Origin of the sequence: Paenibacillus sp. NPDC093718, from assembly GCF_050279985.1 — a bacterium.
Taxonomy (GTDB): domain Bacteria; phylum Bacillota; class Bacilli; order Paenibacillales; family Paenibacillaceae; genus Paenibacillus_AQ.
Genome location: NZ_JBNNUS010000002.1, coordinates 519044 through 559874 on the forward strand (window position 1 = coordinate 519044; position 40831 = coordinate 559874).

The following is a 40831-nucleotide window of genomic DNA, read 5'->3' on the forward strand; positions in this document are numbered from 1 at the left end:
GGGTTGAGCCTGGCGAGAGAGGAATCGGAATTCAGTATCGTCTGGAAGTGGAACTGGGCTCCCTCCCCTTATCCTTTCAGAAAGCGATTAAAGATACGGTGATTGAGGTACTGCAGGAAGGATTGTATGGATGGACCGTGACCGATATTATCGTGACACTGACGCATACGGGTTATGCAAGTCCGGTTTCGACGGCAAAGGATTTTCGCAGCCTGACCCCGCTCGTCCTCATGTCGGCGCTCAACAAAGCTGGAACGGAAGTCTACGAGCCCATTAACGTGATCCAATTCATTTTGCCGGAAACCAGTTTAAGCAAAGTGTTATCCAAATTGGCGGCACTGGAAGGAACCTATCAGGAACCAACATTCCACAATAATGCCGTCCACGTGCATGGTACCATTCCCGTGCGGACGACCGACTTGCTGAAAGCCGAAGTCCATTCCCTGACAAGCGGTGAGGGCATGCTCTCCGTTAAACCAGGAGGCTACGTGAAGGTGCAAGCCACCGTCCCTGTGAATAAACGGCGGCAAGTCAACCCGCTGAACCGTGGTGAATATATGCTTTATTTGAACAAGATCATGTAAAGAACGTACGTGTCAATCCATAGCGGTGTCGAGAGATGATCTCGCCCGCTATTTTTTGTTCGATTCATTTTTCACTCTAAATATCGTCTCTGGCGTTCAATGGTTCCGAATTGAAGGCATATACCGGGGATAAGGGCTGAAAAGCCGTTATCCTGAGGTTGTTTACAATGAAAGCAATTAAAGACTACCGACTGCCATGACCTCTACGAAGCAGCTTGGGGTATTGCAATGACGCATGTTTAACAACACCGCAATGGGCGCAAGCCGTAAGCTTAGGGTCCAGCCGTTCAAGAATCTTCCCGCTCCGAAGTGACTCTTCCATGTCAGGCGTAAATTTCGCAATGGGTCTACGGAGTTTGCCGAAGAATGCTGTAAACAGATCGCCTGCGAGAAGAATTTGGTCGTCTTGATGATAGAATACCACATGCCCCGGACTGTGTCCCGGTGTATGATAAGGGATTAACCCGCCATACGTATGTTCCAAATCCAGGGATTGAATTGGATTAGAGGGGATTTCAGATATTCGGTCCGCTTCTAATGGGTGTACAACAATCGGAACCTGCAAGGTCCGAGTCAGATTCGGCAGCATCCCCACATGATCCCCATGACTGTGCGTAAGCAGCACCCGTACTAAGGGCTTGTTCTTGAAGCGGACGTTTAACGCTTGATACAACGAATTCCACATGGACGGTATCCCTGCGTCAACCAGCGTTAATCCGTTCCGATCTTCAACGATCCATACCATGACAGGCAATGGCCAATATACATACCCGCCCCACACGTGACGTGTCAGCTGCTTCCATCGCATTCCAACCATCTCCCTTACAAAAATTTTAATATATGCGCACTGATATATACCAATCGGTATATAACGGTCAAAAAAAATTATCTCAATACACCCAAAGTAACTTCTATACTGTGTTTCAAAATAACCGGGTCGGGTTCTATTTTTATGACCACGTAAAGTCCAACCAATGCCAGCATTAGAAAGTGTGCCGTGGAATGAACGTCGATGGTCTGCGCAATGTCTCCCGCTTCCTTTCCTTCTGTCAACGCGTTTGCCAGAAACTGTGATACCTTGTCCTGATACTCCCGGCCTTTTAACGCGATTTGCTCATCATGTGCGGCAAGCTCCGTCATTGTGTTTACGAACAAACAGCCGCGCTTTATTCCACTGTCATCGACCGATTCAACAATATCTCGAAATAATGCCTCGATCCCCTTGTACCCCGATCCATTAGCAGCAAGAATAGTCTGGAGATTCCGAAGAAACTGGTCCATATAAATGTCCAATGCCTTCATAAATAATGCACGTTTATCTCCAAAAGCCATGTACAGGCTGGGCCGGCTAATCTCCATCCTGGTCGTTAAATCTGTAATGGAGGTCGCTTCGTAACCCTTTTCCCAAAATAATTCCAACGCATTGTTCAATGCTTTCTGCATATCGAATTCCCGCGGACGCGCCAACCACTCTCACCTCAGTTATGTACCAATTAGTATATAACCAATGTTACTCTCCTTGGATATTGATGTCAAGCGTCATGCTTAATGCTATCATCCCTCCCGTATTTCAATTTCTTATGCCAAAACCTAGCCTCACTCTATCTTTCTTAGTCTGGTGCAACTCTTTTTGCCCCTTGTCACTTATTAAGTGAGAGGAAAAAACGTTGCTCTAGACCCACCCCTGCTCGGCTTGGTAATATAGTCAGGTACTATTTTTTGGGGCGTGTGGAAGGAGTCGGCTTGATTTGGAACAACAACGTTATCATGATTTAAAATTAGGTGAAAAAGGTGCCATTATCAGTATCATTGCTTATATCTGTTTATCTGCAATCAAATTACTGATAGGTTACACGGCGAACTCCGAGGCCCTGCGGGCGGACGGATTAAATAATGCTACAGATATCGTGGCGTCCATTGCTGTATTGATCGGACTGCGTTTATCGCAAAAACCTGCGGACCGAGATCATCCTTACGGTCACTGGAAAGCGGAAACGGTAGCCTCCTTGATCGCCTCTTTTATTATGATGGCCGTCGGGATCCAAGTCCTGTTCGGGGCCGTCTCTTCCATGTTTGAAGGAAACCATGAATCGCCTGATCTCATATCCGCATGGACCGGCATAGGCTGCGCCATCGTGATGTTCTTGGTCTACCGCTACAATAAGCGCCTAGCCACCAAAATAAACAGTCAAGCCGTTATGGCAGCAGCCAAGGACAACCTTTCGGATGCTTGGGTCAGCATCGGTACGGTCTTGGGGATCATCGGCGCTCAATTTCAGCTGCCATGGCTCGATCCCCTTACCGCCGTATTGGTAGGCTTCTTGATATGTAAAACCGCTTGGGATATATTCCGGGATGCCTCTCATCATTTAACCGATGGCTTCGATGAGAACATTGTCAAAAGCTACAAAGAAACCGTAAAACAAGTGGTTGGCGTTAAGGGAGTCAAGGACATTCGGGCAAGGAATTACGGCAGCAACACGGTTGTCGACATTGTCATCCTGGTCAGATCGAATCTGGATATCCGGGTCGCCCATGATATATCAGACCAGGTGGAGCATGAACTAAAAGAAACACACGGCGTTTATGACGTACATGTTCATATAGAACCGAGTTAAGCCTCCAACATTACCAAGTGTCTTAACTAACGAAGAAGGTCCGGTCACATTCTTATTGGCCGGACCTTTCTCTTTATTCCTTTTACTTATTGCTCCGCTATATGCTCTAGCAAATCCCCTGGCTGACAACCTAAAGCGCTGCATAATTTATCTATGACTTCTAATGACACATATTCATTGGTATTAAGCTTCGCCATTGTAGCGGATGATACTCCCGTTAATCTAAGTAAATCCTGCTCATAGGCGCAGCCCGCAGCTTGGATACGCTGTAGGTACATCTTTTTGAATCGAAAGAATAGACCAAGCCTTCCATCTCTTTGTGAACTGTAGTCGGAGAAAAGTATAAATAAGCAATGGTTATTAACGCAATGATAATGACTAAGATATAAGTGGTTCTTTTTGTCATTTTCATTCTGCTGAATATGCTTTATCGAGATCCCCCATGCAGACCACCAGGCACCAGCCCCGGAGCGATTGCCTTTATTCAAATTTATTATTTAATTTGTCTATTAGGTTAGTTACTTCCCTTGGTGTTTTAAGTATTATTATATTTTTTTCTTTTTCATATTTTTTCAACTTTTCGAGTATTCCTGGTCTTTTATGTTTTTTGAAATTCCATACCCACTTCATGAACTCCCAATCTAATTGCTCCGGACAACCCTCATTCAAATCAGGTCTTGTTCTTCCATGGTATTTAATTCTTCGTTTAATGACTCTATACGTAGTTATCCACGGAGGTAAATCAAAGAAAATTATTGTATCTGCTCTAGAAATTCTAATATCTATTGTTCGATTATAATTTCCATCAATAATCCATTCATCATTATGTATGAGCTCTCTTAGAAATTCATCCCATTCGTGATTAGGGGTTGCAATCCATCCAGGTTTCCAATAATACGCATCTAAATGATACAATGGTAACCCTAAGACTTCAGAGAGTTTACTTGAGAATGTAGATTTCCCTGATCCTCCAGATCCAATTATCATGATTCTCTTCATTTTGTTCTCCTGGTTATTAAAATAATTTCCACTATCGCTCTTGTAACTGCGAACCTTCACCGACTTAAGTCTGGAGGGCTGCTGATACGGTTAGTCGGCGAATGGTTGTCTGCCTCTTCTTTGAAATTCATCGTGCAGCAATGGGCGTACGCCCGAAGAGTAGATACGAGGTTACCGGATGGCAGGACTCCCTTAGTTACTTTCAGGATATCTATATCCATCTGAATATTCTTCCACTAGTTACTTTTATCCTGTTCCTATTTGCCCATTGCTTTAATTCTTCAATATTAATTTCCTCGTTATTCTTAAATCTAAAATGAAAATCCATTGAAACTAATTTTCTTCCATATAACTTGATACCGATACTCTGTACAAAATAACCTTCTATTATAATCTTTTCGATTTGTTGTACTGGTACTTCAGCTTGATTAAGCCTAATTGTACTTCTGTAATTTCTAGCTCATTATTTTTTCTTAATATCCTCTTCAATAACATTACTACTCGGATTAGGTTACCTAATAATAATAAAACTAAAAAAATAACAGATAATATATCATCTATTGGTAGTACTTGGATCAGTAAAGAAGTAATTAAAATAGAACTAATCACTTGGACATGCCCTGAGCTAGGAAACCTAATTTCATACTTCTTATACATATTCTGGTTTATTTCCTTTCTCACTGGTTTCAGTTTACATTCTCGTGTTCACGATGTCCGATATGGTCAGATGTGTCCGGATGCCCCTGTTTCACCCAAATCCCTCTGTCAGACCGATGGCGTATGCCCGATAAGTGAATATATGTTATCAAGATAACGTCCTGATTTTGCTGATTTTATATAACGTTACTCGCATCTACGACGCGACCCGGCCTTAGATATCTTAGGCCAGGTCGTGTGTTGTCAGAATATTCTTCCTTGTAAAATCGTCCAACAACAAAGGGGCGAAAGCCCCGCAGCGTAAAGCATTGTTAAGTGATGTTACTGCCTATCTTGTGATTACGTACTTTTGTTATTCAATCTTTTATTTTCTCAATTCGTAATTCAATGATAGTATCAGTATTCATTAGTCCAATATGTTATAATTTTCCTAAGTACAATATACGGCTATAAGGGCGGTCGGCTAATCTCCCAGAAGGGAGGTGATGCCCATGGAGGTTAAAGATGCGCTTTCCTTAATGTTCATGTTCGGCATGTTCATTTTGGCATTGCTTACCTACTTGAAAAAGAAATAGACCGCCCTCGCTAAGGTAACGGTCTGTTTCTCGACCTAACTCCTGTGGCCGACTGCTCTTTATGCAGTTATTGTGCTTTGGAGTCGTGTTCCAGCACGGCTCCTTACTTATTCTTACCTCAGTATAACTCAATTTATAACACTTTTATAGGTTTTGTTTGTTTATTTTTATTCATATAAGGTCTGTAATGCTGTCTGCGGTAATTTCAGTTAACGTTATTGTATCTACGAACCCGAGAGTCTTAAGGCGCGAATGCGCCGGGTCCGAAGAACTTAGCCTCGCAGGGTAGTGAGCTGATTCAGCTTCTCTGTTGCTTCATCTTGTTTCTACTTCATGTTTCCTACGACTTTCACTCTCAGTCTCGTCGCATTTCCCGGATGATAAGCCAGCGGGGTTTCTTCCACTTCCACGAGCTCCACCGTAGCCGGATCAGCGCCAGCCAGCACCGCCTGCTTCACGGCTTTTTCTTGCGCATCTCTTAATGAATCCTCACGGGGCTCTGTAGAATAGATATATATTTGTTCATATTGTCCGCTGATTTGAGCAATACACGCGCCAATGGCGTTGGCTACGCCCCCGTTCTCAGGCTTAATCATATGGGATACCCCGCGAATCGTGTTCGGTATAACGACATTGCCGCCGCCTACCAAAACAAGCTCAACATCTCCCGACGATGTCTTCATTTTGTCAATGGCCTGCTCAATGATGGTTGCAATTTCAGCTTGCACATTTTTAGCGAAGTCTTCATCCAGATGCGTTACCAAGCTCTTATCCCCGACATCCGCGAGACCCAGCCGAACGGCAATGTCTGTTGTAGTCAGCGTATGCCCGCCAAAGACCAGCGCTTTCTGTCCAATCTTGTATCCTACGCTGTCAGGGCCAACCGTAATTTTGCCGTTCTCCGAGCGCACGATGCTTCCGCCGCCCAGCCCAACGGAGATAATATCCGGCATGCGGAAATTCGTGCGGATATCGCCAACCTCGACCGCAACCGAAGATTCTCTTGGGAACCCGTCCTGCAAAACCCCGATGTCCGATGTAGTCCCTCCCACGTCGAGAACCATCGTATCTTTAATCTTCGCCAAATAAGAGGCACCGCGTATGCTGTTCGTTGGCCCGCATGCAATGGTCAGGATCGGAAATTGTTTAGCGTACTCGATCGACATTAAGGTACCGTCATTCTGGCATAAAAACACCGCTGCGTCTGTGATGCCTTCTTCTTCTTACGCCTTCACAAATCCTTGGGTTGTCGTTTCAATAACCTTGCACAATGCTGCATTGAGTATGGTCGCATTTTCCCTCTCGATTAAACCGACCGAGCCAATCAATGAAGAGCAGGATACAGGGAATTCCGGTCCATACACTTGTTGGATGAGATCGCGAACCTGGAGCTCCTGATCATTTTTAATGGATGAAAACACCCCAATGACGGCGATGGACTCGACACTGCTCCCCCATTCCTCCAAAAGAGCTCTAATTTCAGCTTCGTCAACTTCTCCAAGCACTTGGCCATCATATTCATATCCTCCATGAACGAGAGCATATTTACCCGACAACTCCTGAACCATATCCTCAGGCCAGGATGTGTACGGAGCAACGGAAGCCGTTGCCGGGTAACCCAGACGAATGACGCCGACTTGGGCCAGCTTTTTGCGTTCAACAATGGCATTCGTGCACTGGGTTGTACCTAACATGGCATGCGTTATTTCGGTTTTATCTATATTCGATCCCTGCAGCAAATTCCGGAGCTATGTTTCAATACCCGTCCTAATATCTAGACTTGTTGGTGATTTCACCGCATGAACCAGATGATAATTCTCATCCAAAATGATGGCGTCTGTGTTGGTGCCGCCTACATCGATCCCGATTCTATACATTCTCAGCCACCGCCTTTTTCACCATTTCCTCAATAGGAACATAATCGTAATCATATCCGAAGTATCTTGGTCCTGCCGTCTGGATTCCTTTTTCCGTTCTCCACTTTTCATGAGCGGGCAGTCCAATTACCCGTACGCGTTTACCGTATTTCAGGCTCTCCGTAGTTACAGGCGATAAGGTTTCGTAATCAACCAGACAGATCAAATCGGGGGTCATCGCTATAACTTGACCGTTCTTTTCGGCAACCAGGTTTTCATTTTGAAAATGAACCTTCATCACTCCGTCTTTATGTGCCTCGATTCCATCGAGATGCATTTGACCAAGGTTAAATCCGCCCTTGGTTTCCCGGATGACATCCACGATTTTACCTTGGAAAAGCTCATAGCCGGACACAAGGTTCAGCAGCTCTTGAAGCTTATCGCCCGCGTCCCGATTCTTCGATGTAATGATTTCTCCAATCTGTTCGGAGAGGGTCACGATATGATGAACGCCGCTTTGCTTCATTTGAGCACCCGTTGCCGGGTACAGGCTTACTAAAGCACTGGCACCCATTTCAACCGTGGCCGCTCTGGCGAGCCGTTCTGTCCATTTGTTATCAATGGTCTCGAAGATGCCGATGTTCCCTTTTTCATCCGAGATCGCCATCGGTGTCGCCGGAATGCCGTCAAGGTTAAACGTCACCATTTGCAGCTCCGGGAACGCCCGCCCCATACCGTCACAGTCGATCAGAGGCAATCCCAGCTGCGCTGCAACGACGATGGGAATCATGGAATTGACGCCTCCCGCTTCCATCGGAAACGTGCCGGCGATCTGTTCTTTTCCCTTGTAATTCGCTAATTTTTGAAAAACCTTAACAAACTCGTCCCCCTTAGGGAATTTCTCCACTAATACGGATGGCGCCCCCATCATCGCGGCCGGAATGAAAAAGTCCTCATCCTGAATCTCATGGACTGAACATAGTTTTACAGGTCCATACTTCTCAATGGCCGAGAGAGCCATCAATTTTCCGATATAAGGGTCTCCGCCTCCGCCGGTTCCCAGAAATGCTGCGCCGACGGCGATGTTTTCAACAGCTGCTTTATCTAAATATCTCATTCATTTTCCCTCCAATATAACGCTCTTCTGAGCCGATAAACGATAGCCTGCATAATACACGACAAAAGAAATGACAATCCCGATCAACGGCTGATTCGGTACCTGCGGCAAGCTTGGGAACAAGGATAACACAACAGGGGTACTAGCAATCACCGCGCCCAATAGCCAGGAAACGACGCCCAGTACATTCACTCCTTCGACCTCATGCCAGCAGCGCTTATCCCCTCTGCCAAGCACCCAGTAAGATGCGATCATCACACCTGCCACCGGCGGAATCATCGCCGACAGGATGGACATGATCGGCGTAAAATAGTTGAGTATACCAACGACGGCCAATACGGTCCCAATGGTTCCCGCGATGACTGCACCCAGGGCAAATGAACCCAGCGTTATCGCCAGCCCGTCCGTAAAGCTCATAGCTCCCTCAGGCTTATAATGCTGAATGATCTGCAGGGAGTCACCGGTCAAGGCTTCGATAAGACCAAATATGCTGATTCCCACCAATAAAGGAACGGCGATATAGCTGATCACCCGCAGCACTTTAACGCCATAGACGGCCGATATCACCATCACGAAACCGCATATGAGAGATGCCAGCGGCACCGGCATGTTCACTCCGGTCTTGGCAAGCAGGTCTGCCAAGGCTGCGCCGCACACATTCGCCTGAATTCCGAACCATCCAAGGCACGCAATAGCGAGGATAATCGACAGAATCGTACGAGACCCTGTTTTGCCAAACACCTGACCTGCAACCTGAACCGTCGGTCTTCCTAAATCCGTGCTTTGAATCCCCTGCAAAATCATGAGCAGCACAATAACGGAGTAACCTGCTAACGTGACAAGTAATACCTTCGATAGTCCCATGCCTGCAATAAGCGCATTCCCTACCAACAAACTCGGGATGCTGATGACCGCGCCAGCCCAGATGATTCCGAGACTGAACCAGGATTGATGCTCTTTAACGGCTTTCATATGATCCCCCCAATCTGGTTCGTTCGAATATTTTTTCTTATTGTAAAAGATGAAACAGGTCAGCGTCTTTTTCAAAAAACAAAAAAAAATCCGATGTTTTTGTCTTATTGGACAAAACATCGGAACTTTTTAGTTATGGATGAGACGGTAGACCATGCAGGCGGTATAAACATCGTACGATTCCGAATTGATGGTCACATCATATCCTATGAGCTCGCAAATTTTTTTAATGCGATATTTCACCGTATTTTTGTGGACGAACAACAGCTTGCTGCAGTCATCCATATTCCCCTTCGCATCCAGAAGAAAAGTCATCAGGGTTGTCAATGCGTCAGGGTCGTCCATAATGGGCTCCAAAACGGACAAGCATTCTTCAGTCATCGCTTCCCCTTGTTTGCTGAGGTCTATGGCCCGTTTCAGTGGAACGGACTTCCGCCGCGGTGTATAGTTTGCGGTAATGATAGATACGGTGAACCTCTTTAGAGACTCCGTTTACGAGCTGGTACATTCGGCGTACATCCTGTGTGTTCCGCATCCTCGGAGAATAAACGATGCTTGATATTTCGGCGGTGAGACTCGTGGATTCGATATATTCCGCAGCGATTTCATACTCATTGTATTTATATGAACAATCCCCTAGCAACACGACAACGCAGTGATCGATCGTTTGAATAACCGCGGTTTTATAATATTGCGAGAGATGCGCTTTTAGGTCTTCCCTTATCCTTCTTTCCTCCGACAAATCCCGAATGTAAACGAGCCACATCATTTGGATGGCGGAAACGTCAATATAGAGCAAACTGGCCAATCTGCGCATTTTTTCGCTTTCATCATTCACGATGGCTTTAACCAAAGCGTATTCGCTGACCTCGTTATGCTTATCTCCCCACAAATTGATGGCCACCTGCACCACCTCGCTGATTTGATCCATCGTCTTCGGAGGCAGCTTCGTATTCTCTTTAATGAGAAACAGGTAAAGGACCTCCCCGTTTTTTTGATGAACACGTTTGTATTCAACAAAGCAGGACGAATCCAGCTCTCCTTCTCCCATTCTGCCGTTCAGAATGGAAGGCGCCATGGACCGAATTAGACTCGCAACATCGAGCGATGAATTGCGCGGCCACATCACACGATTGATGACATCCAAGTTGCTGTTTGTCAGAACGATGTTCGCTTTCATTCGGTCCGACAGCAGTTTAAGAGTAATTTCCACGCTCCGCAAATGTTCCGGCAGCAGCGAGACCTTTTCCAGTGATTCATTCACGAAATGCTCATTCACATTCTGATTGCTTACGATTGCCTCCATGACTTCATAAATGACTTCATTATACCTAAGCGAGTAATCGTTTCTCGGCATGCAAATGATAATAAAATTCAGAGATTCGGCCAGCTCGAGCACTTCATCGGCTATATCAGGCATGATAATGCCAACATAGTACAAAATCAATCCCACTTCACCAAGGTCATGCAAATATTGAACCGTTTTGCATTGCTGCTCCACGCGGTCCTTAATGGAATAAAAAGAGCTAATGACCAGCTCTTCGGCATACCACTCTTCTTGAACGGTTTGAATAATTTGCGAGAAGAAATTGACATCCGCCACCTCTAACACAGATAAAGAGGAAACGGTCTGATGTAGTCTGCTTGTTCCAGTGACCACCTGAGCTCCTCTAAATGAAGGCAGCTGCAGTAAATCTTTAACGGTTACCCCAATTCAACCACCACTTCTTTGTTCGATTCATGCTGCTCTTATTCTTCAATCCGTACGTAGTCTACATCATTTTATTCATCCAGAAGGAGATCCTCGAAATAGCCTGTTGAAGCCAAACTATGATGATCGACATAACGCTGCAGCCTAAGATAGGCTTCATTAATAATAGTATAACCCTCGTTATGATAAGCAACCAAGTAAGTTCCTTTGCCAACTATGAAATTTTGCATCCTCGGCCGGGTTCACTAAGATGCTGAGTCAACAATCGACTCGTACCCATATTCATCCCCTGTTAAGGACTTCTTATAACGCACCCGCATTCACGAGGCGACCCGGCCTTAGATAGCACTTATCTTAGGCCGGGTCATGTAGCGTCCCGAGTTAACCTCAGGATAATACTTCTAACAATCAAGGGAGCGTAAGCTACCGTATCGTGAATATTATGTTAAGAGATGTCATTGACCACTCCGAGTTAACCCCAAAACATTCCGTTATGCCCTTCGTCCACAATCTTTAACTGTACTTCAAAATCTTCATTCGGTTCTATATCATCTATGAAATGCCATTTCCCTTTACTGTCTTGCCAATATATTTTCCATTCATTCTCATCTAATCTGAACTGAGCTACTGGCATCTGCACCCATTGATCGCTATTGTATCCTTGTCTTTCTTCAATCAATGTCACGTGATTTCCTCTGATCTTGTAACTGATTCTAATCTGGCTTTTCACATGTTCTGGTACTGCATTTTGGGTGTATTGGTCCATGATTTTCATAATCCGCTTCTTCGTAAAATCATCCATAATTCTGTCTCTCCTGCCCTAATCGGTTTTGCATTGATTATATCACGATGATGTCTCATAACGTTCTTGCATTCACGAACCCGAGAGGCTTATGGCGCGTACCGCCGTGGTAGCATGGTATGACTTATCTTGGTTCGAGCGCACGATCCCTCGGTAATTTGTAGCTTGTGCTCCATAAGATTCTTTTGCCATATCGGCATGTGATGGTCTTAAATGTACTTCCCTGCCAATAACTTCCCCAGACCGAGGGCGAATGCTCGATGCGTGAATATGCTGTTATATGACGACTTCTTCGAGATACTTTCACACAGCTTTTTCGTTTTAATTTTTACTCTACTAACGTATATTTCAGTAGAGTCTTTTTAAAAAAACCGTTACTTACTTATTTGTTACCGAGTTGTTCCGCCAAACCGACTAGAAGTCCTTCGGTTCCACGAATATAGCAGAGCCTATATGAATCCTCGTACTGAACTACTTCGCCAACGAGTTGAGCACCATGCTTAGTGAGTCTGGATACCATCTCGTCAATGTTTTGAACTGTGAACATGACGCGTAGATAACCAAGGGAGTTTACAGGAGCCGTCCGGTGATCGGATATCGTAGGTGGGTTGAGAAATCGCGAAAGTTCAAGTCGGCTGTGACCATCTGGGGTAACCATCATAGCAATCTCTACACACTGAGAACCTAGTCCGGTTACACGACAAGCCCATTCACCTTCGACAGTGGTTCGCCCTTCGAGGTTCAAGCCAATCTCCTCGAAGAAAGAAATTGCGTCATCAAGGGATTCTACAACGATGCCGACATTGTCCATTCTTAGTAATTTATTTTTTTCCATAGTTTTTTTCTCCTCGTGTCCAAATTTCTTGCCTGATTATTTTCAAGATTATTTCATTAAAGAATCACTATTTCCTTCTAAGTAATACTTTCTCATTATTCATGATAACAATGAAAAATCATTGCTGCCAATCGCATTCCCGAATCCACATCTAACTTCTGCCTGACTGAGGGCCGAATGGCCCGAAGCGTGAATGGTGTTATGCGTATACCCTCTTCTTGATTAACTTTCAAATTGTCTTTCCAGTCTTTCCAATGCTCTTTTATATTTCTCTAGTCGCATGTAATCTTGTCCTGAAGGATCTTGTATTCTTGATAAATTCATATTTTCTTTAATATCAGCTATCTTTACATTTCTAGCTATTCGGTTCTTTAATGTTTTATCAATGAATTCTTCATAACTGTCTTCCTTTGCTCTTGTTAATAAATTAATAGCTTCTAGTATCTCTTTTGAAAATCCTGATTCCCTTAATTGATCAATTGTTACTTCCGTGTCTTCTACAACTTCATGAAGAACTGCAACTATCTTCTCTTCAATTGTTTCAACCCTATTCATAACTGCTAATGGGTGTAAAATATATGGGTTTCCGCCTTTATCAACTTGGCCTTTATGAGCTTTAAAAGCTATTGAAATTGCTACTTCAATATCCAAAGAGGTCACTCCATTCTTTAAAATGCTTATAGGGTATTACGCATAATGCTTCCGTATTCACGACCCCTCACCGACTTAAGGCTCTGGAGGTGCCGGCCGTTATCGAGTTTTTATAATGGTATGGCTATTGCCGTAATTGAACTGAGTCGTTTTTAATATGTTTTGCCCGAATTTCCTATAACGTTTCGTGTTCACGATGTTGTCAGAGCCTTAGTGCTCGCACTTAGGCTCTGGAAATGTCGGGAACATATTGTTATGCGACGGTCTGCGTACCGAGGAGCACGCCACGAATGGCGTACGACGACCCATTGTCTATTACTTTCGTTTGTAAATCCATGTATGTTAAATACCACTTAAAATCCAGCAGGATTCTTAATTATCATATACAAAATCCACTGTAGTTCTGTCCATACTAAAAATATACTCCATAAGTTCTATCGCCCTTTCTCTAGTCCTATGTAATTGAACTGCTGCTAACTGCACATTACCTTGACTACCAAAATATCTAGTAAGTATAAACTTATTGCTGACGAAATTAATATCATCATCTATATATGATTGCCAACTTTTTTGAGATTGCTCAAGATTTATCCTATCCTCTTCATTTAACGATTTGTATAAATGCTCGAGTGCTGCATTAACTTCATCTTGCCATATTATTATATATCTCCCCTCAAACGCACCCCATTCTAAGGTTGTAAACTCGTCACTTTCTTGAAGTTTTTCAAATTCCTGCTGATAATCTTTATCAATCGGGTTATCATTAATGATGTCCGAAAAGTCATCATTACCTTGATAATCGCCATAATGATTACTTTCCTTAATCTGTCTCTCTAAGTTATTGTTTGTTTCACCAGCTTTATTAAGTGATTCTTGCAATGTAATGTTCTTTAAATTTAACTCTTTTTCTGAATTTTTGTATTCAGCTATCCTGCTTTCCAGTATATTAATCTTCTTATCATCTCTTTTCAGTTTTTCAGCCATAACTATGCAAGAACAAACACTAAGTATCAATACAGTTAGAACACATAATCTATAAAATAATAATTTTTTATTCATTAATGTCGCCTCATTTTAATGTAATTTTTTTAGCTTCTACCAATACACTAGCCATGCAAGGATGCATGGTGATAGTTACAACAGACTGTCATATAAAGTTCCTGTATCTACGAACCCGAGAGGCTTTAGGCGCGAATGCGCCGGGTCCAACGGACTTAGCCTCGCAGGGTTGTGAGCATTCAGCTTCTCTGCCTACCACTTCTCGCGAACCAAGGGCCGAACGGTCCGAAACGTAGATACGATGTTATCTTATGGGGATGCCATCTTCGAATTAATTTCAATATCAGTCTATATGCCTGTTCAACAATGTTTTCTAACTCAATTAGTTCTTTGATACATCTTTTCAAGTATGGTATTATATATTTAATAAAGACCAAGTGCGCTAACACTTGGTCCATACAATTGGCTTGGATGGGTAATCCCTTCTTAGTCATTTACGATCGGAAACCCACCTTCGGCGGTCAACCTTAGGGTGGGTTTTTACTTTCTCTTGTTGTTATTATTAAGTAAGTTAAAAGTGCAAGAATGGATGATCCAAATAGGAACATAATCGTTAGTGCATCTTTCACTTCCATGGCTTCACCTCCTTTCGAAGGGAGACCATGACCACCCAAGATTCAATTTTAGTTATATTTTACCTTTATATACATCTGCGTACAAGCGTTCTTATTATGACTTTGGATTTTTGATTCTAAATATGGTTTTAATACAATTGGCGGCCCTTTCAGATAACGTTCCTGTATTCACGACGTCCCACCGACTTAAGGCTGCGCCAGCAGCCGGCCGCGATGCGGTTAGTCGGTGCGGATGTGTCCGCTTGAACACGCTTCAATGTCATTCTCCTTGGGCGGACCGAGGAGCCGCCAGGCTCCGATGCGTGAAAATAATGTTGTCTGAAGCCAGTGCCTTCTTCGAGTTCTCTAATTCTCATTTTTAATTCTTCTTTCAAGCTCTTTAACAAATACATCAATTGGATATTTATAATCGATTGGTTTGTAAATAAATCGATTATTCCACTTGTGTCGTAGAGCTTGATCTCTGAAATCTTCGTTTTCGCTCTCTAGGGTCTTCATAACAAGCATAATTTCATTCATTGTACTTATAACACTTCTACTATCCGTTTTTGTAATAGCCTTTTCGCTACATCTTTCTAAATAATATTGCGCTAGAGTATCAGGGATTTCTTCAACGGCAAAATAAGCTCCAAATTATCTTTAAAGATTTCTCTTAGTTTATTTGCTTGATTTGTTCTAATACCAGTGACAGTTAAACTTAATCTAGAAAAGTCATTCATAAACACATAGTGCTTTCTACCATATAATTTGAAAAGGTTTACATGCCAACTAAAGAAAGAATCCGTATGTTCAATTGTTTCTGGTTTGGCATTTAGATCTTTTAATGTGTCTTTCGTTGTTTTGAAAATAATCATGACTTTTGTTCCTTTCGTTCTTGCACTGGTTTCAGATAACGTTCCCGCATTACCGACGTCCAAGCTGCTTAAGGACCCTAGGTCCGCGTGGCTCTGCCACTTAGCTGGTTGGATGTGTCATCTGAATTAACTACTACGAAAATTCATCTTGGTGACCAAGGGAGCGTAGCGACCGCTGTGATAATGCAATGTTAGAGGATGTTAATGCCTTCTTCGAAATTCCCCGGGGCTTATTGAATCTCAATTAATATATTCCTCTTTCATTTTAAGTATTAATCTTTGATTTAAAGGTATGTTCAGCGAAACAAGCCAATTCCTCAAAATGATTCCTTTCATAGAGTCTTTTAGCACTTAAATTAGACTTCGTAATACGTAAACAAACTTTTTGTACATTCTTTTTTTCAATCATGTGTTTAATACAATGTGCTAAGATTGTACTTCCATATCCACGATTCTGATATTCTGGGGAGACAACTAAATCCCGAATATAGTTCTCATCTATTATGTATGCACCTATCAATTGGTCCCCTATCCAAAACGAACGGAATTCATCATCTCGTACTTTTTCCTGAAGACCTGCTTGGAATACTTTTGAATTGGTATAGTACCAATCTGTTTTCCAACCATTTTCTTTGTTTAATTGAAAATAGCCTTTATCAAATAATCCAACTAAATGATCCAACATGTTGTCTTCAAATTGTTTTTCAATCAATTCTGATTGTGATATCACTGGTGCTTCTTGTCTATTATAAAATAGATGATATCCCTCCATATCCACTTTAAACCCAAGGTTTTGTACGAATTCTATAACCCCGACATTTTTTCCATATACATTGAAGCATAGTTCTTTTTCATTCACTTTATCAATGAATGGCTTCATTTTTGCTATTATTAGATCTTTATATTTCTCTTTATTTGGTTCATTTAAAAATGAAAAATAGGCTATATTACAATCATTATTCTCGGCTATACAAAACACACCATGTTCATCAATCGATTTATTGTAATAGAACACCTTCACCATATTATTATTAAATTCTTCGTTCACAAAGTTCCTACCTTGTGGGGAGATTTTTTCTATTAAGTTAAGAATATCTTCTCTTATTTCTGTATCCATACTACAACCCCTTTTTTAAGAATTTAAGATATTTAAAATGACCTGCATTAATTTCCTCTAACGTTTCCGTGTTCACGACGTCCCACCACCCTAAGGACCCGAAGGGTCCGGCCGCGATGCGGTTGGGTGGTGCAGATGTGTCCCGGCAAACTCCTCTTCGACTTATCTTCCGGGACCGCGGGGCGTATGCCCCGATGCGTGAACATATTGTTATACGATGCCCCTGCCTTCTCCGAGTTCACTAACACTAATTCTTGTTCTAATTATTCTTTTACATTTTCGATTTTTTCAGCTGCGGTTTGAGCGGGGTATGAATCGTCAACTACACTAAACCACACTCTGACTTGATCACCAACATCAAAACTCTTAAAACCTTTAACTCTTATCCAGTAAACTTCTCTGTATTTATCAGAGTCTAGTATATCTTTTACATTTTGTTCGACAATTTCTTCCCTTGTGATACCACCTATCACAAGTATTCTGCTTCCTTCTTTATCTACAACTCTTCCAATCAAATTTGGTTCTCCTCTAACGTTTCCACTACAACTAATCAGAATCACTATTCCCAAAATAAATAATGAAAGAGAAATTGCTTTCCTCATAATGAGTTCTCCTCTCTGGTCTGATAAGGTTACAGATCTTATATTGTAATTGCAGGGGTTTCGTATAACGTCTTTTTTACGAACTTCGCAATAATATCATTTCTTGAGGTGTTTACGAACTTCGTGAACACACCTTCAACAACAAAGTTTACGACTCCTCTTCCAATTGATCTAACGGACTTTTAATCCTTCTTATATCCTTCACACTCACATGTGTGTACCTTTCGGTGGTGCGTACACTTTGATGACCGAGCAACTCTTGAATAAAGCGAATGTCAATTCCACCTTCCAAAAGATGTGTTGCGAATGAATGGCGTAAGGCGTGAATGCTAACCTTTTTCTGGATTCCAGAGGCAGTACGTGCTTCTTCGAACACTTTTTGAACCGTTCGTTCAGTTATATGTCGCTCTGGGTGTTGACCTGGGAACATCCATTTCTCGGGCTTTTCTTGTTGTAAATACGGTTGAACAATATCCATAGCTGTATCGGATAATAGGGTAAGACGATCCTTTCGACCTTTGCCTTGAGAAACTCGAAGCGTTTTTCGCTCGAAATCAATGTCTTGAGTTTTCAACCGGACCACTTCCCCTACCCGTAATCCTGAGGAATAGGTAAGGTATAGGATCGCACGATGTTTTAAATTATGGAGTGCTTTTAAGATCAACATCACTTCGTTCATCGATAGAACATTCGGCAACTTCTTTTCTTTCTTAGGGCGAACATAAGAGACTGTTTCCTCAAGCAATAATACTTTTTGAGCATAGAATTTGATCGCGCTTAGCGCTTGATTAACATAGGAATGGGAACATTTCCTATGAAGTAAGTGTAAGGAATAACTCTGAATCATTTTCTCGAGATCCAACCCATTATTTTGCTGCTGTGCAAAAGTAAAAAATCGATGGACTTGACTACAATAAGCTTTTATCGTTTTTTTACTATAACCTCGAAGCTGCAGTGCATGAACGAAAGACTTTTTTATCGACTCATTCCATGAATAGATTGGAATGTGATCCTGCATATGAACTTCATTGGTAAACAAGCTGCTCTCTTTCATCAACATGCTATCAACATAAATCTTCGTTCCTTCAAAAAGTGTATGCAACTGTTGAATGGATTCGGGTGTAAAAGGAATCATCCAGACCTTTTTATCACGGACCCATTTCCTTCCTGGAATTTCTCGAATCTTCATCACCATTTGTTCATCATACTTAAAACGAACATATAAGGAACCTTCATCATTCCGAGACACCCATATACTCACGTTCCCACCCTCTCATTATAGCAGCAACCTAATTATTGGAAAGCAAAAAGAGCTCACAATCGCCGTAATCGACGTTGTAAGCTCCCGATACTTTCGGTGCTGTTCATCCTTTATGATCTAACCGCATTCAATTCAATATTATTACGTTTAGGGATTAAAATTGTTGTAGTCATTATATAGATTAAACCATAATCAAGGTAGCAATGGCTACCTCATATCTCACCTTACTTCAAGCACGAAAATGCAGTACAAGCGAGATCTTAGTACTACACTTCGCGTGTAACATGATAACGAGTAGCGTAGCAAGTCAGTTTTTGATGGTTCAAGCCGTCTTCGAACAACTCACATTATCTTTTGCTACCAATGATTAGATCTGCTTATTACTTTCCATCTTCGTCCACACTATCAACCTACCTCATCCACAACACCAGTACCGTCAACGCGCCCTTCTTGTTTCCAATAAGCTGGACCCTTTGGCTCTTAAGATCTGCAGGCTCCTACCCAGATTCAATACATGATAGTATTTTGTATAATAGAGAGATACTTATTGTGGAACTGCGAAGGAGTGGAAGTATCGTCATGAAACCGGAGTTAGATCCGAGAGGAATCAGAACCTTGCAAAAAATAAAAGCCGCTCTCCTTCACATGATGGCTTCCCGAATCGATCCCATATCCATAACGGATCTATGTGCTGAGGCACAAGTGACACGGCCTACTTTTTACAAGCATTTTAGCAGTGTAGCCGAGTTAATGGAGGTCATGTCCAAGGAGACAATGGAAGATTTGGAACGCTGCATCGTGATCGAGAAAAAAATATCCCTTCAAGAGGTTGATTATGATGAACTGCCCTCCAATATAGTCGCGCTATTCAACCATGTGCTGGAGAATCGGCAGTTTTACGAAGCCTTCATTTTAATCCATCCGGACACGCCATTTACGCGTTATTTCAAAGCCACGCTCTACCATTTTGTAAAGGTCGGGCTTGAAGCAGCCATCGAAACAGGCGCCGAGATCATCGTCCCGTCCGAAGTGGTGATCAACTTTATGACGGGCGCGTTTCACGAGACCATCTTGTGGTGGATGTTGAATGGATATCCCTACACTCCACGGGAAATGACGGCCATGACATTACGCTTGTCCATTAACGGACCTTATCAATTCTAGAATATTAAAAAAGAGTAGCGTCTCTCAATTGAGCATAGGATGCGTTACTCTTTTTGCTAACTTCGTAAATCAGAAGGAATATTTGTCCATTTCATCGAAATACAATGTACTAACACGAAATCGATAGAAAGAGATGTGTATAAGATGAATGGAATTCTGGGTGTATCCGGACTATCGTTCTTGCTGGTGACACTGTTCACGCCGCTCCTTATCTGGGGATTGCGCACGTTAAAGCTTACGCAGCCAATCCGGAGCGAGCTACCTCCCGATCATCAGGCCAAACGCGGGACGCCGTTAATGGCAGGTCTTATATTGCTGATTGGCGTTGCCATTTCACTGCAATTTCAACCTGCGCCGCTTACCGTTTTTTTATGCGCGACCTTCCTCTTGTTCAGCTCGATCGGGTTTATGGATGACTTCAAAAAAGCTGCGTGGCAGGACCCGTCCGGAATCTCCGGTCGCATGAAGCTTGTATTTCAGTTCCTCTTTACCGGCGCGTTGCTGTATGTACTGTTCCAATCCTTTTCACTGACAAGTGATATCCGACTCTTCAACGGCTTCCAGCTCCATTTGCCGGTTAGTGTGTACGTCATCATCATGCTGCTATTCATTGTGGGTTCGGCGAATGCCATTAACTTTACCGACGGTTTGGACGGACTGTTAATCAATGTAGCTATACCTACTTATTTTTTCTTCTTTTTAATCTCCGACAAACCGGAAGTGCAAATGTTCTCGCTGGTCATGGTCGGCTGCCTGCTCGGCTTGCTGCTCTACAATATTCATCCAGCCCGGGCTTTCATGGGCGATACGGGATCTCTTGCCATTGGCGGCTCCCTTTCATTCTTAGCGGTGATCGAGAAGGTCGAAATTCTGATTCCGCTTCTGTTCATCATCTATTTGGCCGAGCAGCTCTCGGTCATACTGCAGGTATGGTACTACAAACGCACCAAGCTGCGTCTGTTCCGGATGGCACCGATCCATTTCCACTTCAGTCTCAAGTACGGCTGGAGCGAGAACAAAATCGTGATGATTTTCGGTTTTGTCTCCTGGTTTATGGCTCTGCTCTGTTGGTTGCTTGCCAAATACGTAATGTAAAGCATTGGAATAAAACAAGCAAGGAAAAGCCTCCTGGTAGATGTCCCAACACTACTGGTTGGCTTTTTTACATGTTGAGACCCAGGCTTTGGACTTACGGCGTAATCCCTTCCAGCTCTTTTTTCAAATGGCTGAGGGTCGCTTTTCGATCCGCGTCAGCCTGAGTATCGTAGATGAGCTGCTCCATGAATTCCCAGACATCCTCCAGCTTGCGTCTCCCTTGATAAAATGTCAGCGCCTCGATGTTCACCTCATACTGACTGTGCGTATTCGCATAAATTCTCATAAATTCTCATAAATTCTGTAAAATAGGGCTCATCCGCAAACGACATTAGATCGGCTTCGACCAGTGCCAGCTTCAGTCCCTCCCAATCAATCAGCTTCAGGAGCTGCCCCGTAGACATCAGATTCCATCCATGTACGTCGGTATGGCATAATGCCATTCGCAGATCACGATTCTTCAGTGCTTCGGACAGCTCTTCAATTTTAAGCATTAAATTCTTCAAGCTCTCGATATGATGAAGCAGCACTTCTCCGAGGTCATACGGCAACTCCCCGTCCAACGTACTCCTTAGCTGCTCAAGAAACGGCACCGCAAAGCTTTCTCTCATCGCACTTGTCACCAGCGGAACCTCTTCCCCATAACGATGGAGCTCTGCGATCATCTCTGCCAATTGTCTCACTTGATCCTTCGTCAGCTTGGTATCGGCGATTGTATCCCCGACGATATATTCATACAACAGATAAATTCCTTCGTCATCCTCGCATTGATAGCTGCCGTCTTTTGTAAGAATCGGAACAGGAATCTTCCCCTTTAAACGACTATGCTCCTCAAGCCACAACAGTACAGGCACGTAATCATCAATCAGCGCAGTCCACTTGGGGGTAGATGCACGGCTTTTCTCATATACCTTCAGGAAATAGGTATGTTTGACATCCCGTACCCTGAATGCCAATGCAGCCCAGCCACCCTGTTGTGGTGTAATTTCGGCATACTCCAAGCCGTAATAATCCTTCAACATGTTTTGTAAACGGTCCATGGGTCCTCCTATCAACCTTCTCATAAATCTTGGTACTCCTTTTTACTTTATCATAACGATCGTGCAGATAAGTTATAAAGTCCATCATTCATGACAAGATGCTGTTCTTCAGGGGCAAGTCCCTGAATTGACACCACTGTCGGAAACATGCCGGGCTTCATGTGTACAGGGAACCAAGGCCGATGTTTATCAATGACGATCAACAACCCGTTCTCATCACCCATTGCTGCAAATTGTTTGCCGTCACCTCTCCACAGCGATAAACCGAAGACTTCATGCTGTCGACGGATTTCTTCACGGACATCATCCACCGGAAGACCGATTTCGCTAATCGCTATAATATGCTTCGCATGGAAAGAATCTGCTTGCTTATGAACCGCCGCATGATGAGCAATGAATTCAATCAAATTGCCGTCAGGATCATAAAAATAACAAGCCGATGCCGGCCAATCCTTAAATTCAAATGGTTGATTCCCATCAGTAATCAGCTCGATCCCGTTATTCTCCAACCACTTCATGGCTTCGGATAATTGGTTAACGGCGATGGAGAAGGCAATATGATAAAATGCACAGGATTCACGATCCTGAACAAATTCGAGGGTTGATCGACCGGCTTGGAGCTCCAAGCGTTCATCCGCGTCCTTCTTAACTTCAAATCCCAAAAGATCTACATAGAACTTCTTGATCATAGCCAGCTGTTTCGTCCGTACTTCAACTTTCAATATATTCATATGGAACACCCCTTCATCGTTACTGCCTTGCTTGTAGCAACTGCGGCTAACTTGACCTCATTGTAGTTTTTCAATAATAATAGATCAATACTATATATTCTATACAAATAATAGTTTATATCTATATGATGCGGAGTGAATGGAATGGAAATCAGACAGCTCCACTATTTCTTGATGCTGTGCAAAGAACTTCATTTTTCCGAAGCAGCACATAAACTGGGGATTTCCCAGCCCACCTTAAGTCAACAAATACGGGTATTGGAGGATGAAGTCGGGGTTCCGTTATTCGACCGTATGGGTAAAAAAACCGTTCAGACGGAAGCTGGAGCCATCCTGGAACACTATGCCCGACAGATGATGCAGCAAATGGAAAATGCAAAGAGAGCGATTGCAGACTTGACCCATTTAAACACAGGCCATTTACGGGTAGCCGTGCTTCCCTCCGATTTGGATTATCGGCTGACTTCATTGCTTGTTGAGTTTCACAAGGAATTCCCAAATACCCAAGTGCAGATCATTCCTTCCATTGATATCGTGAACCAAGTGCTAAACAATGAGGTCGATATCGGGGTGGGTCTGGCCATTGAGCCTGACAGCCGGTTAAACCGCATAGCTTTTTACACAGAGACCTATAGGCTCTATGTTCATGAACAGCATTCTTTAGCAAGCCGCGAGCTGATAGAGCCTCATGAACTACAACGCATTCCATTTGTGATGTATCCGAATGGGTTTTATGGACGCGAATTGATTAACGAATGGTGCAAAGAGCACGCGATTGAACTCAAAATCCTGATGGAGACCGGCTCGGTAACCTCTCTATTTCAGCTTGTGAGAGAACGAATCGGTGCGACCATTCAACCAAGTGAACTGATCGACAGCTTTCAGTCCCTCGGTTTAAGGGCCGTTGCCATCGAACACCCTCCTTCCAGGGATTTGGAGATGTACTATCGCAATGACAAATATTTAAGCGCAGCAGCTCGTACGTTTATGAAACGGATGGAGAATTCCTTCTAGAATGAATCCAGGCTTATGAACTTATGACCTTATGACAGCATACAAGAAACATTGAGCCTGTATTGCCACATATAAAAAAACAAGGGTGCATGTTCAGCATCCTTGTTCTTGCTTGCTTCATCTTATTTTATTCCAACGGCCTGCCTTCTTTATAATAAAGATTCCGCTTAAGAATCACGAAGAAAATATGTACGTTCCGATACCCGTGTTCTGCCAAAATGTCGTGAATGCGGGCTGCAACAGCATCATGAATCTCCTGAGACCTCTGGAACATAAGGATTTCCACGGATAGCGGCGTATTCGTAATGACCTGATAAGGAAGCAATTCGATTTTCACAATGTCCTGCGGAATTTGGACAATCCCCGCGAATTCGTCAACGACCTGTGGTGTTATTTCTTCAAGGAAAACTTCCGAGAATCCTTTAAAGCGTAAATATGGCACTCTTATCCCTTCATTTCATCAATTTATTGTCTTATAGCTGTCTCCAAGTGACTTTTATCTCTCTTCTACTATACATTATTGTTATTGTGAAAGGAATCACTATGATTCAGATGTAAGCATTCGCAGGTTATTTTCATCTATAGTAATGATTTCAGTTGCCCCGCACAGAGCGATTCCGTTAGACTTGATAACATCCGATTCATCATACGAGAAATTCATTATGGAGGTGAATGTCCTCATGGGACAAAATCTATGGGATGCCGAATGGGAAGTGACCGTGCCGTTAGTCCGGTTATTGCTTACCCGTCAATTTCCCCAATTGTCCGCCCTTAAGGTCCAGGAGATTGGCAACGGATGGGACAACACCGTTTATCGCGTTGGCGACGAGTATGTATTTCGCTTTCCTCGTAGAAATATAGCCATATCTTTACTTAATACCGAAGCAAAAATCCTGCCCAAGCTTGAACACTACATAACGGTACCTTATGCCAAACCCCTTTTCTTCGGAAAAGAAAGCGAAGACTATCCTGCACCTTTTCTGGGGTATACCTATCTTCCAGGAAAATTTCCGATTGGAATATCGGATGAAGCGCGGATGCAGTCGGCGTCAACACTCGCCCGGTTCCTGAAGAATCTGCATGCTTTTCCCGTGGAATTAGCGCAGCAAGCGGGTGTATTGTCTGACCAGCGTAATCTGGCCGATATCGCCGGCCGCAAAGGAAAAATGCTGAATCTCCTTTCCAATCTTACCCACTATATTACGCAAGAAGAATTAAATGAGATCGAGGACTATTTGCGGGGCATCCATTTGGATCAGGCGAGGCATCGACATGTTCTAATCCACGGGGATCTCCATTTTAAAAACATGTTAGTCGATGAAGACGGCAAGCTTTCGGGTATTATTGATTGGGGTGACGTCAACATTGGCCATCCTGCCTGTGACCTGAGTATCGTTTATAGCTACCTACCGCCTGCCTCCAGAGCTGCTTTCTATGATATCTATGGCGAAGTGGACGAAGAAACGAAGATTCTGGCACGAATGATCGCCGTATATATCCCCATGTTAATATTCATCCAGGCCATAGACGAAAAAGATGAAGCCATTGCATTGGAAGCCAAATCGATTATTCAGCGTGCCATCGCCATGTAATGGTTCGATGGTTATGACAGAATTATATCTCATATAAAAAAGAAGCTTGAAAAAAACCTTCAAGCTTCTTTTTCTTCGTTTCGTGATTTGCCAGACGTTGCAGCAACGTTATATTTTTAACATTCCCATTAACGGCATAATGGTTTTGATCACATTCATGCCCAGTTTAATATGAGGCACGATTTGTCCCAAAAAGCCCAAACCGCCTACAGCCGCAACTCCTTCTCTCTCATCAGCCCCTTCGGCTGCCGGAGCGCTTGGAGGACCTCCAAACAAATCGCTTAAAAATCCGGAAATCTGCGCTTTGTCCCCGCTCCGAGCAATCGAAGCCGGCATTTTTTTGTTAGCACGAAGTCCGGATAGCGTCACTTCCCGGCCTTGAATCTGATTCAGTTCTCCGATATAGTAACTGCCATCCTTCAGAACGACCACGACTGGTTGACCTACCCAATGCTGAGGAGGTCTCGACTTCGAAGCGGCTCTGGACTTCCTTGCGCGTTTCGATGACATACTAGGATCACCTCGCTTTCCTATTCATCATGTAGACATCATATGCAGAGCCGTCTTTCATTCTTGTGCCTTTATAAGAGGATTAATATAAATGCGTCAATAACCTAGATTTACAAGGCCTCATCACTATATAAAAATGAGCAGAATTTTATTTTCGTCGAATGTGGCTTTTTGCCTCTCCCCGGTGTCTAATGAATTGTAAGGTCAAGAGGAGGTTCTTATCCATGTCAAGAGCTCATGACAATCTCCCTGTTTATCCGGATAACCAGGGAACCAATCGTACATTTGAAGAGGTGTATGATAAATACCGCCTGAGGATTCGCCAATATCTCGCACTGAAAGTGAATCCGATGGCTGCAGATGACTTAACACAACAAGTGTTCTTAAGGGCCATGGAGAACCTCGATAAATTTAACGGGAAATCCAGTCTGTTCACCTGGATCTTCAAGATCGCACAGAACACGGTTAAAAATGAATATCGAAGTATATCACGTAAACATGAGATGCCTTATGACTTTACAAGTTATGAATCACAGTCCATCTCCCTTGATTTTGCCAGATATGTTGATATTCGAATTGATATTAGTGCGGCACTTAAGCGGCTGAGTGAGCTTGATCAGCAGATTATATCGTTGCGATTTTTTGTGGATTGTACGCTGTCGGAAATATCCAGGATCGTGGGCATGCGCGAGAGTGCGGTGAAAAATCGATTGTACCGGTCCTTCGAAGCACGACTTCGGCAGCCATCAGCAATCGGGCAATTCCAAAGTTCGAGGATCTCAATGATGATTCCTGGGATTTTGGCATAACGGGATTTCAGTTCTCCTATCTGATCGTTGAGTTCATCATTAAAAGATACGGGTTAGGTCCATTAAATCAACTCATCCGCAACCCGGATGGTTATCATGACATTTTCCATCTTTCCGAAGAAAAGCTTCATGAGCAGTGGGCGAAAACCCTCCAAGATCAGCTGAATTAGATCGTAAAAGAACCCGGTCCAGGACCGGGTTTCTTTATTTTCCACCGCGCGGTCATGTGATATAACTCAACTTCAATGGACTCATGGATTAAAACAAAGCGATGTATAAACAAAATCAGAAAAGTAAAGCTGTCGACGGAACATACGTGCATTAGAAATAGCATTTGGCCGCTTTTTTTGTTTTATAGATATAAGTTCTTCTCCCGAGCTGAGACAAGAACTTATATCGCTAGCCAACAAAGACAAGAACTTGTATTCATAGCGATTCGATGAGAATCTAATAAGGACGTCGATAAGAAAGCGCTAATGTCACTACATATTTGTGTCGCAGGCGCACAATGTCCCCTCGTACCAAGTGTCATTGTACCGCAAGAAGATTGAGAGCGGTTCTAATTGATATTGGCGTTTTTTCGAAAAACACTGTATGTCTTACCCTCTATGCAATCTGCGTAATAACAAGATGTGCGGAAACTGGCCTTGTTCCTCCAGCTAATGGAGTGATTGTGAGTGCCGCAGCATTGCCAGCAGGATTTCGAACTGTGAGTACTGAATTAATGACTGATGTTTGCACAAGAGCCATTCCTATTATTTGAGTAGTACCTGTTGCACGCCCGACAACCGTATAAGCCAAGTCAGCGCCATTGAGTGTTAAAATGAGTTGGCCTGGTTCATTTACACCTACCTCAAAAAAAACCTGATAAGTGCCAATTTCCGCCAAGTTAAATGAGCTCGCATTTAAACGGGTAATTTCAGTCCCACTGATTGGGCCATCTTGCGGAAAACTTACGTCCGTGTTTGGAGCAACAGTTGCTGCATTATCAGGAGGCATTAAGGCAAAAAAATCTGCAAAGCCTAATACTCCAGTTGCCGGCCCTGCTGGTCCCGCTGGACCCGTTGCGCCTGCTGGCCCTGCCAGTCCAGCTGCGCCAATTGCTCCTGCAATTCCTGCTATTCCTTGGGGTCCAAGTGCTCCTGCAAGTCCTTCAGGCCCAAGTGCGCCAATCGCTCCTGCAAGTCCTGCTAGCCCTTGGGGGCCTAGTGCTCCTGCAAGTCCTCCAGGTCCAAGTGCTCCAATCGCTCCTACAAGCCCTACTAGCCCTCGGGGGCCTAGTGCTCCTGCAAGTCCTTGGGGTCCAGCTTCCGCGATTGCTCCTGCAAGTTCTTGAAGTAATTCCCGTCCTTCAGGCGGGGGACACTTTACCCGCACAATTTTTTTAATAACTCGTAAACGACGTTTCTCTTTTTTTCCTTTCGGAGGGCACATATTTACAGTTTTCTTTTTACACCGTATTTTTCTATCCAGATAACTCAACAACGACACCTCCCTATAAAGATGGTTCAGTGTACGTGAGTCGTTTGTTTTAGGCATGGACTAATAGCCGCTTTTAGCTGGACTATAAACTATTTTTAGAAATATTGGGTTTATGTAGGGTATTGTATATCACAAACACCAACACACTTTCAGTAATTTGGGTCTTTTTTAGCAAGCACTTTTATTCCCAACCTATAGCTTCAGACCAATCGCTTATACTATATCCTCCAAACAAATTAATCACGCTCCTGCTAATCCGTGTTAACCCTATGACCCTTCCCTTCGATAAATATAAAAAGCCGGCCATCTCCAAAAGAGACGACAGGCTTTTCACTCTCGCGGTACCACTCAACTTGATCCATCTTCACCAAATACTCTTTTCAGCCTGATCACGAAGGTATAGATTTTCATGTTCATTAAGCAAATGAAGGATTGACTTAAGTTCGACATTACTACTGCCTCAAAGGCCGTATCCGGACAGCGGATGTCTTAAAACCGGGCATTTTACAGAACGGGTCGAGTTCCGGCCGGGTCGCGTAATTGACATTCTGCTCGCCGCCCCAATGCATGGGAACGAACAAGGTGTCTTCTCGAATATGGTCTTTGATCCTGCTGCGTACGGTAAAACATCCATGCTCCGACTGGACTTCTACCCACTCACCGTCCTGAATTCGGTATCGCTGAGCGGTAATCGGATGGATCTCCACAAAATTCTCCAGCTCGCGTGCAAGCAAAGAAGGACTTCTCCGGGTCTGCACGCCGGTCAGATAGTGGGACAGAACACGACCATTGGTCAGAATGAGCGGATACGCCTCAGACACCCCTCTCCATGGATCCCCTTCCGTTACAGAGAACACGGCCTTCCCGTCCGGATGGGCAAATGATTGTTGAAACAGGAGACCAACCCCAGCCTCTTCTGGCGAGGGGCACGGCCAATATACGCCCTTCTCCCGACGCAATCGGTCATAGGTTATACCGTAGTAGTCTGCGATTCCACCCTTGCTCGCGAGCCTCAGCTCATTAAAGATCTCTTCAGGCTCGTTGAAGTGAAAATAATGCCCCTTCCCCAGCATGTCTGCCATGGAGCACAGAATCATCCAGTCATGACGCGCCTCGCCAGGCGCCTGACGCGCTGCCTCTCGGAGAAGAACGCGTCCCTCCAGATTCGTCAGCGTCCCTTCATTTTCCATGTAGGAGGTTACCGGCAGAACGAGATCGGCTAATTGGGCCGTTTCGGACATAAACATGTCGGCAACCACCAGAAAATCAAGCTTGTTCAAGCCTTCCTCCACAAGCCCGGCGTTCGGATTCGATACGATAGGATTGGAGCCCATCACGAAGAGCGATTTAATGACGCCCTGATGAATCAGCTCCATCATCTCATAGGCAGAGACGCCTTTCCCGGGCAGGCTTTCAGGATCCACACCCCATACGGAGGCAACATAAGCCCGATCCTTTTCATTCTCGATCGACCTGTAGCCCGGCAGCTGATCGGCCTTCTGTCCATGCTCTCTTCCCCCTTGTCCATTCCCCTGACCAGTGATGGCTCCGTATCCGCAGCCCTCCCGCCCGATTTTACCCGTAGCTAAGACCAGATTCAGAAAATGCCGGACCGCCAGATGGCCATCCGTCTGCTGCTCCACCCCTCGCGCAGTCAGCACCATGCCTGTGTCCGACTCACCATAGGCTAAAGCCGCCTCCCGGATTTGCCCCAGCTCCAATCCGCATGTATCGGCAGCCTGCGAGAGATCGAAGCTGTTCAAATAATCTCTAAGCTCATCGTAACCGTTCGTTCTTGCTTGAATGAAGGTCTCATCAATGAGCCCTTCATCCATAATGATCTTAAGCATCGCATCCGCCAATACAGTATCCGTTCCCGGTCTGATCGGCAAATGCATATCGGCCATGGCGGCGGTGGCTGTTTTCCGCGGATCGATGACGATAATCCTCGCCCCATTCTCTTTAGCCTGGTTGAAATAAGGCAGCAGCGTAGGCTGGCATTCCGCTATATTGGTGCCGGCCAGCACGATACAGCGTGCCAGAGGAATATCAGCCAATCTGGATGTCAACCCCCGGTCGATCCCAAAGGTTTTGCTCCCTGCAGAGGCGGCAGCAGACATGCAGAAGCGGCCGTTATAATCGATATGGCGGGTTCCCAGCGCCACCCGGGCAAATTTCCCGAGCAAGTATGCCGTTTCGTTGGTCAGCGATCCACCGCCGTATACGGCATTGGCATCAGGGCCATTCTGCTCTAATATCCCCTGCATATGTTGGCTAGCCACCGCAAAGGCTTCATCCCATGAACATGGAACGAGCTCACCTTTTGAACGGATTAACGGATGCGTCAGGCGCTGCGAATGGACTGCATGCTGATGCGCATTCATGCCTTTGACGCATACCCTGCCCTCAGAGGCGGCGTTCGGAACCCCTTCCACCTTATATTCAGCCCGGCGCTGACCCGGAATTCCGTTCTCCCCTTCGGTAACCGTCATCTTGCACTGCACACTGCAGAACGGACATTGCGTCTCGATCACGGCAGCAGAACCTGTCACTTCAGCACGATCCGATTTTTGAAGCATATCCAGACCACCTCTTCCTATTATTCTCCTGCTTTAACCGACTTGGGCCTCCCATACATGGCGAGACAGCTTCTCTGCAAGTTCTCTTTGCAGATCATGGTCAAGAACATTTTCTCGGATCGCCGTCAAGCCTGTACGCTCCACCCACCTCCACAGCGGTTCCTCATACAAGCTGTTCTGACGGTACCACTGCAAACAAGCAGCTACGAGCTGAACGACTTCTTCCTCGCGTTCCGCAACACCGATCAGCTGCCCTTCACGGACAGGATGCTCCGCATGTCCGCCGAGATAAACCTCCCAGCCCGCGGGAGAAGCAGAGATTCCGATCCCCTGAACCAGGATGCTGACGGACGATGCCGTGCAATCAGACACTCCTGCACTAACCGGGGAAGGCAGAGACACTTCTCGCCAGCCGCTGCGAAGCCGTTCTCCGATTCTGCGAATGCCTGCCGCTTCCTTTTTAGATACCTTATCTGCAACCCATACCCTGACCCCTTGATATGACCCTGAGCCCTCATAAGAAACATCGTTAAGGGCTTTAATTGCCAGCGCCCGCTCATCATCTTTAACTGCGCCCGTCATTTCCATTTCAAAATAAAAGCGTAAGGCTGGACGGCACACCTCACATCCGTCCGGCTTCTTCCAGCCCTGATGTAACATGAATTCCGAAATGGAATAACAGCCCTGATCCACCGCATGAACAACCGCTTGCTTCAATGAAGATTGACCAAGCGCCGTGCACTCACATACAGGAACCTCAACCGGCGTTCTGACAGCCGTATGCGAGCCTTCTTTCTTTTTGCCGCTTCGCGTATATTTGACAAGAGCATCCACCATAGGCCCGCAGCCTCCGCAGGAACCGGATGCTCTGGTAAACTCCCTCACTTCATCCGTGCTTGCCAGATGTTGTTCGGTAATAGCCCGCATGATCTCCGCTTTGCTGACACCGTTGCAAGCGCACACCGTTTCATTGTCAGGGAGCGCCTCCGCAGCAGATTCGGCTGTGCTGGCGGCTCCGCTATCAGAAGGAATAAGCTCCGACACAGCCGCACCCTGCTGCACCAGTGCCATTAGCGAGGACCCCTCATTCGTATTTCCGAACAGAATAGCACCCGTAACTCTGCCTTTGCGCATCGTCACTTTTTTGTATGTGCCGCATACGGCATCGTAATGCTGAATAGCCGTTTCAGCATCTTCTCCTGATATCAACCCGGCGGAAAATACATCCACGCCCGATATCTTAAGCTGGGAGTAGGGAATCGACCCGCAATAAGGTTCTGCCTCCCGGCCACAGATGACACGGGCAAGCACCTTCCCCTGCTCATACAGGGGAGCGACCAGACCATAACTAATGCCCCGGTGTTCCGCGCACTCTCCCACGGCATAAATGTTCGGCTCGCTAGTTCTCATGAAGTCATCCACCAGAATCGCCCGCTGCGTTCGAAGGCCGCTTCTTTGGGCAAGCTCCACATTAGGCTTGATCCCAACAGCGAGTACGACTACATCCGCATCAAGCCGCGTTCCGTCCATAAACCGAAGGCCTTGCGCCCGGGTACGGCCAACAATTCGCGTGGTGTCCTTCGCCAAGTTAAATCGCATCCCCTGAGCCTCAAGTTCCCGCTGCAGCATCATCGAAGCCGTTCGATCCAGCTGTCGGTTCATGATATAAGGAGCATTATGAACCACTTGGGTTTCCATCCCGAGATGGAGAAGCCCGCGGGCAGCCTCCAGTCCCAGTAATCCTCCGCCAATGACAGCCGCCTTAGTGTACACCTTGGACATGTCGGCCATCTTCGTACAGTCGTCCACGGTCCGAAATGAAATAACTCCCTCCTTATCCGTTCCGGGGATCGGCGGAATGAAGGGGGATGAGCCTGTTGCCAGAATTAAAGCATCATACGTTTCCCGTATACCGGAGGCTGTCTCGACAGAGCGGGATTTGATATCGATATGACGAACGGTCTCCCCCGCCAACAACCGAATGCCATGCAGCTCATACCAGGACCAGTCGTTCAGAATGATATCCTGAAGAGAATGTTCACCTTGAAGAACTTTGGATAAGAGGATCCGATTGTAGTTGGGACGAGGTTCAGCACCGAATATCGTAATATCGAAGAGCTCCGGGTCCAGCTTGAGGATTTCCTCAACACATCTTATCCCCGCCATCCCATTGCCAACGACAAGTAGTTTCTTTCTCTTCATGAAATCCCTCCATCCCCAACATGTCATTTTCATGTAAGAAAATGAAAAACGCCCTTCCACCGTGATGGGGGAAAGGGCGTCATTGCCTCCAATTCGGCACATCATTGTGCCGGATTTAATTATTTATAATACATTCAGATTAGTTGATGAACAATCAAATGTCAATATACATAACACTTGATTAATATTATTGCTGGATAAATAAATTTTTAGATAAATTATGTAAAGTATATTGACATTCATTTAACCTCTTCTCTATAATGTGAATCATCAAAATCATATGTTATTTTACGGACGGGGACACAATGCTGTGTCTTTAGTCTTGGGCAATGAGGCCGCAAATCGTCTTGGCAAAGGGCGAATTGCGGCCTTTTATGTCTGCAGCTGTGAGTCGGCAATGAATAGAGAAAGTACACATTTGGATAAGGAGCGATAACCATGGAGAGGAAAGGATTTTGGCAAAGCGGGCATAAGCCCTCGCTATTTGGTGCTTTTCTGTATTTTGATATCAGCTTTATGATATGGGGCATGCTTGGCCCCCTTGCGGTGGTCATTGCCGCGGATTATCCGATGGACCCGGTGCAGAAGGCAAATCTGGTGGCGCTTCCCGTTCTGGGCGGCTCCATACTCCGACTCGTGTTAGGTTTCCTGGCGGATCGCCTCGGCCCCAAACTAACAGCCCAAATTGGAATGGTAGTTACGCTACTCCCTTTATTATTAGGCTGGTTGTGGGTCGATTCCCTGGATCAATTGTATGTCGTTGCTGTTCTGCTAGGGGTTGCTGGAGCTTCGTTCGCCGCAGCTCTGCCGCTGGCAGGACAGTGGTATCCCAAGGAACATCAGGGTTTGGCGATGGGAATTGCCGGGGCCGGCAACAGCGGCACCGTCCTCGCAACCCTCTTCGCCAATCGGCTCGCCCAACATTTCGGAAGCTGGGAGATTGTGTTCGGACTCGCTATAATCCCCATCGTGTTGGTCTTCATCTATTTCTCGCTGTTTGCACGCAATAGTCCGAATCGTCCAGCTCCCAAAAGATTATCCGAGTATGGAAATGTCCTTAAGCAGCGTGATGCCTGGGTATTCTGTGCCCTGTACTGCGTGACGTTCGGCGGCTTTGTGGGGCTCGCCAACTATTTGACGATCTTCTTCAACACTCAGTATGGTCTCTCAGCGGTTCAGGCTGCGGACATTACCACGATCTGTGTCATAGCAGGGAGCTTCTTCCGTCCTGTGGGCGGCTTTCTCGCTGATCGAATCGGGGGCTCGCGGATGCTGATGTTTCTCTATGCCGGGGCGTCCATCATGCTAATCGGCGTCTCCTTCTTGCCTCCCCTTTGGCTGGTTGTTACGATGCTGTTTATCGGTATGATATGCCTGGGTGCTGGGAACGGTTCGGTATTTCAGCTCGTCCCTCAGCGTTTTGGCGGCGAGATCGGCTTGGTTACCGGTATTGTCGGGGCCGCCGGAGGTCTGGGCGGTTATGCTCTTCCGCTTATTCTCGGCAAGTTATACCAGGCAACAGGCTCATACACCGCAGGTTTCATCATCTTAAGTTTCATTGCCGCCGCTTCGCTGGCACTTACGGTCGTGATGCAGCTGAAATGGCGGCGAAGCTGGCTTCGCAGTGTGTCATCAGGCTCGCAGGCCGGTTCGGCCAAGATCTAAATGAAAGACGCCCAGGTTATAACCTCGTCAAACGAATACAAATGTTAAGAACATGTAGATGATGCGACCAATCCCCGGTATTATACCGGGGATTGGTCATGCTTTTACCTGTATTTTTTCGATGCCCTTCTATCCAATCCACTTTAATTCCTTACTTATTCGTTCCCCGTTAAAGGCTTATCCGTTCTTCCTCTTCTCTCGTCAATAGGAAGCGTTGTTCCCGCAAAGGTTAGTTTAAGCATGAGGAACACGCCGTATCCGAGCACCCCACCGGCTGTATTCAGGATTAAATCATCCACATCAAAACTTCCCATTGAAAAAACGAGCTGGGAGCATTCCAGTCCCAGGCTCAACCCAAGGGATGTCGTGAAGGAGCCAATGAATCCGAAGAACTTGTTCCTAAGCATAAGACCAACGAATATGCCATTGGGCATAAATATGGCGATATTCCCGAAGAGATTGATCACGTCATGCCCGCTTGATAGGTGGTTCATATTCATTCGAATGGATTCAAAGGGCGTGAAATTGGCAAATTGCAATCGATTCTGTACATATCCCGGGATCTCGGTGGCTCGATGCAGCTGCTGCCACAGAACCGATATATCTACGGAACCAAACTTGAATAAAATCACCTTGAGTAAGACATAGAGATACAGCGCATATAGTAATACAAGCATCCATTTATACGATATTTTCATTCCGTATCATCCTTGTTTAGCAGTACCGTTACAATGATACCGTCGATATTGTTTCCGGATATCTCATACTCGCTTCCTGCCGGTATCTCAATCTCCATATCTTTGGACGTCACGGGTACATACTTTATTTCGTATTCCTTCCCCTCTACGGTTGTTCTGTAGCTGGATTTTTCCTTCAGGTAATCCAGATATTCTTCCAATGTAAGATTCAGTTCCTTCATAATCATGCTGTGCGGCTGCCCAACATATCGAAAATGCCACGGTTCATACTGAATGCCTGTAATCTCTGTTTTGTCCTGAGGATAGCGAAGAATGAATCCGTGCGCCCATGCATGCTCCTTCAGCCACTTCCCTTCGGGCGATCGATCAATCGACTGCTGCGTCGATCCGATATCCATCGAGAGCCCGAGATTATGTTCGCTGTAGCCTGGAGGCAAGGCATAATCGGAACCTTTTTCACGATAAAGCTCCTCTTGCTCACCCTCATCCCGATACCCGCTGCTGATCATGAAGTGATTGACTCCGTCTTCTCCGGCGGCTTCAATCATATCTCCGAATTTCTCCGCCACACTGCGCGATAACCGGATCGTGTTGTCCAGAACCACATAACCATGCATTAAGTCGTTATTCTCAAACAATGTTACGATATCCTTCGGCACCGCTTGCGGATCAAGCGGATGATCCTTATTGACCAGGACCAAATTTCCACGTGTCACTTGTTCTTCTGTTACACGGATCGTCTGCACAGCTGATGAATGATTTGATGGCGTGCCCGAATCCGCTTTAGTTTCCTGTCCATCTCTACTTTCCACCCTATCCTTCACGTTAGGCGTCTCCGTCAGAATGGACTCGCATCCGACCAACAGAAATATAACGAGCATGATTAAACCCTTTTTCAACTTCAACAACTCCCTCTTGCTTGGTCTATCCAGATTAATGAATAGAGTTTAAGGAAAAGTAGGAAAAAGTTAAAGTTTTTCTTAAGAGAGGTGCGTTGCGCCTATCCCTTTTCCCTTTGACAAGATTGAAGCCTATGGCTTAACTTGGTATTTAGACTAAAAAGAATAAAGAAGGTGCCATTATTCTTGCTCAAATTATTTCGTTATTTACGTCCCCACTGGGCTGCGGCCCTGCTTGCGCCGCTGCTTATGCTGCTGGAGGTCGCCATGGATTTGCTCCAGCCCATTCTCATGGCCAGCATTATTGACAAAGGCGTCATGCAGAACGATACTTCACACATTCTCCATACAGGTCTTATCATGCTGGGTGCGGCTGCCATCGGGCTGCTTGGAGGTCTCGGTTGTACGATCTATTCTTCTATTGCCTCGCAGCGTTTCGGTGCCGACCTGCGCCGGGATTTGTTCCGCAAGGTTCAAACCCTCTCGTTCCGTAATCTGGACGATTTCTCAACCGGTTCACTTATCACTCGGCTTACGAGCGACATCGTTCAGCTTCAGACCATGGTCCAGATGCTGCTGCGCATCTTCGTCCGGTCTCCGTTTCTCGCGATTGGAAGCATGATCATGGCGGTGATCATTAGTCCCAAGCTTGCCATCATTCTGGCCATTGCCGTTCCGTTGTTGTTCGTTGTGATGTTCTTCCTGATCCGGGCGACCCTCCCCTTATTCGCCACCGTTCAGAAGAAACTCGATAAAGTGAATACGGTCCTGAAGGAGAATTTCGCCGGCATTCGAGTGTCTAAAGCATTCGTGCGAGCCGGGTATGAGAAGGATCGATTCCATCAAGCGAATACCGATTTCACGCAAGTTTCGGTTAAAACACAACGGATCGTTGCGCAGAATTTGCCCATCCTGACCATGATACTGAACATCAGTATCGTGGTAGTTCTGTGGCTCGGCGGGAAGAATGCGATTGATGGTTCGTTCGAGGTGGGAAGCCTGGTAGCCTTTATCAACTATGTGACACAGGTGCTGTTCTCCGTTTCCTCCGTGGCGATGATGCTGGTTCGAATCTCTACGGCCAAGGTTTCCGCTGATCGTATCCAGGAAGTCATGCATTCAGAATCCGAGATTGTGAACGTTGTTCATCCGACGAAGAATGCATACAAGCAGGGTGAAATCGTATTTGACCACGTGACTTTTTCCTATAAACCGGGGATTCAGAAGCCCGTTTTACATCATGTCAGTTTCAAGGTTCGACCGGGGCAGACCGTCGCGATTATGGGGGCAACCGGTTCGGGAAAAACCTCTCTGGTATCCCTGCTCCCCCGCCTGTATGATGTAACTTCCGGGCGGATATTCATCGATGGGACCGATGTCCGACAATTCGACTTATCGGCGTTACGGGAACGAATTGGCATCGTCCTGCAAGAATCCATCCTCTTCACAGGCACGATCCGGGACAATATCCGCTACGGGAAAGCGGATGCCTCCGATGAAGAAGTGATTGCAGCGGCCAAGGCTGCGCAGGCGCATGAATTCATTTCATCCATGCCGGAAGGATACGATACGATGCTTGGACAAAGAGGCGTGAACCTCTCCGGCGGCCAGAAGCAGCGAATCTCCATCGCACGGGCACTAATGCTTCGCCCCGCCATTCTTATTTTAGATGACAGCACCAGCGCCATCGATATGGGAACGGAGTCCAGGCTTCAGAAAGAGTTGGCCAGGCTGATGAACGGCCGTACCTGCCTCATGATTGCCCAGCGGATCTCTTCCGTAATCGATGCCGATCGTATACTGGTGCTGGACGATGGGAATTTGGTAGCGGAGGGTACACACAGCGAGCTGCTTGCTTCCTGTGAGTTATACCAGGATATTTATCAATCGCAATTCGGCAAGGAGGTGTCTTCCCATGGCTAAACCCGATCAGGGAACCAAGGATGGCAATACAGACGCTCCGGATCTGAGCATGCGCGGCGGCAGCCCCATGCGTGGGTTGACAATGGCCAAGGCGAAGCCCAAAAATACGATGGGAACGATACGCCGGATCTGGGGTTACATTCGACCATTTAAAGGCGGCATGATTGCTGTTTTCTCATTCACGCTCATCACGACGATTCTGTCCCTGATTGCACCTTACCTGCTGGGAAATGCGGTGGATCATTATATCATTCCGGGAGATTTTGAGGGACTCATGGGGCTGTGCGCGATGCTTCTAGCGGTTTATACGGGTACCGCACTCACGGCATGGCTGCAGCAGCATGTCATGGTTAAGGTCTCCCAGCTGTCTATTCAGGCCATGCGGAGGGATATTTTTGCAAGACTTCAAGTCCTTCCGCTGCGATTCTTCGACAGCAAGACGCATGGCGAATTGATGAGCCGCACGACCAACGATATCGAGAATGTCTCCGGAACATTGAATCAGAGCGTAACCCAGCTAATCTCAAGCATACTGTCCCTGGTTGGATCGCTTGCCATCATGCTGTACCTGAACGTGTGGCTGACGCTGCTCAGCATGGTGACCATTCCGCTTGTCATGCTGTTCACGAAGATCGTAGCAAGCCGGACAAGAAAGCATTTCTCCAAGCAGCAGAGCACGCTGGGTGAGCTTAATGGCTTTATCGAGGAAACCGTCTCGGGTCAGAAGGTCGTACAGGTATATCGCCGGGAGCGGCATGCCGCTGCGCAGTTCGATGTCATGAACAAGAAGCTGACCGATGCCAGCATTCAAGCTCAGATTTATTCGGGTACCGTCGGTCCGGTTATGAACGTGCTGAATAACGTCAGCTTTGCTTTAATTGCGGCGGTTGGCGGGTACATGGCATTCAAGGATTTTACTACCGTTGGAGTTGTCGTTGCATTTCTGAACTACTCGAAGCAGTTTCAACGGCCGCTGAACGATCTGGCGAATCAATTCAACCTGGTGCAATCCGCTGTGGCGGGTGCTGAACGGGTCTTTGAGATTATCGATACCGAGTCGGAGTACCAAGACGATCAAGATGCGAATACAGCAGATGACATGCATGGGGAGGTACAATTTGACCGTGTCTGCTTCAGTTATAAGGAGGGCGTTCCAATCCTGAAGGAGGTTTCCCTTACCGCTCGGCCGGGCGAGACCATTGCACTCGTCGGTCCGACAGGAGCCGGCAAAACCACCATCATCAATCTGCTGACCCGTTTCTATGAGATCGATTCTGGCGTGATCACCATTGATGGGGTCGACATCCGACAGTTGAATAAGGATCATCTGCGGAGCAAGCTGGGAATCGTTCTGCAGGATGCCTATGTATTCTCGGCGTCGATCCGGGAGAACATCCGCTACGGCCGGCTTAATGCCTCGGATGAAGAGATCGAAACCGCCGCCAAGCTTGCCAATGCGCATGAATTTATCATGAAGCTGCCCGAAGGCTACGATACGCAGCTTCTTTCGGGTGGAGGCAACCTGAGCCAGGGCCAGCGGCAGCTCTTGACGATCGCGCGTGCGGTGCTTGCCGATCCGGTCATTCTGATTCTGGACGAAGCTACCAGCAGCATCGATACGCGGACGGAGATGCATATTCAGACCGCCATGCGCACCCTGATGCAGGGCCGGACCAGCTTCGTGATCGCTCATCGTCTAAGCACGATCCGTGAAGCTGACCAGATTCTCGTCATGAATCAAGGCGGTATTACTGAGCGCGGCACACACGAAGAACTGCTGACCAAACGCGGTTTTTATTACGAGTTATACAACAGCCAGTTTAAGTTAAGCGGTTGAAGTGGCCTTTGGAATTTTCTCGCAAGCTACTGACAACAAACAAGAGAGCCGGTTCCATGGAACCGGCTCTCTTATTTTCCAGCTATAAGGATAAATGTTCTTAGAACTGAAAGTTGCGTATCGACCACCTTGCCCTTATAACTACAGTGCAATATCTGTATCAGAATCTGCTTACGACTGACGAGGATTATTCTTCCCATATGGCACGAGGGACCTGAGCGCCTTTATTTCGAACCGGCTTGATTCGCTAATCGAGCAGACACTAGCGCCTTTATTTCGATCAAAATAGCTTAATTCGCGAATCGAACGGACACCAGGGCCTTCATTTCGATCAAAACAGCTCAATCTAGAAATCGAGCGGACACCAGGTCCGTTATTTTCATCAAAACAGCTCATTTCGCTAACTGAACGGACACCAGGGCCTTCATTTCAATCAAATCAGCTCAATTCGCGAATTGAACGTACACTAGGGTCTTCATTTCGATCAAACCTGCTCCATCTACAAATCGAGCGGACACCAGGTCCGTTATTTCCATCAAAACAGCTCATTTCGCAAATCGAACGGACACCAGGGCCTTCATTTCGATCAAACCTGCTCCATCTACAAATCGAGCGGACACCAGGTCCGTTATTTCCATCAAAACAGCTCAATTCGCAAATCGAACGGACACCAGGGCCTTCATTTCGATCAAACCTGCTCCATCTACAAATCGAGCGGACACCAGGTCCGTTATTTCCATCAAAAC

The 40831-nt window shown here is 45.7% G+C and carries 38 protein-coding genes and 2 pseudogenes (1 of these 40 only partly in view); 11 read left to right on the plus strand and 29 right to left on the minus strand.

Features of this window, described 5'->3' with window-relative positions; genetic code table 11:
• On the plus strand, positions 1-584 hold the 3' portion of the coding sequence (locus ACQKPA_RS08095) for a GTP-binding protein (RefSeq protein ID WP_427491097.1). Its footprint begins 1363 nt before the window's first position; the window shows 584 of its 1947 coding nt (coding positions 1364-1947); the start codon falls outside the window, past its left edge; its stop codon occupies positions 582-584.
• A 184-nt stretch (positions 585-768) separates the two neighbouring features.
• Here ACQKPA_RS08095 and ACQKPA_RS08100 read toward each other — a convergent pair whose 3' ends face one another.
• The gene (locus ACQKPA_RS08100; RefSeq protein ID WP_427491099.1) at positions 769-1392 is read right to left on the minus strand and encodes an MBL fold metallo-hydrolase; all 624 of its coding nucleotides are present in this window, start codon (positions 1390-1392) and stop codon (positions 769-771) included.
• 77 nt (positions 1393-1469) lie between these two features.
• Positions 1470-2051 carry a TetR/AcrR family transcriptional regulator gene (locus ACQKPA_RS08105; protein WP_427491101.1) on the minus strand — a complete coding sequence of 194 codons (582 nt, stop codon included), beginning with the start codon at positions 2049-2051 and terminating at the stop codon, positions 1470-1472.
• A gap of 281 nt (positions 2052-2332) precedes the next feature.
• Here ACQKPA_RS08105 and ACQKPA_RS08110 point away from each other — a divergent pair, with 281 nt between their 5' ends.
• A complete protein-coding gene (locus ACQKPA_RS08110) occupies positions 2333-3202 on the plus strand; it encodes a cation diffusion facilitator family transporter (protein ID WP_427491103.1) in 870 nt (289 codons plus the stop codon).
• An 86-nt stretch (positions 3203-3288) separates the two neighbouring features.
• Here the strand turns inward: ACQKPA_RS08110 and ACQKPA_RS08115 are convergent, their stop codons facing one another.
• Together ACQKPA_RS08115 and ACQKPA_RS08120 are read right to left on the minus strand one after the other, a co-directional pair.
• Complete coding sequence (locus ACQKPA_RS08115) at positions 3289-3480, minus strand: helix-turn-helix domain-containing protein (RefSeq protein ID WP_427491702.1); 192 nt, start codon at positions 3478-3480, stop codon at positions 3289-3291.
• 202 nt (positions 3481-3682) lie between these two features.
• Positions 3683-4201 (minus strand): DNA topology modulation protein, encoded by a 519-nt coding sequence (locus ACQKPA_RS08120; protein WP_427491105.1) that lies wholly within the window; start codon positions 4199-4201, stop codon positions 3683-3685.
• A 1148-nt stretch (positions 4202-5349) separates the two neighbouring features.
• Here ACQKPA_RS08120 and ACQKPA_RS08125 point away from each other — a divergent pair.
• Positions 5350-5433, plus strand: coding sequence for a putative holin-like toxin (locus ACQKPA_RS08125; protein WP_427491704.1), 84 nt, complete (start codon positions 5350-5352; stop codon positions 5431-5433).
• 326 nt (positions 5434-5759) lie between these two features.
• Here the strand turns inward: ACQKPA_RS08125 and ACQKPA_RS08130 are convergent.
• The 15 genes and pseudogenes from ACQKPA_RS08130 to xerA form a co-directional block, all read right to left on the minus strand.
• A pseudogene (locus tag ACQKPA_RS08130) lies at positions 5760-7310 on the minus strand (hydantoinase/oxoprolinase family protein).
• Positions 7303-8406, minus strand: a complete 1104-nt coding sequence (locus ACQKPA_RS08135; protein ID WP_427491107.1) for a DUF917 domain-containing protein — start codon at positions 8404-8406, stop codon at positions 7303-7305. The pseudogene ACQKPA_RS08130 and the gene ACQKPA_RS08135 overlap by 8 nt, the downstream one beginning before the upstream one ends.
• Positions 8407-9378 (minus strand): cytosine permease, encoded by a 972-nt coding sequence (locus ACQKPA_RS08140; RefSeq protein WP_427491109.1) that lies wholly within the window; start codon positions 9376-9378, stop codon positions 8407-8409. It lies immediately after the preceding gene.
• 129 nt (positions 9379-9507) lie between these two features.
• Entirely contained in the window at positions 9508-9759 is a 252-nt protein-coding gene (locus ACQKPA_RS08145) for a helix-turn-helix domain-containing protein (protein ID WP_427491111.1), read from the minus strand.
• On the minus strand, positions 9752-11038 hold the full coding sequence (locus tag ACQKPA_RS08150) for a PucR family transcriptional regulator ligand-binding domain-containing protein (RefSeq protein WP_427491113.1): 1287 nt from the start codon (positions 11036-11038) through the stop codon (positions 9752-9754). The genes ACQKPA_RS08145 and ACQKPA_RS08150 overlap by 8 nt, the downstream gene beginning before the upstream one ends.
• A gap of 523 nt (positions 11039-11561) precedes the next feature.
• Positions 11562-11891, minus strand: a complete 330-nt coding sequence (locus ACQKPA_RS08155) for a DUF3024 domain-containing protein (protein ID WP_427491115.1) — start codon at positions 11889-11891, stop codon at positions 11562-11564.
• A 382-nt stretch (positions 11892-12273) separates the two neighbouring features.
• A complete protein-coding gene (locus ACQKPA_RS08160; RefSeq protein WP_427491117.1) occupies positions 12274-12726 on the minus strand; it encodes a VOC family protein in 453 nt (150 codons plus the stop codon).
• Positions 12727-12948: 222 nt separating this feature from the next.
• A complete protein-coding gene (locus ACQKPA_RS08165; protein ID WP_427491119.1) occupies positions 12949-13377 on the minus strand; it encodes a GTP pyrophosphokinase in 429 nt (142 codons plus the stop codon).
• Positions 13378-13749: 372 nt separating this feature from the next.
• Positions 13750-14436, minus strand: a complete 687-nt coding sequence (locus ACQKPA_RS08170) for a lysozyme inhibitor LprI family protein (protein ID WP_427491121.1) — start codon at positions 14434-14436, stop codon at positions 13750-13752.
• 467 nt (positions 14437-14903) lie between these two features.
• Positions 14904-15011: a putative holin-like toxin gene (locus tag ACQKPA_RS08175; protein ID WP_427491123.1), complete on the minus strand. Its 108-nt coding sequence runs from the start codon at positions 15009-15011 to the stop codon at positions 14904-14906.
• Between the two features lie 149 nt (positions 15012-15160).
• The gene (locus ACQKPA_RS08180; RefSeq protein ID WP_427491125.1) at positions 15161-15367 is read right to left on the minus strand and encodes a hypothetical protein; all 207 of its coding nucleotides are present in this window, start codon (positions 15365-15367) and stop codon (positions 15161-15163) included.
• A pseudogene (locus ACQKPA_RS08185) lies at positions 15357-15865 on the minus strand (DUF6933 domain-containing protein). The gene ACQKPA_RS08180 and the pseudogene ACQKPA_RS08185 overlap by 11 nt, the downstream one beginning before the upstream one ends.
• Before the next feature lie 265 nt (positions 15866-16130).
• The gene (locus tag ACQKPA_RS08190; protein WP_427491127.1) at positions 16131-16982 is read right to left on the minus strand and encodes a GNAT family N-acetyltransferase; all 852 of its coding nucleotides are present in this window, start codon (positions 16980-16982) and stop codon (positions 16131-16133) included.
• Positions 16983-17245: 263 nt separating this feature from the next.
• Positions 17246-17584 (minus strand): DUF3221 domain-containing protein, encoded by a 339-nt coding sequence (locus ACQKPA_RS08195; RefSeq protein WP_427491129.1) that lies wholly within the window; start codon positions 17582-17584, stop codon positions 17246-17248.
• Between the two features lie 148 nt (positions 17585-17732).
• The gene (xerA, locus tag ACQKPA_RS08200) at positions 17733-18845 is read right to left on the minus strand and encodes a site-specific tyrosine recombinase/integron integrase (protein ID WP_427491131.1); all 1113 of its coding nucleotides are present in this window, start codon (positions 18843-18845) and stop codon (positions 17733-17735) included.
• Between the two features lie 579 nt (positions 18846-19424).
• On the opposite strand from xerA, the gene ACQKPA_RS08205 reads away from it, so the two are divergent.
• Positions 19425-20009: a TetR/AcrR family transcriptional regulator C-terminal domain-containing protein gene (locus tag ACQKPA_RS08205; RefSeq protein WP_427491133.1), complete on the plus strand. Its 585-nt coding sequence runs from the start codon at positions 19425-19427 to the stop codon at positions 20007-20009.
• A 144-nt stretch (positions 20010-20153) separates the two neighbouring features.
• Positions 20154-21104, plus strand: coding sequence for a phospho-N-acetylmuramoyl-pentapeptide-transferase (gene mraY, locus ACQKPA_RS08210; protein ID WP_427491135.1), 951 nt, complete (start codon positions 20154-20156; stop codon positions 21102-21104).
• A gap of 94 nt (positions 21105-21198) precedes the next feature.
• Here mraY and ACQKPA_RS08215 read toward each other — a convergent pair whose 3' ends face one another.
• Genes ACQKPA_RS08215 through ACQKPA_RS08225 form a run of 3 tightly spaced genes read right to left on the minus strand, consistent with a single transcriptional unit; the run spans position 21199 to position 22875 of the window.
• Positions 21199-21390 carry a hypothetical protein gene (locus tag ACQKPA_RS08215; protein WP_427491137.1) on the minus strand — a complete coding sequence of 64 codons (192 nt, stop codon included), beginning with the start codon at positions 21388-21390 and terminating at the stop codon, positions 21199-21201.
• On the minus strand, positions 21356-22144 hold the full coding sequence (locus ACQKPA_RS08220; protein WP_427491139.1) for an aminoglycoside phosphotransferase family protein: 789 nt from the start codon (positions 22142-22144) through the stop codon (positions 21356-21358). The genes ACQKPA_RS08215 and ACQKPA_RS08220 overlap by 35 nt, the downstream gene beginning before the upstream one ends.
• A gap of 50 nt (positions 22145-22194) precedes the next feature.
• Positions 22195-22875, minus strand: coding sequence for a VOC family protein (locus ACQKPA_RS08225; protein ID WP_427491141.1), 681 nt, complete (start codon positions 22873-22875; stop codon positions 22195-22197).
• 144 nt (positions 22876-23019) lie between these two features.
• Between ACQKPA_RS08225 and ACQKPA_RS08230 the strand changes: the two genes are divergently transcribed.
• The gene (locus tag ACQKPA_RS08230; RefSeq protein ID WP_427491143.1) at positions 23020-23889 is read left to right on the plus strand and encodes a LysR substrate-binding domain-containing protein; all 870 of its coding nucleotides are present in this window, start codon (positions 23020-23022) and stop codon (positions 23887-23889) included.
• A gap of 127 nt (positions 23890-24016) precedes the next feature.
• Here ACQKPA_RS08230 and ACQKPA_RS08235 read toward each other — a convergent pair whose 3' ends face one another.
• Positions 24017-24331 (minus strand): DUF1904 family protein, encoded by a 315-nt coding sequence (locus tag ACQKPA_RS08235; protein WP_427491145.1) that lies wholly within the window; start codon positions 24329-24331, stop codon positions 24017-24019.
• Between the two features lie 238 nt (positions 24332-24569).
• Between ACQKPA_RS08235 and ACQKPA_RS08240 the strand changes: the two genes are divergently transcribed.
• Positions 24570-25481: an aminoglycoside phosphotransferase family protein gene (locus ACQKPA_RS08240; RefSeq protein ID WP_427491147.1), complete on the plus strand. Its 912-nt coding sequence runs from the start codon at positions 24570-24572 to the stop codon at positions 25479-25481.
• Between the two features lie 108 nt (positions 25482-25589).
• Here the strand turns inward: ACQKPA_RS08240 and ACQKPA_RS08245 are convergent, their stop codons facing one another.
• Complete coding sequence (locus ACQKPA_RS08245) at positions 25590-25991, minus strand: hypothetical protein (protein ID WP_427491149.1); 402 nt, start codon at positions 25989-25991, stop codon at positions 25590-25592.
• A gap of 224 nt (positions 25992-26215) precedes the next feature.
• Here ACQKPA_RS08245 and ACQKPA_RS08250 point away from each other — a divergent pair, with 224 nt between their 5' ends.
• Entirely contained in the window at positions 26216-26800 is a 585-nt protein-coding gene (locus ACQKPA_RS08250; protein ID WP_427491151.1) for an RNA polymerase sigma factor, read from the plus strand.
• A gap of 606 nt (positions 26801-27406) precedes the next feature.
• On the opposite strand, the gene ACQKPA_RS08255 is transcribed toward ACQKPA_RS08250, so the two are convergent.
• The 3 genes from ACQKPA_RS08255 to nirB all read right to left on the minus strand — a co-directional run bounded on the left by ACQKPA_RS08255 (position 27407) and on the right by nirB (position 33063).
• A complete protein-coding gene (locus tag ACQKPA_RS08255) occupies positions 27407-28339 on the minus strand; it encodes a collagen-like protein (protein ID WP_427491153.1) in 933 nt (310 codons plus the stop codon).
• A 395-nt stretch (positions 28340-28734) separates the two neighbouring features.
• A complete protein-coding gene (gene nasC, locus ACQKPA_RS08260; protein WP_427491155.1) occupies positions 28735-30861 on the minus strand; it encodes an assimilatory nitrate reductase catalytic subunit NasC in 2127 nt (708 codons plus the stop codon).
• Between the two features lie 33 nt (positions 30862-30894).
• Complete coding sequence (nirB, locus tag ACQKPA_RS08265) at positions 30895-33063, minus strand: nitrite reductase large subunit NirB (RefSeq protein ID WP_427491157.1); 2169 nt, start codon at positions 33061-33063, stop codon at positions 30895-30897.
• A 438-nt stretch (positions 33064-33501) separates the two neighbouring features.
• Between nirB and ACQKPA_RS08270 the strand changes: the two genes are divergently transcribed.
• Entirely contained in the window at positions 33502-34728 is a 1227-nt protein-coding gene (locus ACQKPA_RS08270; protein ID WP_427491160.1) for a nitrate/nitrite transporter, read from the plus strand.
• Positions 34729-34883: 155 nt separating this feature from the next.
• Here ACQKPA_RS08270 and ACQKPA_RS08275 read toward each other — a convergent pair whose 3' ends face one another.
• Complete coding sequence (locus ACQKPA_RS08275) at positions 34884-35426, minus strand: VanZ family protein (RefSeq protein ID WP_427491162.1); 543 nt, start codon at positions 35424-35426, stop codon at positions 34884-34886.
• Positions 35423-36307 carry a M15 family metallopeptidase gene (locus ACQKPA_RS08280; protein WP_427491706.1) on the minus strand — a complete coding sequence of 295 codons (885 nt, stop codon included), beginning with the start codon at positions 36305-36307 and terminating at the stop codon, positions 35423-35425. Before ACQKPA_RS08280 ends, ACQKPA_RS08275 begins: the two co-directional genes overlap by 4 nt.
• Positions 36308-36511: 204 nt before the next feature.
• Here ACQKPA_RS08280 and ACQKPA_RS08285 point away from each other — a divergent pair, with 204 nt between their 5' ends.
• A complete protein-coding gene (locus ACQKPA_RS08285) occupies positions 36512-38248 on the plus strand; it encodes an ABC transporter ATP-binding protein (protein ID WP_427491164.1) in 1737 nt (578 codons plus the stop codon).
• Positions 38241-40085, plus strand: a complete 1845-nt coding sequence (locus ACQKPA_RS08290; protein ID WP_427491166.1) for an ABC transporter ATP-binding protein — start codon at positions 38241-38243, stop codon at positions 40083-40085. Before ACQKPA_RS08285 ends, ACQKPA_RS08290 begins: the two co-directional genes overlap by 8 nt.
• Positions 40086-40831: the final 746 nt, after the last annotated feature.

Bases quoted from the DNA above. Each gene is read 5' to 3' on its own strand.
- mraY (WP_427491135.1), top strand. From the start codon at position 20,154: ATGAATGGAATTCTGGGTGTATCCGGACTATCGTTCTTGCTGGTGACA.
- ACQKPA_RS08270 (WP_427491160.1), top strand. From the start codon at position 33,502: ATGGAGAGGAAAGGATTTTGGCAAAGCGGGCATAAGCCCTCGCTATTT.
- ACQKPA_RS08145 (WP_427491111.1), bottom strand. From the start codon at position 9,759: ATGACTGAAGAATGCTTGTCCGTTTTGGAGCCCATTATGGACGACCCT.
- ACQKPA_RS08280 (WP_427491706.1), bottom strand. From the start codon at position 36,307: ATGCTCGTTATATTTCTGTTGGTCGGATGCGAGTCCATTCTGACGGAG.
- ACQKPA_RS08175 (WP_427491123.1), bottom strand. From the start codon at position 15,011: ATGGAAGTGAAAGATGCACTAACGATTATGTTCCTATTTGGATCATCC.
- ACQKPA_RS08115 (WP_427491702.1), bottom strand. From the start codon at position 3,480: ATGTACCTACAGCGTATCCAAGCTGCGGGCTGCGCCTATGAGCAGGAT.
- ACQKPA_RS08100 (WP_427491099.1), bottom strand. From the start codon at position 1,392: ATGCGATGGAAGCAGCTGACACGTCACGTGTGGGGCGGGTATGTATAT.
- ACQKPA_RS08190 (WP_427491127.1), bottom strand. From the start codon at position 16,982: ATGGATACAGAAATAAGAGAAGATATTCTTAACTTAATAGAAAAAATC.
- ACQKPA_RS08195 (WP_427491129.1), bottom strand. From the start codon at position 17,584: ATGAGGAAAGCAATTTCTCTTTCATTATTTATTTTGGGAATAGTGATT.
- ACQKPA_RS08220 (WP_427491139.1), bottom strand. From the start codon at position 22,144: ATGGACCGTTTACAAAACATGTTGAAGGATTATTACGGCTTGGAGTAT.
- ACQKPA_RS08225 (WP_427491141.1), bottom strand. From the start codon at position 22,875: ATGAATATATTGAAAGTTGAAGTACGGACGAAACAGCTGGCTATGATC.
- ACQKPA_RS08135 (WP_427491107.1), bottom strand. From the start codon at position 8,406: ATGAGATATTTAGATAAAGCAGCTGTTGAAAACATCGCCGTCGGCGCA.
- ACQKPA_RS08160 (WP_427491117.1), bottom strand. From the start codon at position 12,726: ATGGAAAAAAATAAATTACTAAGAATGGACAATGTCGGCATCGTTGTA.
- ACQKPA_RS08255 (WP_427491153.1), bottom strand. From the start codon at position 28,339: ATGCCTAAAACAAACGACTCACGTACACTGAACCATCTTTATAGGGAG.
- ACQKPA_RS08155 (WP_427491115.1), bottom strand. From the start codon at position 11,891: ATGGATGATTTTACGAAGAAGCGGATTATGAAAATCATGGACCAATAC.
- ACQKPA_RS08170 (WP_427491121.1), bottom strand. From the start codon at position 14,436: ATGAATAAAAAATTATTATTTTATAGATTATGTGTTCTAACTGTATTG.
- ACQKPA_RS08240 (WP_427491147.1), top strand. From the start codon at position 24,570: ATGGGACAAAATCTATGGGATGCCGAATGGGAAGTGACCGTGCCGTTA.
- ACQKPA_RS08125 (WP_427491704.1), top strand. From the start codon at position 5,350: ATGGAGGTTAAAGATGCGCTTTCCTTAATGTTCATGTTCGGCATGTTC.
- ACQKPA_RS08245 (WP_427491149.1), bottom strand. From the start codon at position 25,991: ATGTCATCGAAACGCGCAAGGAAGTCCAGAGCCGCTTCGAAGTCGAGA.
- ACQKPA_RS08120 (WP_427491105.1), bottom strand. From the start codon at position 4,201: ATGAAGAGAATCATGATAATTGGATCTGGAGGATCAGGGAAATCTACA.
- ACQKPA_RS08250 (WP_427491151.1), top strand. From the start codon at position 26,216: ATGTCAAGAGCTCATGACAATCTCCCTGTTTATCCGGATAACCAGGGA.
- nasC (WP_427491155.1), bottom strand. From the start codon at position 30,861: ATGCTTCAAAAATCGGATCGTGCTGAAGTGACAGGTTCTGCTGCCGTG.
- ACQKPA_RS08275 (WP_427491162.1), bottom strand. From the start codon at position 35,426: ATGAAAATATCGTATAAATGGATGCTTGTATTACTATATGCGCTGTAT.
- ACQKPA_RS08290 (WP_427491166.1), top strand. From the start codon at position 38,241: ATGGCTAAACCCGATCAGGGAACCAAGGATGGCAATACAGACGCTCCG.
- ACQKPA_RS08140 (WP_427491109.1), bottom strand. From the start codon at position 9,378: ATGAAAGCCGTTAAAGAGCATCAATCCTGGTTCAGTCTCGGAATCATC.
- ACQKPA_RS08230 (WP_427491143.1), top strand. From the start codon at position 23,020: ATGGAAATCAGACAGCTCCACTATTTCTTGATGCTGTGCAAAGAACTT.
- ACQKPA_RS08205 (WP_427491133.1), top strand. From the start codon at position 19,425: ATGAAACCGGAGTTAGATCCGAGAGGAATCAGAACCTTGCAAAAAATA.
- nirB (WP_427491157.1), bottom strand. From the start codon at position 33,063: ATGAAGAGAAAGAAACTACTTGTCGTTGGCAATGGGATGGCGGGGATA.
- ACQKPA_RS08215 (WP_427491137.1), bottom strand. From the start codon at position 21,390: ATGAGAATTTATGCGAATACGCACAGTCAGTATGAGGTGAACATCGAG.
- ACQKPA_RS08180 (WP_427491125.1), bottom strand. From the start codon at position 15,367: ATGAGAATTAGAGAACTCGAAGAAGGCACTGGCTTCAGACAACATTAT.